The 41235-nt window shown below is 59.8% G+C and carries 47 protein-coding genes; 15 read left to right on the forward strand and 32 right to left on the reverse strand.

The genetic code is table 11. The features are described 5' to 3' along the window. Positions 1–234 precede the first annotated feature (234 nt). From fliQ to AC0TOF_RS03315, 15 genes are all read right to left on the reverse strand, one after another. The gene (gene fliQ, locus AC0TOF_RS03245) at positions 235–501 is read right to left on the reverse strand and encodes a flagellar biosynthesis protein FliQ (protein ID WP_006469393.1); all 267 of its coding nucleotides are present in this window, start codon (positions 499–501) and stop codon (positions 235–237) included. Positions 502–512: 11 nt separating this feature from the next. Further along, positions 513–923, reverse strand: a complete 411-nt coding sequence (gene flgD / locus AC0TOF_RS03250; RefSeq protein WP_122002757.1) for a flagellar hook assembly protein FlgD — start codon at positions 921–923, stop codon at positions 513–515. Continuing rightward, complete coding sequence (gene flbT / locus AC0TOF_RS03255) at positions 920–1378, reverse strand: flagellar biosynthesis repressor FlbT (protein ID WP_122002756.1); 459 nt, start codon at positions 1376–1378, stop codon at positions 920–922. The genes flgD and flbT overlap by 4 nt, the downstream gene beginning before the upstream one ends. Before the next feature lies 1 nt (position 1379). Then, entirely contained in the window at positions 1380–1724 is a 345-nt protein-coding gene (flaF, locus tag AC0TOF_RS03260) for a flagellar biosynthesis regulator FlaF (RefSeq protein ID WP_122002755.1), read from the reverse strand. A 60-nt stretch (positions 1725–1784) separates the two neighbouring features. Beyond that, a complete protein-coding gene (locus tag AC0TOF_RS03265; protein WP_473767213.1) occupies positions 1785–2831 on the reverse strand; it encodes a flagellar hook-associated family protein in 1047 nt (348 codons plus the stop codon). Positions 2832–2836: 5 nt separating this feature from the next. Continuing rightward, positions 2837–4237: a flagellar hook-associated protein FlgK gene (gene flgK, locus AC0TOF_RS03270; protein ID WP_473767214.1), complete on the reverse strand. Its 1401-nt coding sequence runs from the start codon at positions 4235–4237 to the stop codon at positions 2837–2839. 214 nt (positions 4238–4451) lie between these two features. Further along, positions 4452–5645, reverse strand: a complete 1194-nt coding sequence (locus AC0TOF_RS03275) for a flagellar hook protein FlgE (protein ID WP_473767215.1) — start codon at positions 5643–5645, stop codon at positions 4452–4454. Positions 5646–5899: 254 nt separating this feature from the next. After that, positions 5900–6583, reverse strand: coding sequence for a flagellar transcriptional regulator FtcR (gene ftcR / locus AC0TOF_RS03280; RefSeq protein ID WP_121983509.1), 684 nt, complete (start codon positions 6581–6583; stop codon positions 5900–5902). A gap of 342 nt (positions 6584–6925) precedes the next feature. Then, positions 6926–7465 (reverse strand): transglycosylase SLT domain-containing protein, encoded by a 540-nt coding sequence (locus tag AC0TOF_RS03285; protein ID WP_473767216.1) that lies wholly within the window; start codon positions 7463–7465, stop codon positions 6926–6928. Beyond that, positions 7434–8624: a flagellar hook-length control protein FliK gene (locus AC0TOF_RS03290; protein WP_473767217.1), complete on the reverse strand. Its 1191-nt coding sequence runs from the start codon at positions 8622–8624 to the stop codon at positions 7434–7436. The genes AC0TOF_RS03285 and AC0TOF_RS03290 overlap by 32 nt, the downstream gene beginning before the upstream one ends. Beyond that, entirely contained in the window at positions 8621–9862 is a 1242-nt protein-coding gene (locus AC0TOF_RS03295) for a chemotaxis protein (RefSeq protein ID WP_473767218.1), read from the reverse strand. The genes AC0TOF_RS03290 and AC0TOF_RS03295 overlap by 4 nt, the downstream gene beginning before the upstream one ends. A 62-nt stretch (positions 9863–9924) precedes the next feature. Further along, a complete protein-coding gene (locus AC0TOF_RS03300; protein WP_473767219.1) occupies positions 9925–11052 on the reverse strand; it encodes a flagellar motor protein MotB in 1128 nt (375 codons plus the stop codon). Then, entirely contained in the window at positions 11049–11756 is a 708-nt protein-coding gene (locus tag AC0TOF_RS03305; protein WP_122002747.1) for a hypothetical protein, read from the reverse strand. Before AC0TOF_RS03305 ends, AC0TOF_RS03300 begins: the two co-directional genes overlap by 4 nt. Positions 11757–11758: 2 nt before the next feature. After that, on the reverse strand, positions 11759–13513 hold the full coding sequence (gene fliF / locus AC0TOF_RS03310) for a flagellar basal-body MS-ring/collar protein FliF (protein ID WP_473767240.1): 1755 nt from the start codon (positions 13511–13513) through the stop codon (positions 11759–11761). A 221-nt stretch (positions 13514–13734) separates the two neighbouring features. Beyond that, a complete protein-coding gene (locus AC0TOF_RS03315) occupies positions 13735–14616 on the reverse strand; it encodes a flagellin N-terminal helical domain-containing protein (protein WP_122002746.1) in 882 nt (293 codons plus the stop codon). 273 nt (positions 14617–14889) lie between these two features. Here AC0TOF_RS03315 and AC0TOF_RS03320 point away from each other — a divergent pair, with 273 nt between their 5' ends. Then, positions 14890–15345, forward strand: coding sequence for a hypothetical protein (locus AC0TOF_RS03320; protein WP_473767220.1), 456 nt, complete (start codon positions 14890–14892; stop codon positions 15343–15345). Between the two features lie 38 nt (positions 15346–15383). On the opposite strand, the gene fliP is transcribed toward AC0TOF_RS03320, so the two are convergent. The 10 genes from fliP to flgB all read right to left on the reverse strand — a co-directional run bounded on the left by fliP (position 15384) and on the right by flgB (position 21629). Next, a complete protein-coding gene (gene fliP, locus AC0TOF_RS03325; protein WP_473767221.1) occupies positions 15384–16124 on the reverse strand; it encodes a flagellar type III secretion system pore protein FliP in 741 nt (246 codons plus the stop codon). Beyond that, positions 16121–16615 (reverse strand): flagellar basal body-associated FliL family protein, encoded by a 495-nt coding sequence (locus AC0TOF_RS03330; protein ID WP_121983501.1) that lies wholly within the window; start codon positions 16613–16615, stop codon positions 16121–16123. The genes fliP and AC0TOF_RS03330 overlap by 4 nt, the downstream gene beginning before the upstream one ends. Before the next feature lie 12 nt (positions 16616–16627). Then, positions 16628–17356, reverse strand: coding sequence for a flagellar basal body L-ring protein FlgH (flgH, locus tag AC0TOF_RS03335; protein WP_122002745.1), 729 nt, complete (start codon positions 17354–17356; stop codon positions 16628–16630). Further along, a complete protein-coding gene (locus AC0TOF_RS03340; RefSeq protein WP_473767222.1) occupies positions 17353–17898 on the reverse strand; it encodes a MotE family protein in 546 nt (181 codons plus the stop codon). Before AC0TOF_RS03340 ends, flgH begins: the two co-directional genes overlap by 4 nt. Continuing rightward, the gene (locus tag AC0TOF_RS03345) at positions 17895–19124 is read right to left on the reverse strand and encodes a flagellar basal body P-ring protein FlgI (RefSeq protein WP_121985408.1); all 1230 of its coding nucleotides are present in this window, start codon (positions 19122–19124) and stop codon (positions 17895–17897) included. The genes AC0TOF_RS03340 and AC0TOF_RS03345 overlap by 4 nt, the downstream gene beginning before the upstream one ends. Beyond that, a complete protein-coding gene (flgA, locus tag AC0TOF_RS03350) occupies positions 19121–19603 on the reverse strand; it encodes a flagellar basal body P-ring formation chaperone FlgA (protein ID WP_473767223.1) in 483 nt (160 codons plus the stop codon). Before flgA ends, AC0TOF_RS03345 begins: the two co-directional genes overlap by 4 nt. A gap of 11 nt (positions 19604–19614) precedes the next feature. Beyond that, the gene (gene flgG, locus AC0TOF_RS03355) at positions 19615–20403 is read right to left on the reverse strand and encodes a flagellar basal-body rod protein FlgG (RefSeq protein ID WP_473767224.1); all 789 of its coding nucleotides are present in this window, start codon (positions 20401–20403) and stop codon (positions 19615–19617) included. An 85-nt stretch (positions 20404–20488) separates the two neighbouring features. Further along, positions 20489–20824, reverse strand: coding sequence for a flagellar hook-basal body complex protein FliE (fliE, locus tag AC0TOF_RS03360; protein ID WP_025091738.1), 336 nt, complete (start codon positions 20822–20824; stop codon positions 20489–20491). Then, positions 20824–21246 carry a flagellar basal body rod protein FlgC gene (gene flgC / locus AC0TOF_RS03365; RefSeq protein ID WP_112591981.1) on the reverse strand — a complete coding sequence of 141 codons (423 nt, stop codon included), beginning with the start codon at positions 21244–21246 and terminating at the stop codon, positions 20824–20826. The genes fliE and flgC overlap by 1 nt, the downstream gene beginning before the upstream one ends. Positions 21247–21248: 2 nt before the next feature. Further along, positions 21249–21629 (reverse strand): flagellar basal body rod protein FlgB, encoded by a 381-nt coding sequence (gene flgB, locus AC0TOF_RS03370; RefSeq protein WP_122002742.1) that lies wholly within the window; start codon positions 21627–21629, stop codon positions 21249–21251. Between the two features lie 288 nt (positions 21630–21917). Between flgB and AC0TOF_RS03375 the strand changes: the two genes are divergently transcribed. Then, entirely contained in the window at positions 21918–22391 is a 474-nt protein-coding gene (locus AC0TOF_RS03375; RefSeq protein WP_473767225.1) for a GNAT family N-acetyltransferase, read from the forward strand. A 133-nt stretch (positions 22392–22524) separates the two neighbouring features. Here the strand turns inward: AC0TOF_RS03375 and AC0TOF_RS03380 are convergent, their stop codons facing one another. Genes AC0TOF_RS03380 through AC0TOF_RS03395 form a run of 4 tightly spaced genes read right to left on the reverse strand, consistent with a single transcriptional unit; the run spans position 22525 to position 26002 of the window. Continuing rightward, entirely contained in the window at positions 22525–23127 is a 603-nt protein-coding gene (locus AC0TOF_RS03380; protein ID WP_473767226.1) for a hypothetical protein, read from the reverse strand. Then, positions 23124–24482 carry a flagellar protein export ATPase FliI gene (gene fliI, locus AC0TOF_RS03385; RefSeq protein ID WP_122002739.1) on the reverse strand — a complete coding sequence of 453 codons (1359 nt, stop codon included), beginning with the start codon at positions 24480–24482 and terminating at the stop codon, positions 23124–23126. The genes AC0TOF_RS03380 and fliI overlap by 4 nt, the downstream gene beginning before the upstream one ends. Further along, entirely contained in the window at positions 24479–25210 is a 732-nt protein-coding gene (gene flgF / locus AC0TOF_RS03390) for a flagellar basal-body rod protein FlgF (protein WP_122002738.1), read from the reverse strand. The genes fliI and flgF overlap by 4 nt, the downstream gene beginning before the upstream one ends. Positions 25211–25213: 3 nt before the next feature. Then, on the reverse strand, positions 25214–26002 hold the full coding sequence (locus AC0TOF_RS03395; RefSeq protein ID WP_122002758.1) for a DUF1217 domain-containing protein: 789 nt from the start codon (positions 26000–26002) through the stop codon (positions 25214–25216). 147 nt (positions 26003–26149) lie between these two features. Between AC0TOF_RS03395 and motA the strand changes: the two genes are divergently transcribed. The 7 genes from motA (at position 26150) to AC0TOF_RS03430 (ending at position 31482) form a co-directional block, all read left to right on the forward strand. Next, entirely contained in the window at positions 26150–27022 is an 873-nt protein-coding gene (gene motA / locus AC0TOF_RS03400; RefSeq protein ID WP_021585290.1) for a flagellar motor stator protein MotA, read from the forward strand. Position 27023: 1 nt separating this feature from the next. Then, a complete protein-coding gene (locus AC0TOF_RS03405; protein ID WP_473767227.1) occupies positions 27024–27989 on the forward strand; it encodes a FliM/FliN family flagellar motor switch protein in 966 nt (321 codons plus the stop codon). Further along, positions 27970–28434 (forward strand): BAB2_0123 family type IV secretion system effector, encoded by a 465-nt coding sequence (locus AC0TOF_RS03410; protein ID WP_473767228.1) that lies wholly within the window; start codon positions 27970–27972, stop codon positions 28432–28434. The genes AC0TOF_RS03405 and AC0TOF_RS03410 overlap by 20 nt, the downstream gene beginning before the upstream one ends. Then, a complete protein-coding gene (fliN, locus tag AC0TOF_RS03415; RefSeq protein WP_473767229.1) occupies positions 28431–28778 on the forward strand; it encodes a flagellar motor switch protein FliN in 348 nt (115 codons plus the stop codon). Before AC0TOF_RS03410 ends, fliN begins: the two co-directional genes overlap by 4 nt. 11 nt (positions 28779–28789) lie before the next feature. Next, positions 28790–29845 (forward strand): flagellar motor switch protein FliG, encoded by a 1056-nt coding sequence (locus AC0TOF_RS03420; protein WP_473767230.1) that lies wholly within the window; start codon positions 28790–28792, stop codon positions 29843–29845. Positions 29846–29858: 13 nt separating this feature from the next. Beyond that, positions 29859–30929, forward strand: coding sequence for a flagellar biosynthesis protein FlhB (flhB, locus tag AC0TOF_RS03425; RefSeq protein WP_473767231.1), 1071 nt, complete (start codon positions 29859–29861; stop codon positions 30927–30929). Between the two features lie 124 nt (positions 30930–31053). Beyond that, a complete protein-coding gene (locus AC0TOF_RS03430) occupies positions 31054–31482 on the forward strand; it encodes a hypothetical protein (RefSeq protein WP_122002733.1) in 429 nt (142 codons plus the stop codon). 104 nt (positions 31483–31586) lie between these two features. On the opposite strand, the gene AC0TOF_RS03435 is transcribed toward AC0TOF_RS03430, so the two are convergent. Then, positions 31587–32369 (reverse strand): LuxR family transcriptional regulator, encoded by a 783-nt coding sequence (locus AC0TOF_RS03435; protein WP_122002732.1) that lies wholly within the window; start codon positions 32367–32369, stop codon positions 31587–31589. A gap of 243 nt (positions 32370–32612) precedes the next feature. Then, complete coding sequence (locus AC0TOF_RS03440) at positions 32613–33377, reverse strand: TetR/AcrR family transcriptional regulator (RefSeq protein WP_473767232.1); 765 nt, start codon at positions 33375–33377, stop codon at positions 32613–32615. A gap of 124 nt (positions 33378–33501) precedes the next feature. Here AC0TOF_RS03440 and AC0TOF_RS03445 point away from each other — a divergent pair, with 124 nt between their 5' ends. The 6 genes from AC0TOF_RS03445 (at position 33502) to AC0TOF_RS03470 (ending at position 40831) form a co-directional block, all read left to right on the forward strand. Further along, complete coding sequence (locus tag AC0TOF_RS03445) at positions 33502–34734, forward strand: HlyD family secretion protein (protein ID WP_473767233.1); 1233 nt, start codon at positions 33502–33504, stop codon at positions 34732–34734. A gap of 91 nt (positions 34735–34825) precedes the next feature. Beyond that, positions 34826–36403: a DHA2 family efflux MFS transporter permease subunit gene (locus AC0TOF_RS03450; protein ID WP_473767234.1), complete on the forward strand. Its 1578-nt coding sequence runs from the start codon at positions 34826–34828 to the stop codon at positions 36401–36403. Positions 36404–36765: 362 nt separating this feature from the next. Continuing rightward, a complete protein-coding gene (locus AC0TOF_RS03455; RefSeq protein WP_473767235.1) occupies positions 36766–37869 on the forward strand; it encodes an ABC transporter substrate-binding protein in 1104 nt (367 codons plus the stop codon). A 207-nt stretch (positions 37870–38076) separates the two neighbouring features. Then, positions 38077–38970: an ABC transporter permease gene (locus AC0TOF_RS03460; RefSeq protein ID WP_473767236.1), complete on the forward strand. Its 894-nt coding sequence runs from the start codon at positions 38077–38079 to the stop codon at positions 38968–38970. Continuing rightward, entirely contained in the window at positions 38967–39764 is a 798-nt protein-coding gene (locus AC0TOF_RS03465; RefSeq protein ID WP_473767237.1) for an ABC transporter permease, read from the forward strand. Before AC0TOF_RS03460 ends, AC0TOF_RS03465 begins: the two co-directional genes overlap by 4 nt. 5 nt (positions 39765–39769) lie before the next feature. After that, on the forward strand, positions 39770–40831 hold the full coding sequence (locus tag AC0TOF_RS03470) for an ABC transporter ATP-binding protein (protein ID WP_473767238.1): 1062 nt from the start codon (positions 39770–39772) through the stop codon (positions 40829–40831). 170 nt (positions 40832–41001) lie between these two features. On the opposite strand, the gene AC0TOF_RS03475 is transcribed toward AC0TOF_RS03470, so the two are convergent. Then, positions 41002–41235: autotransporter outer membrane beta-barrel domain-containing protein (locus AC0TOF_RS03475; RefSeq protein ID WP_473767239.1), on the reverse strand; the 234-nt coding region annotated here is incomplete at its 5' end.

Raw genomic sequence — 41235 nt, forward strand, 5'->3', positions numbered from 1 at the left:
TGGCGGCACCTATGGCTGGGCCGACAACAAATATGCCGTCTATGGCGAAGGCTCGATCAACACCGCGCTCAACCACTTCGCCGACAGCTACGCCCTCAAGGGCACCGTCGGCTTCAAGGTCAAGTGGTAAGGCGCAAACCCCGTCTTTCAAAAAGCAAAGCCCCGGTTCCAGCCGGGGCTTTTTTCATCACGGCCCATAGCAGTTCCTGTTTTAACGAAATCGTTGTAACCGCTCTAAAAACCCTTCTCAATGCGCGAGTAAGCCAGCAGCGTGAACGAGTTGATCTGCGCGCCGACGAAGGGCGCCGTCAGCGCCAGCACCACGAAAATGACGATGATCTTCGGCACGAAGGTCAGCGTCATTTCCTGTATCTGCGTCAAGGCCTGGAAAAGCGCGATGCCGATGCCCGCAAGCATAGCCGCAAGCACCGCCGGGCCGCTTGCCATCAGCACGGTCCAGATTGCCGAATTGACGATATCGAGCGCGTCGGCCTCGTTCACCGCATCATGTCCTAGCTGATCTTGACGCCGGGGCCGATCATCAGCGTCTTGCCGCCTTCCAGTTCCGCCAGCATGCCGTTGGACTGGATGGTCACGGACTTAACGACGCCCGAAATGCTGCCATCGGCATTGGTCAGCGTGCGGCCGATCCAGCCTTCGGCCTGCGTCAGCGACGTGTTGGCGATCAGCGTTTCAAGCTTGCTGTTCATCTGCACGGCCTGCTCGACATTGGAGAAGGTCGCAAGCTGCGAAACATATTGCGTCGCGTCCATGGGCTGCGTCGGGTCCTGATTCTGCATCTGCGTCACCAGAAGCTTCAGGAAGGAATTGTAATCGACACTTGCCTTGTTGGCCGCGGAATTGCTGTTGGGCGTATTGGTATTGTTCGTCGTGTTGGTGCCGACCGGCGGTGTCGTGGTCATCGGTTTGCCTCCGCAGATTTCCGGATTGGTGCCACTGGCATAGCCGGGGCTTCGAGGCCCATCAGTTCAGCCTCGCGTGGATATTGCGCGCGAATTGTCTTGAGCGCCTCGAAAACGCGCCCATTATGGACCAGCTCGTCGACCAGCTTCAGCGCATTGAGGATTTCCGCATCCTTGAACGCCGAGAACATGCCCCTCAGCATCTGCGCGAAGGTGCGGTGCGCCTCTTCGCGCATGGCCGGTTCGATCAGCATCATCTGCGCGGCAAAATAAAGCTGGCGCAGCGGCGTGGTCGTGTCTTCGGGCTGGAGAACATGGTTTTCCAGAAGGAAGGTGGCGTCGTTCAGAAGCTCGAGCGAGACCTTGCGGTCGGCTTTCAGCACCGCGCCATTGATGAAGATTCGCTCGCCCGCGCGCAGCGAAAGGCGAATGGCGGGTTTTCCGTTGGGCGCCATTTCAAAGTCCGTCCCGGATCGACTGCGTGATCTCGATCAGCGTGGCGTAATCATTGCTTTCGCCCTGACGAATGCGCTCGATTTCTTTCAGCACGAAAATGCCCACCGAAATGATCGCCGCCTTCAGTTCCTTCGGCAGCACGTTTTCCTCCGACCCCAGATCGTCGATGATCGTGGTCCAGAGCTTTGTGGTGAAATAGGTCGCGTCGATCCCCTCGCGTGAGCCTGAACCGTTTTCCTTCGCCGCCTCAAGCATCGCAATGGAACGGTCGAACAGCGCCCGCTCGCGTTCCCTGGCGCTCGCCATATCGTCAGTCATGACATCTTCGTAGCGCATCTGATACATGGTTTTCTCCGTCTATCAGTCCGGACGGGCTCGCATCATGCTGCCCGCCCCTCCCCTTAACTATCTGAGATAGTTGAGCAGGCTCATATTCTGCAGCTGCACCGTCAGCGAATAGGAAGTCTCGATCTGTGTCTTCAACGCGTTGACGCGCGTCGCGGCTTCATAAGGATCGACTTCCTCAAGATTGAGCACCGACTGGTTCAGGATCTTCTGCTGCGCCACGATGCGCGTCGTCGCGGCCTGCGTGCGCGACTGCGCCAGACCGAGCGTCGTCTGTTCCGACGTCGTTTCGGTGATCGCCGTCGTGGTGGTCTGCATGGCCTTTTCGGTCAGGGCTTCGAACGCCTGGCTATTGAGGCCGATGGTTGCAAATTCGGCCACCATGACCGCCGACATGATCGTCTTGCGAAAACCGTCGGCATTGGCCGAGATCGACGTATCTGCGGTTTCTGTCGGCGAAATGCGGCTCTTGATGACCGTATCCGATGCATCCGACCAGTTCGCGGCCCAGTTGGCATCGTTGAACTCGTCGGCGAAATCGCCTTCCAGAAAGGCCGTCATCTCGTCGCCGGTGATGTTGGCCACCTGCGGATCGTCTATGGCGAAGCCGAAATGGTTCTGGAACGCCTGACGCACCGCCGTCTGCGCCGCGCTGCCTTCGGTATAGTCGGCAACCGGCTTCACATCGGTGTTCACCCCGGCGAAGATATATTCGCCATTGTAGCTGGTGTTGAGCAGGCCAGTGACGGAGTTCAGAATAGACTTTGCCGACTTAGCAATCGTGGCAGCGCTTTCGGCGGTGTTATTGGCGCCCGTCAGGTCGCCCAGAAAGTTCTGCGTATTCTCGATGATCGTGCCGGCTGCGGTCTGCGTCGCATTCATGCGCTGCTGCACCAGCTTGTTCATGTCGGTGAGCACGCTCAGCCGGTCATATTCCTTGCGCAGGGATACGGTCTGCCCGGCTTTCGAGCCAAGCGACAGCCCGACATCGAACACGGTTCCCGTGGTCGCTTCCTGTTGGGCTTTCAACATCTCGGCCTTGTTCTTCGCGACCATGGCCCGGAGGGCTGACGTTGCGCCATAGGTGGAAATCGATTGCGCTTTCATTGGCCTCACACCGCGTTGAGAAGATCGTCGAGCATGGCGCTGATCGTGGTCAGCACCCGGCTCGATGCCTGATAGGAATGTTCAAGATCGAGAAGCAGCGCCATTTCGGTGTCCATATCGACGCCGTTGGCGTTGGAGAGGGCTGCATCGGCCTGCGTGGCAACCGTCGCATTATAGGAGAATTCGCTGTTGGCCTTCTGGCGCTTGCCCTCAAGCCAGCTGATCGATGACGCGCTGTAATCCGTCAGGCTGGCGCTGGCGGCGAGACCCGCCGCCGGATCGAACGCCCTCGGCTCGGAAAATGCCTCGTTGAGCGCGCGCAGGCGGTCGCTGAACCCGGCAGCGCCGCCGGGGTTGAACTGGCCGTTGACCCCATCGCGCAGCTTTGTCGGGCTGCCGCCCTCCGACGTTACATAGCTCGATGAAACCCGGATCGTCCCGGCATTTTCCGGGCCGCCGGGCGCGCCCGCCCAGACAAAAAGCCCGTCCCCGCCTTCCGCAAACATCGACACCAGATTGCGCGCGATTTCGTCAAGCTGCATCTGGTATTGCGGGGCGATCTGGTCGCGCAGTTGCAGCAAGCCGCTGAGCCGTCCTGTTCCATAAGGCTGGTCGAATGTCTCGTGGTTGAGCGGCACGCCGTCCACCAGCACCGCCTTGCCGGAAATGCCCGGCGCCAGCACCGTCGATTGCTCGAAGCTGACCTTGCGCGCCGTCGTCTCGAAAAGCGTCACGCCGTTTTCGGCAAAAATGACCATGTCATTGTCGCCGCGCATCATGGTGGAGATGCCGATCTCGCCGGAAAGCTGCTTCAGGATCGCGTCGCGCTGATCCATATAGTCGGACACATCGCGATTGGCGCGGGTGCCGCCGACGATCTCCTGATTGACCTTCTCGAACTTGGCGAGAAGATCATTGATGTTGGCGACGGAATCCGCGATTTCCCGGTCCGCATCGTTGCGCAGCGACTGGATCTGCTTGGTTCCGGCGTTGAGCGCATTGGCGAGCGACTGCGCCGTCGACACCACGCTGTCGCCAAGCGCGCTGTTGGAAGGCGATGCGGCATAGGTCTGGAACGCATCGCGCAGATCGCCGATCAGCGCAGACGGCGAGCCGGAATAATTGTCTGCCGAATAAAGCGACGAAAGGCGGTCGAGCCCGCCTGCGAGAATGGAAGAAGAGGAGGCCGTGCTGTTGGACTGGATGAACCTGTTGAACATGGCCTCATCCGCCGACCGGCTGATGCCCACGTAAAGCGAGCCATAAGGCCCCGATACGAGAGAAGCAGTGCGCCGGGAATAATCCGGATCGTTGGCCCTGGCAATATTGCTGGAGACAACGGAGGTCTGCTTGGACGTTGCCGCAAGCGAACTTTTGGCCGTCAGAAGAGCAGAACTAAGCGACATCTTACCCCATCCTACAAGTGCATTCCCGGCAGGCGCGATGCGGTTTCGCGCCCGGAAATGCGGCTAAAACAAACACTTGGAAAGCCCCTGATAATTCCGCTGCTATCGGAACTGCCCCATCGTGCCGAGGACCGTTGCCCGTTGCCCGAACGGTCCGTATTTCAAGATGACAGCTCCGGGAAAGGCTTTTCACTCTTCCCCGGAACGGTCCGGTTTATCGTTTCAGGTTGACCAGCACGTCCATCAGTTCGGAACCGGTCTGGAAGACCTTCGAATTGGCCGTGTAGCTGCGCTGCGCCTCGATCATGTCGGTCAGCTCCTGCGCGATATCGGCATTGGATTCCTCCAGCGTGCCGGACATGACCTTGCCCATGCCGTCGCTCTGCGGGAAACCGAGGCGGACATCGCCCGATTCAGCGCTCGGCAGGAACACGTTGCCGCTCACCACCGTCATGCGGTCCGGGCTTGCGACATTGGCGAGCGGAATGCGCGCCAGCACCTTCTGCGTGCCGTTTTCGTAGATGGCGACGACCGAGCCGTCATTGGCCACATCCACGCCCTTGACCGCCGACGGCGCCTGTCCGTTGATCTGTGCCTGCGAGATCGTGTAGTCACCGGCGCGCTGGGTCGAGGCGCCGAGATTGAGGCTGAGGCTCTGGCCGCCATAAGGCCCGAGATCGACCGTCACGTCGCCCGCGGACGTCATCGCGCCCGTCGTCGGATCGAAGGTCAGCGTCGTCGGGCCGCCAACCACTGCATTGTCGGCCGCGTTCTTGACCGTGACGCTCCATTCGTCCGCGCCGGTCTTGCTGAAATAGACGTCGAGCGTGATCTTCTCGCCCTTGTCATTATAGGAGATGAGCGAGGTCTTGTGATTGAACTCGCCCGCCGCCGGAACCTGATCGCTAGACGGCAAATTAACGGAGAAAGTGCCCGACGTGCTGCCTTGCGGCGGAAGGGCCGCGCTGTTGACATTGATGATGTTCAGGCCGGGGATCGTCAGCGCGCCAGCGGGATCGTTCGGGCCTGCGCCCAGAAGATAATAGCCGGCTGAATTGACGAGATTGCCGTTCTTGTCGGGCACGAAGGAACCGGCGCGGGTCAGGAAGGTGGAGCCGTCCGCGCCCTGCACCACGAAATAGCCGTTGCCGTCGATGGCAAGGTCGGTCGTGGACGATGTGGAGCGGATGCCGCCCTGGTCGGAAATGCCGTAGCGAACATTGGTCAGCACGCTGCCGGAATTATACTGTCCGCCGGTGCTGGGCAGAACGAGCGACGAAAACTGGGTTTCCGCGCGCTTGTAACCGACGGTGCTTGCATTCGCGATGTTGTCAGCGACCGCCGACAGGCGGTTCGCCTGCGCGTTCATTCCTGAAACACCGGTCCGCATCATACCGTAGAGGCTCATTGGCAGCTCCTGATTGGTTATATCACCATCGTTGCATCACCGGCCAAAATCCGAGAGTTTTGGGCCGGAATCCGTGAAATCCAGCAATGGAATCGGCGACCCGACCCACTCATCCGCGACAAAGCTAATGAACCACGCTTGCGTGAAACTGTAGCCTCGGGATTTTTTACGCTTTTACTGGGAGGACCGACGCGATTCCGAAAAAAACTGCGTTCGAAATCACGGTACTGGAGAGGGCGGGAGGCGCAGCAATATCACTCGATATTGATGCAGTAGCCGAGGAAGCGCTTGGAATCGATCGGATCGAAACCCATCTGCTCGCGCAGTTTCTTGCGCAGCTTGCTGATATGGCTTTCGACGACGTTTTCTTCGACTTCGCTGTCGAAAATGCCGTAGATCGCGCTGAAAATCTGCGCCTTGTTGAGACGGCGGCCGCGATTGGCAATCAGATATTCCAGGATGCGGCGCTCGCGGCGCGGCAGCGGAAAATCGACGCCGTTGATCTGCGGATCACGGCCATCGGAAAAAACGCGGATCGGGCCAAGCTCGGTGCCGTTGTCGCTGGAAGCAGCCGACGCACCCGCCCGGCGGCGGATGGCATTGATGCGCGCAAGGATTTCACGCACATGCACCGGCTTGCGGACAACATCGTCAACGCCAGATTGAAACAGCTCCAGCGTATGTTCAAGCGACGGGCGATCATTGACGGCGATAACGGGGGCCTTGCAGCGTTCACGAATCCGGGCCGGAAGCCGATGCTGGTCGGCACATTCGCCGATCAGGAAGGCTTCGACAGCCATGATGTCCTGCTGGGGAACGCTCTCCACCCACTCATCGAAATCTGTAGGGGTAAAACCTGTTGTCGTGATGCCCTCGCGACCGAACCAGGATGAGTATCCTTCAGTCACAATATCTCTGTCGTCTACGACAACGATCATCGGCCCGCCTTCCGAATCAATATGTTAGCCCAAGCAGGCTAGCAATAACTGGGGGAGGGAATCAGCAACAATGGCAATTAGTTGCCCGCAATAAATTGGGAGGCATTTTAGCATATACTAAAATAAAGGGAATCGCATTGATTGCAACGCGCCCCATCCTTTAGGCGCCGAAACCTTAACCAAAGGTTAACGCCTCACAAACTTTTACGATTCATTACAAGGGCTTAAAATTCCGGTCGCTTTAACAGCATGCGCCAAGGGCTGCAACCATTAATTGAATACCCGCAACATAGGTGCATCTGACGTTCTATTACAACCTGTTAAAATTCGCAGGAAACTCACTCAGCCGAAGCAGAAGTTTCGTGCCTCAGGCGTCCAGTTTCCGAAGCCGGTGGCGACCATATTCGTCATCACGCGACAGACATAACGCCTCTGGGCGGGGTCGTTGTTCGGCCCTGCGTGATAGCGCGCGACCGCCATCGTCCAGTTGCCTTCGCGCTGTCGGAGCTGCTTGAGAAAACGGGCCGCGTAATCGACATTGAGGCTTGGCATCAGCATCGCGGCGACCGATGGAAATTCCTTGCCGTGATAGTGATAGTTGATCTGCATGCAACCGAGGTCGATCAGCTTTGCGCCTTCGGCCCTGACCTCATTGAAACGTCGCACCGCCGCCATTTGCGACGGCATGAATTCGGCGCGCCCTTCGATGTTCATCGCATAGGGTTGCAGGGAATTCTTGCGGCCGGTTTCGGTCAGCCCGACCGCATAGAGAATGCCCAGCGGAACATCGTAGCGCGCCGATGCCCGGTGCATCTCGCGTTCGCAGATATTTTCGGCGCGGGCCGGGCTATCAGACAACCAGGCCGCGATTACGGCCATCATTGCGAGCAATGCCGTTGCCGCTGTCCTGCGCGGCTTGCCTGTCCGAACGCTCCTGTCCTGCCTGACCGGATTCGCCATTCCGCCTGCCCTCACCGCCCATAAAACCTGCCTGCGCCTGCGCGCCGTTTCGTCCGTCAAAGCCTTGCTGCTGCGCTGTATTCTGTGCCATCTGTGCCTGCTGGACCACGCCTGCCGCGTTGCGGTCGGCAACGGTCACCGAAATTTTCGCGTCATCCGCCACTCCCGCCGCTTTCAGGGCTTTCTCGATCATGGAGCGGTCGGCAGCGAGCGCTTCTGCCGCATGAGCCTTTTCAGCGACGAGATGCACCTCGACCCCTTCCGATGCCACGCGGATGCGCGCCGTCACCGTTCCCAGTTCCGCCGGATCGAGCCTGATCTGCAAGGTCTTGACCGGGCCGAAGCTGCGTTCCGACACGACCTGAATGTCGGCGATCCGCGCCGCGCCCGGCGACGGCGCGGCAGAGATTTTTACGTCTGCGGGCGCATTGCCCTTCGCGACTGACTGCGGCTGGAAATCGGTTCTGTCAGGCATTTGCCCCGTCTGCTGCTGCGCCTGTCCCTTATCCGTTTTCAGAAGGCTGGCGAGGTCGTCCGTTGCTACTTCCGCCTGATTGTCGGCGGTCGCTTTCGCCGCATCCTGATTGATCGGCTGATCGGTTTTCGCGCTGGCCGGGGCGGTCGCCTGAACGACAGTCTTCTTCTGTTCGTCACGGGCAGCAGGCAATTCACCGCCCTGCTCATCGACCTGTTCCGGGTCGATCTCCTGAATTAAGGCAGAAAGCGGATCGAGGAGGTTTTGTTCGTTTTTCGCGATATTTCCTGTGGCAAAATTGTGATTTGCCCCCTTCAAATCAGGCGAAGAAACGTCCAAAGAAAGGAGATTTTGTGGCAGAGCGAAAATTGCAACCGGCTTCGCTCCGTCCTCATCCTTCGTTTCAGCCTCGTCCGTCTTGGCTCCCGCCTCGTTTTCGTCCTTCTTTTCGACCTTGCCTTGCGGCCTTTCCAGAAGCGAGCTGAACAATTTTGCCGGGTCGGCCTGCCCCTCGCTTTCCGCCTCGGCTTTTGCCTGTGACGGACCGGAATTTCGGGCGAGCGAGGCAAGTCGGCTGGTGGAATTCAGCAAAATATCAACGCTCATTGAACCGTCTTTCCTAGCAGGCTATCGATCTCGGCAAGCTTGCGCCGCGCATCTTCCATCGTCTTCTGCAAATCGTCTTCCGGCTCGTTTCCGGCCGGTTTCCGGTTGACGGCGACCGGAGTTGGTGTCGGCTTTTCGGCCCGGTTTTCCGGCGAATTTGCCACGGCCATCGGCGGCACATCCCTTTCGGTCAAGGCCGGTTTTGCGGGCGGCGAGGCATCCGGCGTGCGGGTGACGACCGTCCCGACCGCTTCGGCGGCCTTCAGCAATTTGCGGTCCGGCTCCTGCAACTTGTCGGGCGAAATCTGCGACAGTTCGCGCAGTGCGCTGCCCGCCGAATCCGACGCCACATCGCTTGCCGCCGCATAGAGATTTGCGCGGGTCGGGTCGGTTTTCAGCTTGTCGGCGAGCTTTTTCGCCTCTGCCGACATGAAACGCGCCCGCTCCGTCTGGCCATCGACAAGCGCCCCGCGCGCGATTTGCAGATAGAGCGAATATTGCATCGCCGGGTCAGCCGAGCCGATCAACCTTGCCAGTTCCGCATTGCCGATACGGTCGTTGAGCTTTACCGCCGCATCGACAAATTGCGCCATGAAATCACGCATATAGGGCGAACGGGGAAAGCGCTGGAGATAGTTTCGCGCCAGAAGCCTGATCTTGTCGGCGTCGCCAAGCCTGGCTGCAATCGGCATCGAGCGGCGGATCGCCGCTTCCTCGAACAAGGTGCCGGGCGCGTCGAGCCGCACCTGATCGAGCCGCATCAAGGCCGTCGCCGGATCGAAGGCCGTCATCTGGCTGGCGGTGACGAGCACGATGGATGCCTTCAGTTCCGCCGGAACATCAGGCGACAGCGGCACCGAAAAAAGCTTCACCACCTCAATCGTCTGGCCGGAAGCATAGGCCAATGCGCCCTTGACCAGTTCCGGCGGCACGGCATCCGTCTTGAGGTCGGCCAGAACCTTGCGCACGGCTTCAGGATTGCCGCCATTGAAGAGATAGATGATCGCCGCATAGACATTTTCCGGATTGTTCCAGACGTCGCTCGGCGCTCGCCCCATATCCGCGCTGACGAAGCCCAGAAGCTTGTTAAGCATCACCACCGCTTCCGGCTTTCCGGCGACAACCTGATCCTGCAACATGCGCAGCGAACGCACGAGCTTGTAGGGTTCCAGCACCGGCAGCGTGCGGGTCCCGGCTGGCACTGGCGCTTGCGCGAAGGCCGCAGAGGCAGCTCCCATCAGGGAAAGTCCCACAACACATGCCAGGAGTGAGCGCGTGGCGAACCGCTTCCCATATTTCTTCATGGCGCGGACTTGAGGAAAATATCGATGCGGCGGTTTTCAGCCGCATTCGGATCGTTGGTGTTCTTGGGCTGGCGGTCGGCATAGCCTTCCACGCGCAGCACGCGCTTTTCGTCAAGCCCGCCGCGAACCAGCATGTAATAGGCCATCTGCGCACGCGCCGATGACAGACGCCAGTTGTCATAGGTCGCGCTCTTGAACGGACGCGCATCCGTATGCCCGCTGATGATGACTTCGCCGGGCTGGCGGGAAATCACCTGCGCAATGCGCTCCAGCATCTGCACCACCCGGGCATCCGGCTTGGCGGAGCCGATGGTGAACATGCCATAGTCGATCTTGTCGGTAAGCTGGATCATCACGCCGCCATCGACGGGAACGACCGTCACGTCGGGCATTGGTTCGGCTTTCTTCGCCTGCGCACCTTCCTTGGCGGCCTCGCCCTCAGCCGCCTTTTTCAGATCGGCGATGAGCTGCGCTTGCGTTTCTGCTGGCGCTTCCGCAGGCTTCGCAGCCTCCTCCGGTTTCGGCTGTGCCGCTTCCGGCTTCGGCGGTGTGGCCGGTGCTGCATCGGGCGGGGTCAGGTCGCCGACAGCCTTGCTCGACCAGTAGTCCGGGCTGAACGGATCGCGATAGGCTTCGCCGCCCTCGGCACCCGTTGCGGGGCCGGACTGCGACGTGCCGCCATCGCCCTTGGCAGACTGGTTTTGCAGGACGCCTGTCTCGTGGGCCAGTTCCGACAGCACCGCATAGGGTTCGCGGAAAAGCTGGCGCTCTTCCTGTTCGCTCACCGGCGCAACGGTCGTATCATTGATGACCTTGGTGCTGTTTTCGATCTTCTGGTCGCTTTCATAGCGAACCTTGCCGTCTTTTTCCTCGACATCCTGCACGCCCTTGGGGCTTGAATGCCGGTCCATCAGCTTGACGGGATTGAAATAGCTGGCGACCGCGGCCTTGGTTTCCTCATTGGCGGCGTTGATGAGCCACATGACGAGGAAGAAGGCCATCATGGCGGTCATGAAATCGGCATAAGCAATCTTCCACACGCCGCCATGATGGCTGTCATGGTCGTCATGCCCGCCACGGCGAACAATGATGATCTCACGCTTGGTTTCGGGATCGATACTCATTGGACCGCAGCCTTCAATTCTTCAAGAAGCGGCGCGATGCGCGTTTCAAGCATCCGCTCGCCAAAGGAAAAGGAAAGTTCGTCCGCGCCGGTTTCTGAAAACCGGCAGCCGGACGGCAGAAGGGCAGCATGATCCCGCAGCGGCGCGATCAGCCGCGCCGGACCGGAAATTTCCGGTGCTTCGCCATCAAGCGCCAGCGCCGCAATGCGCCGCGCAAACTCCGCAACCGCCTCGCGCTCCATCTTTTGCGCCAGCAACGGCATCAGGATTTCGGCGATCTGGCCGGAAAAACTGCGCTCCAGCGCAGCCAGCGCTTCGGTCAGGCTTCCCGCCAGAAGCAGGGCCTGCTCGCGGGAGAATGCAGCGCGCAGAGTTTCGATCTCGGTCTCATGTTCCCGCAGAAGCCGTGCCTTCTCGGCCTCGTAAAGCGCCTCGGCTTCGCGGTGCCCGTCCTCACGTCCTGCTTCAAAGGCAGCGCGCTTTTCTTCCTCACCGGCGATGATGGCGGCGACTTCCGCCTGCTCGGCGGCAGCAGACTTTTCGGCGGAAGCCGTACGCTTCGGCGTCTCGCTCACGGCTGGCGAGGCAGGCGTTTCCTTCAGCGGTTTCGGCGGCAGCGGCGCGGCAATGATCTCGACCGCCTCATCACCGATATGATGGGTCGAAAAATCGGGAAGGTAACGGCTAAGCGAAAGCGCGCTCATCGTCAGGCCGCCTCAAGCTCCGGCATGGCCGAAGCCTTTGCAGCCGATTCCCTCGATGGTTGGGCCTCGCGGCTGGCGGCGGTTTCGTGAATCCACTGCTTGAGAACGGCGGCGACGCGCTCCTCGTCCATGTCGATCATCTGTTCCAGGCGCAGCTTTGCGGGCATGCGCATGCGCTGGCGAAGATCGCTGAGGCTGGTCTTCATCTGGTCGGCATAGGCTTCCGGCCCGCCAATGACGGCCTGTACGCCCTCACCTGCCGCCTGACCGCCGACGAAATCGGGCGCAGCCACTTCGCTTGTCTCGCGGATGGCGACTTCCGTGCCCGCAGGCTTGGCAGTCTGGTCACGCAGCAGCGGGCGCAGGCCGAACCAGATCAGCAGACCGACAGCGGCAAGGATCGCAAGCGCATTGACATAGGAACCGCTCTGGCGAAGCACCGTATCGGTCCACGGCGTGGAGACCGGCTCCATATCGGCACCGGCAGGATCGAGGAAGTTGACCGCCGTCACGTTGATGACGTCGCCGCGATCCGCATTGAGACCGGCAGCGGTTGCCACGAGGTCGCGGATCTTGGCGATCTGCTGGTCGACGAAATTGGCGGGCGGCGGCGTGGTGCCTGCGGTTTGCAGAAGCCGCGCCTGATCGATGACAACGGCAATGGACAGGCGCTTGACGGTGTAGCCGTCGCTGACGGTGGAAACCGTCTTGCTGTTCATTTCATAATTGGTCAGTTCCTCGCGGCGGTCGGTCTTTTCCGACGAGCTTTCGCCGTTGCGGTTCTGGATTTCTTCCTGCGGAATGTTCTGTTCGACGCCGGTTGCGTTGTCGTTGCGGTTGTTGCGGGAATCGCCGCTTTCACGGACCACGCGCACCGAACGCTCGACGCGGGATTCAGGATCGAAAATCGTTTCGTTGGTCTGGCGGCGGTCCGTATCAAGCACCGCCTGAACGCTTGTCTGGAAATGGCCCAGCCCAAGATAGGGTGCCAGCGCCTTGCGGATGCTGTCATCCACATTGCCTGCGACCTGCTGTTCCAGCGAGGCGGTCATCAGTGCCGCGCCATTGGCGGCTTCGCCTGCTGACGCCAGCAGGCGGCCATTGGTGTCGAGAACGGTCACGGCGGAAGCATCGAGCGAGGGAACGGCGGCGGCGACCAACTGGCGGATGGACTGGGCGGATTCAGCAGCAAAGCCGCCTTCGGCGCGGATGACGACGGAGGCCGACGGCTTCTGGTCGCCACGGCGGAACGAACCTTTTTCGGCCAGAACGATGTGGACGCGCGCGGCTTTCACGCCGCGAATGGCCTGAATGGTGCGGGCGATTTCGCCTTCGAGCGCACGCACGCGGGTGATTTCCTGCATGAACGAGGTGAGGCCGAGCGACCCCATATTGTCGAAGAGTTCATAACCGGCATTGTTGGAGGTCGGCAGGCCCTTTTCGGCCAGATACATGCGGGCGTTTTCCGCCTTGCCGATGGGCACGAGGATGGACGAGCCGTCGGCCTTCACATCGAAAGGAATGCCTGCCTCGCCGAGCGCGAGGCCCATGCGGTTCACGTCATCGCGCGAAAGGCCGACATAGAGTGTCTCGTAAGAGGGGCGGCTCAGATAGATGCTTGTATAGAGGATCGCGCCCATAAGCGCCGCGCCCACAAGTCCGAGCGCCGCGAGTTTTCGCGCGCCAAGCTTGCCAAGCGTAGCCTTGAGCTGTTCGATCAATTGCTGGAAATTCTGCTGCATCGACACCACCGCCATCATGATGGATGCAAACTAGCCCGCGAAGCTTGCGCGAAAGTGGCGGCGGATGAAAGCAGGTGTTTCTGGAGACAGGGAAAGAATTGGGGCGCGGAATGAAATCCCGCGCCCCGTTTTCCGCCCAAAGACATCCGATCCGATCAGGTCGGTCCGGATGCGAACCCCTGATTTGCCTGAGAACTCGCGAGCGCCGGCAACCCGGCGCCCTGCTGTTACCCAGATTAGCCGCGGAACAGCGATAGGATCGACTGGCTCGACGAGTTGGCGATCGACAGAGCCTGAACGCCGAGCTGCTGCTGAACCTGAAGAGCCGACAGACGAGCCGATTCCTTGTTCATGTCAGCGTCAACGAGCTGGCCAACGCCCTTTTCGATGGAGTCGGACAGGTTCGAAACAAAGTCCTTCTGCATGTTGATGCGGGACTTTGCTGCGCCGAGTTCAGCTGCGCCGTTCGCCATCTTGCCCATTGCGGTTTCGATGGTGCCCAGGAAAGCTTCGATTGCGGCGTCGTCGGCTGCTGCCTTGACATCGATAGCCATCACGTCAACCAGAACGCCGCCAGCCGTGCCGTCAGCCTTGGTCAGAACGAGATTGGACGTGTCGACGTCGATCTTGCCAACCTTGACGGTGCCGTCAGATGCACGGTCATAGGACGATACGACGCTGAAACCGGCGGCTGCGCCTGCGGTGTCGGAAGCAAGCAGGTTCGAACCGGCATAGTTCGCGCCCTTGGCGGTGCTGCTCAGCTGGTCGATCATGACCTTGATTTCGGACTGGATCTTTTCCTTGTCGGAAGCGCTCGATCCGATTGCCGAAACAACCTTTTCCTTGATCTTGTCTACGACTTCGATCGCCTTGTTCATGGCGGTGTAGGCCGTGTCGATCTTGCCAGCGCCGAGGCCGAGAGCATCCTGAACGGCAGAGTTTGCCTTGTTGTCAGAACGCATCGTGGTCGCGATGGACCAATAAGCAGCGTTGTCGGCGGCTTCGCCAACGCGCAGACCGGTGGAAATACGGCCCTGAGTGGTTTCCAGCGCACGATTCGTCGAAGCGAGGTTCTGGAGAGCGGTCAGAGCGGAAGAATTAGTCAGAAGACTTGCCATAGTTTTTTGCCCCTTGGGAAAAACAATCTGAGGGACAGGCCGGGTTTTGGATTACCGGCATGGTGGAGCGGCATCATGCCTGTTGCCGCGTAACGCGCGGAAACCCACCATGAAGATCATCGTAAGCCTCAAATATTAAGAGATTACTAAATAATCCGCTCAAATTTTAATTAGGACTGTCTTTTTCATCAAGCGGTTCACCGATCCAAATTTATCCCCACCCGCAATGTTCGCTGTATGTTCCTTCCGCGTCAATTAATGGAGGGAAGATCAATGCTTCGTTTTTTAACTCTGGCTGTTTCGCTTGTAGCCGCGTCGACCGCACTGGCCGACAATCAAATCACGGTGAACTGGATCAACAATGCGGGCAAGTCTATCAGTTATACGCAAGGCGCATGCAATCCGGATGGAAAGTGCACGCGACCGTCGACCATCGCAAATGGTGCAACGGGCGTCCTCACACACAAGGCGGAAGATGATACATATCTGCGTTCGATGATTGCGCGGTATCGCTATTCCGACAACACCGTCTATAAGTCGTGTCAGTTGACGGTTTATGCTGAAGGACCGAGCTTCACCAACCCAACACCTGGATGCAAGGCTGCAGGTTATAGTCGGCATTTCTTGAAATCCGATGGTACCGGTAGCAGCCCCACCTGCACTCTTGTAGCCGAAGAGGTCAATCATGACACCTGCGACTACAAGCTGACCGTCCGCATCAACAACTGAAGACGACAACGAGCTGCGGTTTGTCAGCTCGTTCCAGTCTACGAGAACGAACGTATCAGGCTTCCGACCAGTATGTTCCAGCCGTCGATCAGCACGAAGAACAGAATCTTGAACGGCAGCGAGATCACCGTCGGCGGCAGCATCATCATGCCCATGGACATGGTGAGCGTCGCCACGACGAGATCGATCACCAGAAAGGGCAGCACGATCAGGAAGCCGATTTCAAACCCGCGCCGCAGTTCCGAAATCATGAAGGCGGGAACCAGCACGCGGAAATCGACAATGCCGTTATCGCCGGTGCGGAAAGACGGATCGGCGAGATCTTCAAAGAGCCGCAGATCCTTGTCGCGCACCTGACCCAGCATGAATTCGCGGAACGGCTGGGAAATTTCGGTGAAAGCCGCCTGCTGGGTGATTTCGTTGCGCATCAGGGGCTGCACGCCGTTGTTCCACGCGCGGTCGAAGGCGGGCGCCATGACATAGAACGTCATGAACAGGGCAAGCGAAATCATCACCATGCTGGCGGGCGCGGTCTGGAGGCCGAGGCCCGAACGCAAAAGCGAAAAGGCGATGGCGAAGCGCGTGAAGCTCGTCACCATGATGAGAATGCCCGGCGCAATGGAAAGCACCGTCAGAAGGCCGAACAATTGCACGATCTGGCCGCTCGCCGCACCGCTGCCTGCCGGAAGCAGGTTGTCGAGCGTCAGCGCCTGCTGCGCCTGAGCGGACACCGTGAGGGCGAGCGTCAGAACGACGCCGAGGCCAAGGAGCTTCTTCATTCTACCACCAGCGCCGAGATGAAGACGCGGTCGACCGCGCCTTCCGAACGCAGGCGCGCGCGTTCTTCCAGATCGGCGCGCAGATAGGCAAGCCCCGCCGCGCCTTGCAATTGCATGAGATTGACGCTGCGCAGGAAGCTCAGGAAATCATCGCCGACGCTCGCCGCCAGCGCCGCCGGAATTTCATGTCCGGGCTTTGCCACCAGCGACGCCTCAAGCCGCACCCACGTATCCTGCGGAATGCCGAGATTGGTCACAATCGGCTGCAAGGGCACGACAGTACCGATGGAGCGCGATTCAAAGTCACCCTGTTTCGGCTTGTCTTCCTTGCCCGACGGCCTAGCCGATGCCTGCCGGTCGGCGGAAATCATGCCGCCCAGATACCAGCCGCCGCCACCGGCGATGACGGTCAGGATCGCCAGCGCCGCCAGAAGCCCTGTCAGCGAGCTTTTCGCCTTGCCGTCCTTTTCCGTTGCCGTCGTGTCGCTCATATCCGGTATGCCTTAGAAGGGAGAAACCTGATCGAGAATCTGCTGGCCGTAAGGCGGCTGCTGAATCTCGCTCAGTCGTCCGCGACCGCCATAGGAAATGCGGGCTTCGGCAATCTTGTCGTAGGAAATCGTGTTGTTGCCGGAAATATCGCGCGGACGCACGACGCCAGCGACATTCAGCACGCGCAATTCATTGTTCACCCGCACTTCCTGCGAGCCACGGATGATCATGTTTCCGTTCGGCAGCGTATCGGTGACAATGGCTGCGACCTGCAGGCGGATATCCTCGCTGCGCTCGATGGTGCCCTTGCCCTTCGACTTGCTGTCGGAATGGGTGTTGACCGAAGCGTCCATGTCGCCGCCAGCCGCCGCGCCCGTAATGCTGCTGGTCGCGAACGAACCGCCCGCGCCGTAGATGCCCTTCGACACGCGCTCGCGGTCCGTCTTGTTATCCAGATTGGCGCGGTCGTTGATGGAAATGATGACGGTCAGCACATCGCCGGGCGTTGCGGCGCGCGGGTCCTTGAAGAAATTGGTCGAACGCTGATCCCAGAGCGAATAGGACGCCTTGCTCGGGCGCGCCGGATAGCCGTTGAACTGCGGATTGTTCTGCATGCCGAGATTGGCCGCGACCGGCGACAGGTCAGGCGCGCGGCCGATCTCCTCCGGCTTGGTCGCGCAACCGGCCAGAAGGATCAGGGTTGCTGCTGCAAGGGTCGCTTTGTTCATGCTGTTCTTCATTGCACCGTATTCCCGGTCTGCGCTGCGGCGCGCTGGTCGCTGGCGGGCTGCGGCGCGGTCGAGGTGCGCTGCGAGCCGACGATGACGCGGGCAAGCTTGGCCGCCTTTTCCGGCGGCATTTCATTGAGGATGATGCTGGAAACGCGCGGGTTGAGCTTGAGGATCAGGGCCGCCGCCGCCTCGTCGCCGATCAGCGTCATCTGCGCCGCCGCCGCCTCCGGCTTCATCTTCGAGATGATGTCGACCAGCGAATCCTGCGCCTTGCTGACGAACTCGTCGCGGCGCTTCAGCCACATTTCATATTCCCGGCGCTTTTCCTCAAGCGCCCGCATCCGCTCTTCGACATCGGCCTTCAGCTCTGTCAGCTGGCGGGTTTGCAGCGCATAGCGCGCATCCGCCGCCTGATCATCGATATTGCCGCAGAACTTGCGAATTTCATCGAGATTGCCGAGTGCGGGCGGATCGGCGAAAGCGGGGACGGACGCTGCCAGAAACAGCATCGCTGCCGAGCCATACCGGATCATTTTACGAGCCTTGGTCATTGCACCACCAGTTCCGCGTGAAGTGCGCCGGATGTCTTGATGGCCTGCAATATCGCGATGATGCCGGTCGGCTTCACGCCGATCTGGTTCAGGCCCTTCACCAGATTTTCAAGGTTCGCGCCGGTCAGGATGCCGATCTTGGCGTTCTGCTGGTTGACGGCGATATCGGTGTTCGGCTCAACCGCCGTCACGCCGTCGCTGAACGGTTCAGGCTGGACGACCATCGGCGTTTCCGTCACCCGGACAGTCAGGCTGCCATGGCTGATAGCGACTTTGGAAATGCGCACCTTCTCGCCGATGACGACAGTCCCGGTTCGCTCATCCACCACCACGCGGGCTACCTCATCGGTCGTGATCGGCAGGCCCTCAAGCTCGGCCAGGAAACGGGCGGCAGGCACATTCTTCGGGCGCGAAAGACGGATCGTCTTGGCATCGCGGGCAATGGCCACCCCGCGCCCGTAACGGCGCTTGGCGAAGACATTGATCGTATCGGCAGCGCGCACGGCAGTGGTGAAATCGGGATCGCGCAGCTCGACGATCATTTCGCTTTCCTTGCCGAAATTCCCCGCCACTTCGCGCTCGACCAGCGCGCCATTCGGGATACGGCCGGAAGTCGGCACGCCCTGGGTCACGCTTGCGGCTTCGCCTTCCGCCGAAAAGCCGGACACGATCATATTGCCTTGCGCCACGGCATAAATCTGGTTGTCGGCACCCATAAGCTGGGTCATGACCAGCGTACCGCCTTGCAAGGAGGTCGCATCGCCGAGCGACGATACCGTGACGTCGATGCGCGAACCGGCACCGGCAAAGGCGGGCAGGTTGGCGGTCACGATGACCGCAGCGGTGTTTTTCGAGCGGGTGGAATTGCGCGGAGCGCTGATGCCGAGATTGTCCAGCATGGCGCGCATGGACTGTTCGGTGAACGGCGAATTGCGCAAGCTGTCGCCCGTGCCCTTGAGGCCGATGACGAGACCATAGCCCACAAGCTGATTTTCACGCACGCCCTGAATGGTGGCGATGTCCTTCAGGCGCGCGACCGCGCTGCCCCGGCCAAGCTCGGCATAAGCCATTTTGGACGGATCACCGCCGGAGCCCAGCCAATCGGCGTCGGCATCCACCGCGGAACCGAATTCCCGCGCGTTCTTCGACGACTCGTCCGCAAAGCCTGCGACGGGCTGGAACAGGAGTGCGAAAGCGGTGAATAGGGCGGCGCAAGTCTTCTTCACTGCATCCCCACCTGAATACGACCATTTGCCAGCACCGTGCCGGACACGATGATGCCGCTGTCAACGTTGCGAACCTTGATGAAATCGCCAGCCGCACCGGATTCGAGCGGTGTGCCCATGGCTGTTATGGTCAGCGTACCGGCGGTAAAGACCAGAGGTGCCGGAACGCCGCGCGTGACCAGCGACGGCTCGCCCAGGGCCGAAACAAGGATAGGCTTGCCGGGAAGCAGAGTCTTGCGCGCCACCTTGCCCGCCGCCTGATCGGGCGACAGCACATATTGGGCCGCTGCCGGTGCATTGATGAAGAACTGCTTTTCCAGAAGCACCGTATCGCTCACGATCTGGCCGGGATAAACGGTGGCGGAAGGCACGACAAAAGCGATGCGGTCGGCAGCAACCGCACCGGTTGTTGCCGCGAGCAGCAACCCGCCTGCAAGCGCCAGCCCTGTTTTCCGTAAGATTGCTTTCACCAGCCGCATCGCCATCACCGTCAGCGCAGGTTCTTCGACACGGTCGCCGCCATTTCGTCGGCAGCCTGAATGACCTTGGAATTCATTTCATAGGCGCGCTGTGCGGTGATGAGATCGGTGATTTCCTTCACCGGATCGACATTCGACGCTTCCAGATAGCCCTGCTTGATCGAGCCGTAGCCCGGATCACCCGGAACGCCGACCAGCGGACCGCCGGATGCTTCCGTTTCGCGGTAGAGATTGCCGCCGAGCGGCTCCAGCCCCGCCTCGTTGGTGAAGTTCGCAAGGGTCAGCTGGCCGAGATCGACCTGATTGACCTGATCCTGCAATTTCGCGAACACCTGCCCCGTATCGCTGATCGTCACCTCGATAGCGTCCGGCGGAATGGTGATTGCCGGTTCGACCGGGTTGCCGTCGAGCGTCACGAGCTGGCCGTCGGCATTCTTGTTGAACGCGCCGGCGCGGGTATAAAGCGTCTCGCCCGTCGGGCTCTGGATCTGAAACCAGCCGCGCCCGGTCAGCGCCACGTCATAGGGATTGCCGGTCTGGTTGAAGCTGCCCTGCATGTGGAGATTGCGCACCGCCGCCGTCTGCACGCCAAGGCCAACCAGCGCGCCTTCCGGCACAATGGCCTGGTTCGCCTGATTGGGCACGCCCGCCGTCCGCTCCGACTGATAGAGCAGATCGGTAAACTCGGCCCGCGCACGCTTGAAGCCGGTCGTGTTGATATTGGCGATATTGTTGGCGATCACTTCCAGATTGAGCTGCTGGGCGTTCATGCCTGTTGCGGCAATCGTCAGGGCTTTCATGGCGCGTCCTTAATCTCTCGTCTGGACAGAAGTCTGAATCACAAGTCGCCATGCGGGTTGCAAACGGCGACTTTTGGATCAGACGCTAGATCGGCATACGGCTGATTTCGAGATATGCCTGCACGATCTTGTCGCGGATCGCGATGGCGGTCTGGAGCGACTGTTCGGCTTCCATGACGGAGCTGACCACGTCGCGCACCGGCGCATCGCCCTTGATGCCCTGAATGGAGGTTGCCTCTGCCGCCTGCAATTTCTGGCCGACGGAATCCGTCATCTGCGACAGGACTTCGCCGAACGAAGCGCCGGGAGCGGCCGGAACCGCCTGCGGCGCGGAGGCCGAACCCACGCCCTTTTCGGCGACCGTCTCGGAAAGGCGCGACAGGGCATTGCGCGCCGAAATGCTCATGATCGAGTCGTACATTATGTGCTCCTCAAGAGATCGATGGTCATGGAGATCAGCTCACGGGCTTGTTTCACGACCTGCAAATTGGCTTCATAGGAACGATTGGCTTCACGCATGTCCGCCATTTCAACGACCATGTTGACATTGGGATAGCGGACATAGCCGCGCTCATCCGCTGCGGGATGGCTCGGCTCGTATTGCTCGACGAAGGGCGACGTATCCTTGCCGACTTCCGCAATGCGGACTTCGGCGGCTCCGGTGCCCTGTTCCAGCTCGGTGCGGAACGAAACCGTCTTGCGGCGATAGGGATCGGCATCGGCGGTCTTGGCGGTCGACTGCGCATTGGCGATGTTTTCGGAAACGATGCGCAGACGCGTCGATTGGGCCGAAAGGCCCGACGCTGCGATCTTCAATGTGCTCTGCAAGGCATCGGAAGACATGACTATCCCTTCGCAACCGACAGCATCATGCGGTGGAACGCCTTCACGATGCTTGTGTTGAGCGAATATTCGCGGGCAATCTCACCGGCCTTCATCATTTCCTGTTCGACATCCACCGTATTGCCCGAATGGGTCTGCTCGGTGATGTCGTCGGGGCGCAGGCGCGTGGCCGCGATCCCATCGGCTCCGGTTTCCAGATGCAAGGGGCTGGTGGCCGCCATGGTGAGCTGCGTCTTGTCCAGCACATCCGCAAAAGGCTGCACATCACGCGCACGAAAATCAGGCGTATTCGCATTGGCAACATTGCCCGCGACCGTGGCCTGCCTTACCGACAGCCACTGCGCCTGCCTTGCGGCCAGATCGAAGAGATGAATCGGCCCCATAACTATTACCCGCCATCCTTATTCACTGTTCGTTAACCTACACAGCGAATCTTGTGCGAGACTTGCGTGATGCCAGGAAAGCGGCTAACTGCAAGCCATCGTCAACGCGAACCGGGAGGTGCGACATGCTGAACAAGACAGAATTTGCCACGCTCGCTGGTTTTGGAACGCGCCAAGGCGCGACCGTTTAAAGCGTTTCCTATCGGCCAGCGGGCATCCTATCGAAACTTGGAGCGCCGTGCGTCCATCCGGACGCCCAACTCGTGCGCCTTACAGGAACCCACTGTCATGAAACAGAATGGACAGCCTCGCGCTGCAAACGATACCGCCGTGACCCTCGAACCGGTCAGGCAGGCAGATTACCCGCAGGTGATAGCCCTGCATCCTCATCCGCATCAGCAGGACTTTGTGGCCAGCAATGAGGAATCGCTGGAAGACGCTGAGGAGAACCCGGCCTGTGTTCCGCTCCTTATCCGGGCCGGAGGCGAGCCGGTCGGCTTTGCCATGTATGCCCTGGATGAAGACGATGGAAACTACTGGATCTATCGCCTCATGATCGACGCGCGCCATCAGGGCAAGGGCTATGGCCGCGCAGCCCTCAAGCAATTGCTGGGCCTGCTATCAGAACTGCCGGATTGCCCCTTCGTCATTCTCGGCCTTCAGCCGGGCAACGATGGCGCCCAGCGCCTCTATGAGCAGACAGGCTTCCGGATGACGGGAGAGGTGATCTGCGGCGAACGCATCATGAAATATGAGTTCTGATTAAAGCATTTCCAGCAAAAGTGCGAAGCGGTTTTGCGTTGGAAAATGCGACAAAACAAATAGTTAGAGCCTTTCCAACGGTTCAATTCAAACCGGACCGGAAACCGCCCTTGGCGGGGACCTGAAAAATGGCTTACGGCGTCTTCTGGATCACATCGCCGGACGACGTCGTAAGCTGCCATGTGCCCGCGCCGCGACCGATGGAAACAAGGCGGCTGCCATCGGGCAGCAGCGAGCCCTTTTCAACGAACCAGTAGCCGGATGTATCCTCGATCATCGCCATGCCGCCGACCACCTCGCGCAGCGCGAAAACCGGCTTGGGCATGGCCTGCCCGTCGCCGCCATCGCCGTCGCCGCCTGCACCTGTTCCCGGAAGACCCTTGCCGTTCGACATGACGGAACCCGTCATCGTATCGTCCACATCGGCGTTGGGCGCGACCTGTTCGGACGGGCGGAAGGACGGGAAGCGGCGCACCGTCTTCTGCTCCGAGCGGTCGAGCGGATCGATGATCTTGCGCTCCGCCTTTTCCGGCGCGCCCAGATCGGCGCGCTGCAAATAGGTGATGAAGGGCAGCATCGCGCTTCCCGCAGCAAGGGTGATGGCCGCGATCTTCAGATAGCGGTCCACCTTGCTTTGCGGCTTCTTCATGCCCTCCTGCCGTGCGGCGGCTTCCACCTCCGCCGTCAGGTCTGCAAGGAGTTTTTCTTCCTTTGTCTTGCGAAAGCCCGTCATCATGCGTGTTGCGCCTGTCTGTCGCCGCGCAGTGCCGCGGCAAGGTCGTTATAGGGATCGTCCGATAGGCCGGTTTCCGGCGATTGCTGCAAGGCATCATAGATACGCGGCACAAGGTCGACCGCCTGATCCAGAAGGCCGTCATGGCCTTTCTGGTAGGCGCCGATGGCGCGCAGATCGCGCGTTTCCTCGAAACGGGCGACCATGCTCCGCAACTGGCTGACCAGCTTGCGCTGTTCCGGCGTCCAGTTGTGCTTTGCAAGGCGCGAGACCGAACCCGGAATATCGACCGCCGGAAAGCGCCCCTGCGCAGCAATCGCGCGGTCGAGCACGATATGGCCGTCCAGCGTGCCGCGAATGGTGTCGGAAACCGGGTCGTTATGATCGTCACCATCGACCAGCACCGAATAGATGCCGGTGATGCTGCCGCCCGCTTCCGTGATGCCCGGTCCCGCGCGCTCCAGAAGGCGCGGCAGCTGACTGAAGACGCTTGGCGGATAGCCACGCGAAACCGGCGGCTCTTCCGCCGCGATCGCCACCTCGCGCGCGGCATGGGCAAAGCGCGTGACGGAATCGACGATCAGCAGGACATTATGGCCAAGGTCGCGGAAATATTCGGCAATGGCGGTCGCGGTGTTGGGCGCGAGGCGGCGCATCATCGGGCTTTCATCGCCCGTCGCAACCACCGTGATGGTCTTGTCGAGATGGCCGGCCATGGTTTCTTCCAGCATCTCGCGCACTTCGCGTCCGCGCTCGCCGGTCAGGGCCAGCACCACCGTGTCGAAATCCGCCGCGCGCGTCATCATGGCGAGCAGCGTCGACTTGCCGACGCCCGAACCCGCAAAGATGCCGATGCGCTGGCCGAAGCAGAGCGGCGTGAAAATATCGATGACATTGACGCCGGTCCGCAAACCGCGATCCACCCGCGCGCGGCGCAAGGCCGCCGGTGCAAGGCTCTCGGACGCCATGGGCCGCGTGCCGGGCTGCAAGGCTCCCTTGCCGTCAATCGGCTGGCCCAGCGCGTTGATGACGCGCCCGCGCCATTCCGGCGCCGGGCGGATATTGAGCGGCCCTTCCTCGAAAACCGCTGCGCCAAGCGAGGGAATGATGCGGTCGTCAAAGGGTTTTACCAGCACCTGCGCATCCGCCACCCGGATGATCTCGGCAAGGCACTGATTGCCTTGCGCATGGATCGCCACCGCATCGCCCAGCCGCGCATCGCGCGAAAGCCCGCGCACGGCAATCGCCGAACGCGACACATCGCTCACCGTTCCGCCAATGCCGGTGAGCGGCTTATGTGCCACCGACTGCTGGCGGGCAAAAGCGGCAAGACGGGAGAGCGGCAGGTCAGGCGTCATCCGTTTCTGGAGCCCAGCGTCTTGATGGCTTCGGAGACGGTGGTCTCCTGCTGCGCCAGCAGATTATTGACCTGCTCGAAGGCGCGGCTCACGCTGATGAGGCGGGTCATCTCCGTCATGGCATCGACATTCGACCCCTCGATCATGCCCTGCACGACGCCGACGCTGTTGTCATCGGCCACCGGCTGGGCGGGCTTGTTCGGGATCACGCCGGACGTCCCCGCATAGGTAAGGTCGGCATCGGCGGGAATGGTGAAGAGACCGATGGCGCCGATCTGCGCGCCATTCTGGTAGATCGCGCCGTCGCTCGAAATCTTCGGCGCGCCGCCAGCCGGATTGAGCACGATGGGCGCGCCGCCGACATCGAGAACCGGATGGCCGGTGACGGTGACGAGATCGCCCGTCGGCAGCATGTTCATGCGCCCGTCCCGCGTATAGATCTGGCCTTGCGGCGTGGAGACAGACATCCACACATCGCCCTTGACCGCGACATCCAGCGGATTGTCGGTCTTGATCATCGGGCCTGCCTCGGTGCGGATGAAGCTCTTGCCTGCGGTGGCAAAACTCACATCGTCGCTGGCCTTGCTCGAAACGATGGTTTCGAACTTGGTGCCCTCGCCCCGGAAGCCGACCGTGGAGACATTGGCGATGTTTTGGGCAATGGAATCCATCCGCCGTTCCAGCGTGATGAGCGAGGAAAGCCCGACATAGATCGAATTATTCTGCATCGCCTAGCGCCCGCCCGGCTTGAAGTTCTGCAAGGTGCTCAAGATGTCCATCGAAATGCCGACCGAAGACGTACCGCCCAGAAGCAGGGACGCAATCGACGCCGGGCTGCTCGCGGTCGGGTTGTTCATCTCATACATGGCGGTAAATCGGGAAATCAGCTTCGAGACATAATCGGGATCGGACATTTTGGTGAAGTCGATCTTGTCCTCGATCATCTTCGCCTGCTTGTCGATATCGGCATTGGATATCGAGGATGGCCAGCCGAAGGTCGTCTGGATCATCGATACCAGCGCCCTGTCGCCAAGGATTTCATAGGCATTGGTGATCGTCGGCGCCTTGCGCTGGAAATAGAGCGCCAGCCGCACGCCTTCATTCTGGCTTCCCGCTTCCGTCTCCAGCGTCTGGCGAACATATTTGTCCACGACGCCCTGCTGCGCAGCGGTGCTCTGGGTCGCCTCCGCGCCCTTGCCCGCAAAATCGAAGACGGTGGCAAATTCCTTGTAGCGCTTGTCGGTCAGCTTGTTGGCCATGGCATCGTCGCTCTTGATGCCTTCCGTCAATATCTTGCGCACGAACGCCTTGGCGAAGGCCATGTCCTCCAGGCCGAACGCCTTCATCGCATAATTATAAAGGCGGCTGTCGGCCATGAAATCATCGATGGATTTCACCTTGCCGATATTCTCCTTGTAGTAGGCGGTTTCCCGCTCCACCATCGGTTCCTTCGAAACACGCTGCAACGACCGCGCCATATTCGACGCGATCAGGCGATAGCTCGTCATCGTATCGACCATGCGCATGACCCCCTGCTGAAATTTACGCTCTTTATGAAAGGTCAAGCTTGTCCGAAGCTGGCCAAAGCTGGCTTCCCCAGACAAGGTTCGCGCAAGGCGCAGCGCTTAGGTTCCCTGCAAACAGAATGTAGGCGGGAGTCTCGAGCTTTGGGCATTATTGTCGGTCTTGTCATCACACTGGGCTGTATGCTGGGCGGCTTTATCGCCATGGGCGGACATGTCAGCGTGCTCATCCAGCCGTGGGAATTCGTCATCATTCTGGGTGCGGCACTCGGCACCTTCTTCATCGCCAACCCGTTTTCGCTGGTGAAGGACACGGGCCGCGCCTGCATGGAGGCATTCAGCAATGCCGTTCCCAAGCAGCGCGACTATCTCGACGTTCTGGGCGTGCTCTACAGCCTGATGCGCGAGCTGCGCGCCAAGTCGCGCAATGAAGTGGAAGTGCATATCGACAATCCGAAGGAATCGCCGATCTTCCAGGCTTATCCGAGCGTCTTGAAGAAAGAGGACCTCACCAATTTCATTTGCGATTATTGCCGCCTCATCATTGTCGGCAATGTGCGCTCGCATGAAATCGAGGCGCTGATGGACGAGGAAATCCACACCATCGCCCGCGACAAGCTCAAGCCCTATCACGCCATGGTCAGCATTTCCGAAGCGCTTCCGGCACTCGGCATCGTCGCCGCCGTGCTTGGCGTCATCAAGGCCATGGGCGCGCTGGACCAGTCGCCGGAGGTGCTGGGCCATCTGATCGGCGCCGCCCTCGTCGGCACCTTTGCCGGTATCTTCTTCTCCTACGGCGTCGTCGGCCCGATCGCAGCCAAGATCAAATCGACCCGCGAAAAGAACAATCGCCTCTATATCGTCGTGAAGCAGACGCTTCTCGCCTATATGAACGGCTCCCTGCCGCAGATCGCCGTGGAATATGGCCGCAAGACCATCTCCGCCTATGATCGTCCGACCATCGATGTGGTCGAGCAGGAAACCATGGCGAGCGCGCCGACCCAGCAGGCGGCATAAGATGACAACCCCCGAAACAGCCACATTGGGACAAAACCGCAAAACCGATGTTCTGGCCGAGAATGTGCTGCGCGCCGCAGGCCTTTCGGGCGATGACCTGAAATCGCTTGCCCATGTGTTCAAGGATGCCTCGACGCATTTCTGCGACCGGCTGAAACACGGCTGCGCTGCCGCATTCGACATTGAGGCGGGTCAGGTGGAAAGCATCGACGATGCCGCCTTTGGCGACATTCTCGACAAGGCGGCGATCATCGCGCCCTTGAAGGCCGAGCGCTGGGGCTGCACGCTTTATCTTGCCGCCGATGCCACGCTCGTTTTTTCCGTGATCGAAGCCATGTATGGCGCGCAGGGAAATCTCGGAATCGTCGACGAAGAACGCCCCTTCGGCATGCTGGAACAGAAGATTTCCGCGCTTCTGGCCGGTCATCTCGCCGGTTCGCTGGATCAGGTCTTTGCCGGAAGCGGACAAGCGAACGGCCAGGCGCTTTTTGCCGCCGGTGAATGCATCGATACCGCCGAATTCGACCGCGAGAATTTCGAGCGCTCGCGCCTTTTCGTCTGCCGCATCGATGTTACGGCCGCGGGCAAGACCGGGCAGGTGCATCTGCTTCTGCCGCGCAGCACGCACAAGCCGATGCAGGATGCCGTGGCAGCCTTTTTGCGCCGCCCGATGAACCAGGCCGATCCGAGCTGGGCGAAGAAGATGCGCCACGAAGTCAGCCGCGCGCGCATCGAACTCGAAGCCTTCATCCAGCAGGGATCGATGACGCTGGACGCCTTGTCGATGCTGGAAATCGGTCAGGTTCTGAAACTGCCTGCCGACGCCATGCAGCAGGTGCGCCTGCGCGCTGGCGACCAGCAACTTTTCAAGTGCACGCTCGGCAAATCGGGCATTCATTTCACAGTCAAGGTCGGCGACCCCGTCAATCAGGAAGAGGATTTCATCGATGAGCTTGTTGCTGGCTAACGTGCTTTCCACATTGATGGCTCTTGCATCGCTTGGCGCGCTCATCGTGGTGGGCCGCAAGGCCAACGAGACGATCAAGCTCGGCAAGATATTGGCGCTGCGCATTGCTGCCGCCTCCAACGGGCTGGAGCGCGCCGTCAAGGCGATCCAGAGCGAGCGCGCCGATCTTGGCACTGCTTTGGCTGACGAAAACACCAAGCTTGAAGCCCGTCTTGCCGAAACGCAGCGCGTGCGCCGCGAAATGGAAGAGGCAATCGAGGAGCTGACCCGGCTGCGCAAGGCGCTGACCCGCGACATACGCCACGCGCGCAACGTCGCCGACAGCGCACGCACCGAAGACAGGATCGCCACCGAACAATCGCTTCCGAAGGAAAAGAACGCACTGCCGGTTTTCGTGCGTCGCGCGGTCCGTAAAGCTACCGTAGATCTCGCAGGCCAGGCATGAGCGCGGACAATAAGGAAAAGAACATGCAGCAGGAACTGGACGAAGCCATTGAGGAACTGCGCGAGGAAAAGCCGCGCAGCGTCCAGAAAGGTCCATCCAAGCCCAATCTCGAACTCATCATGGGCATTCCCGTCGATGTGCAGGTGGTTCTTGGCGGCACGACCATGCCGGTCGCCAATCTGATGAAGCTTGGTCGCGGCGCGGTCATCACCCTCGACAAGCAGATCGGCGATCCGGTCGATATCGTGGTCAATGGCCGCGTCATCGCGCGTGGCGAAGTGATCGTTTTGGAAGACGATTCCTCGCGTTTCGGCGTCAGCCTCACCGAAATCATCGGCAAGTAACGGACGTGACCATGGCCGACAATGAACAGCAGGCGCTTGCGGAAGACATGGAAGGCGGCGCGACCGGCCTCGTCGATACGCTGACCGGCCCGCAAAAGGCGGCGGCGATCCTCGTTGCCATCGGACGGCCTGCCGCCGCGCGTCTTCTCAAGCATTTCAATGCCGAGGACCTGCGCAAGCTTGCCGGTCATGCCCGCACGCTGGAGCCGATTTCACCGCTCGATTTCGAGCAGCTCGTCAAGCAGTTCGAGGATTCCTTTGCCGAAGGCGCTCCGGTTTCGGAAGCTGCCCAGCGCTTCGAAGGCCTGCTGCGCGAAGCGCTACCGCAGGAAGAGGTCGATGCGGTTCTCGAAGACCGTGTCCAGCCGCAGCTCGTTCAGGAATCGGTCTGGGTGCAGCTCGCACGCCTGCCGGTGGAAAGCCTGCAAGCCTATCTGACCGACCAGCATCCGCAGATCATCGCCTATATCGTGTCGAAGCTGCCGTCCGACCTTGCAGCCCGCCTGTTCGTCGTCCTGCCGCCGCAGTTGCGCAATGCCGTCGTGCAGCGCTCGCTCCATATCGGCAATGTGGCGCCAGCGGCGGTGGAACTTCTGGAAGACGTGCTGCGGCGCGACCTTCTGGGCCGCAGCGATTCCGGTCCGGTCAAGGCGCATCACGGCCAGATCGCCAACATCTTCAACCAGCTCGACAGAAGCGAGATGGAAGAACTGATGGCGAGCCTCGAAGACCTCAACCGCGACGATCTCAACCGCATCAAGGCCAAGCTCTTCACCTTCGAAGACATTGAACGCCTGTCGCAGCGCGCGCGCCTGCTGCTCTTCGATGAAGTGCAGACGGAACAGATCGCAACCGCACTGCGTGGGGCCGACACAAGGCTTCAGGAACTGGTTCTCTCCTCGCTCTCGACCCGTGGCCGACGCATGGTGGAAACCGAGCTTGGCGCCGAGCAGGGCAACATCACCGCGCAGAACATCGCCGATGCGCGCCGCACGATAGCCCGTATCGCCATCGATCTTTCCGAGCGCGGTATCATCACCCTCGACGCAAGCGAAGCTTCGTCCTGATTTCGTGTGACCCATGGCAGATGATGCTGACAAGGAAAGCAAAACAGAAGAAGCTACCGAGCAGAAGATCCGCGACGCCTTGGAAAAGGGCAACATGCCCTTTTCCCGCGAAACGCCGATCCTCGCCGGTATTGCTTCCTTTCTGATTATCGCTGTCTTTGTCGCGGGACCTGCCACCACGAAGCTGGCTGTCTTCCTGCGCGAGCTGATCGACCGTCCCGAAGACTGGCTCCTCAACAGCGCGGAAGATGCAAGCCGTCTGTTCGGTGTGCTGGCGCTGGCTGTCGGCGCAGCGCTGGTGCCGGTTTTCATCATCATCCCGCTTGCCGGTATTGCAGCCTCCGCATTCCAGAATGCGCCGCGCTTCGTTGGCGAACGCATCCGCCCGCAGGCATCGCGCATATCCCCGCTCAAGGGCTGGCAGCGGATTTTCGGGCGCGCCGGTCAGGTCGAATTTCTCAAGTCGCTGGCGAAATTCCTGGCGGCGAGCGTCATCGTCTTTATCGTCTTCTTCAGCGGCAACAGCCTTTTCACCGATGCGGTCGCCTCCGATCCGAGCGCCCTGCCGGAATTTCTGCGCGAGAACATGGTGCGCCTGCTCGTCGCCAATGTTCTGGCGATTACTGCAATCGCCGGTTTCGACCTTGCCTGGTCACGCATTCACTGGCGGCAGGAACTGCGCATGACTAGGCAGGAAGTGAAAGACGAGCTGAAGCAGTCGGAAGGCGATCCGCTGGTCAAGTCGCGCCTGCGCTCATTGGGCCGCGACCGTGCGCGCCGTCGCATGATCAACACCGTGCCGACGGCAACGCTCATTGTCGCAAATCCGACTCATTTTTCCGTAGCACTGCGCTACAAGCCTGAGCAGGATGCCGCTCCGGTCGTCGTGGCAAAGGGGCAGGATCTGATCGCTCTGAAGATAAGGGAGATCGCCGCACAGCATTCCATCCCGATATTCGAGGATGTTCCGCTGGCGCGCGCGCTCTATAAACAGGTCAATGTCGACCAGATGATAGCACCGGAATTCTACAAGGCCGTGGCCGAACTGATCCGGGTCATCAATACGCGGCATGCATTACATTAGAGCATGTCTCCCAAAAGTGGGAACCGGTTTTGGGAGTAAGACATGCATAAGAACAAATGGATAGCCATGATATTTATATGTTTCAGAACAGTGGCAGCCTGTTCCCCAGATTGGCGGTGAGACCATGAAAAGCTTGCAATTCTCCAACGAGCGCGAGGCGATCATTGCCGGGAACCTGCGCGAAGTCGCAACCGACCTTCGTCTGGTCGATCCGGCGGACTACATTGCCTTCATACGCTGCGAGCTTTTTGCCAATATCGCCGATATTGTCAGTTCGGCGACCGAGCTTTACTTCTTTCCCGGCACGCTGGAGCTCGGCCATGGCGGGGAATATCGCTGCGACTGGCAGTCGCCGCCTGCCATCGTGCTGGACATGGAGTTTCGCAATCAGGGCGTCTATGCCTATTTTCGGCTGACGCTGACCGACAAGACGGCGGGGATCGAACTGAACCACATCGCTTTCGAGGATGCGGACGAGGACCCGGCCAAGAACACGGCAAGGCTCGCCAACGCCTTCGACGCCGCCCGCCTGCCGCTTCGAAAACGGGCCTGAAGCGGTTCCCTTTTCGGGAAACATCTCGCCGATTTTCGCGACAATATGTTTAAATACCGGATGCATGAAAGCATCCGGTATTTTTTCTTCACGCAGCCGCAGGATCAGCTCAGATGATGCGTTTCCGGCATTTCGATCAGGCCCAGCGATAGCGCTGTCGCCACGGCCGAAGTACGGTTGGAGCAGTTGAGCTTGATCTTCGCGTTCTGGAGATAAGTCACGACAGTCCAGCGGGCGATGTTCAGAATTTCCGCAATCTCGCCGTCTGTCTTGCCGTTTGCCGCCCAGCGCAGGCAGTCGATTTCACGCGGGGTCAGAAGACTTGAGACCGTAGCGATATCCTTGCAGTCGCACAGGGAGGAATGAATGATCCCGGACAGGCTCAGCAGGCGCGGACGAAGCTTGGCCACGAACTGCTCGCGATCCTCGTCGGGGCTGATCTCGAAGCTGAACAGGGAACAGCCGGGCGCACCTTTCTGGCTACGGGCAGAGACGGCAATAAAAATATTGCCCAATCCGTGCTTTTCCGCATCCTGCAGCATTTCAGCGACGGCGGGGCACTCGTCGGCTTCTTCCTGAAGGTCACGAACGATGCCGCTGACATCATCCTTGAAATAGGGCGAGTCTTCCCGAAAGATCGGATCGATGACGAAATAGTTCTTGGTCGAGTAGCGCGCCGCCCAGTTGGAAGGCACGGTCATCACAACAGTGAGGTCGGAGGCATTGGTTTTCGCGCAATCGCCCATCCGTCCGCGATAAGTGTGCAGGATGTGGCGACAGCCGATTTCGTCGCGAATTCTTGTCAGCAGGGCCAGTGTATCGCTCTGGAATGATGTTCCAAAAAATGTCTTCTTAAAATTCGGAAAATGGATCAGATCGAGTGTCATTATAATAATGTCCTTGGTGCTGGCGGGCGATTTTAACCTTATTCTAGAGAAGGCGAATCGTCGCCTGAAGCCATTCAATCTTTTTAATAAGTGACAAAAAAAACAGGGCTTTTGACAACCCACAATTAATCGATGGCAAAGAATTGCACATAAAACCCGCGCCAAAATATGGCTCAATTGAGAACATAATTGGTTCGGCGGTAAAGTTTTCTTGAGTACGAGGCCCCGAGCGCCCCGACTGTTCTATTTCAGAACAACTTCGTTCTCAGTGCCATAAGCGCGGTAGAAGAAATCGACGGCAAGCTCGACATTGTTGCGAATCGTCTCTGCCGATGGCGGCTCCGACAGGGCGCCAAACAGGCGGGGTCTGTAGAGGCTGGACAGGAACAGATCAGAAAGCTGGTAGGCCATCCGCTCGGTATCAAACGGCTTGAGCTGGCCATTTTTGATCATCCGCTGGAGATATTCGGACATGACCACGAGGCTGCGCTTCGGGCCGCGTTCGTAAAACCGCGCGGCAAGCTCCGGCTTGCGGTCGCTCACGCCCAGCACGATCCGCTGGGCGCGGATAGCGCTGGAGGACGTAATGAGCGTCACAAGCGCCACGCCGAAATCGATCAGTTCCTGACGGTTCTCGAAACCGCTGTCGAGCTTGTCGATCAGCTCGCTGAACATCGTGTGGCGATAATGCTCGCACAAGGCAACGAAGAGATCTTCCTTGCTGTTGAAGTAAACGTAGATCGTTCCCTTCGACACGCCAGCCTCACGCGTGATGTCGTTCATGCTGGCGGCATCAAACCCCATGCGCAGGAATACGTTCTGGGCACCTTCGAGAATCTGGCGGCGCTTTGCAGGGTCCTGGCCAGCGCCGAGCCGCGTGCGACCGCATTCCGTTTCGGTGCAGGACGATTTGCCATCGCCGGGACGGCCGACATCTTTCTCATCATGCCGGTTCCGGTCATGCTCTATCGTATCTGCTGGCCCTTTGGTGTTGCGATCGGGTTTCATTCTTCGAGACTCATAATTTTTTCGAACCAATCGGTTCGATATCCTCTTGATATGCGCATCTTATTGATCTATGTCAACATCGAACCGAGCGGTTCAATCCGAAGGATGTGCAGAAAGTTTTCCTATGTCCGCCCCGAAGTCCGTTGATAAGGCCGATATTCATCCGTTCCCCAACGCCAAGAACTTCGCCTCGGCGACCCAGCCGGCGACGAATGAGGCACCGCTGAGCGAGAGATCGCAGCCCCATACCGTCCCCAACCCGCAGGAAGCCGCTCCCGGGGAAACCGCCAAGGGAGGCAAGAAGAAAGGCTTCGGCAAACGCGTCCTGCTGCCCGGCATTCTGACGGTCGCGGTCGCAGGCGGCCTGTGGTTCGCCTATGACTGGTGGACGGTCGGACGTTTCATGGTTTCGACCGACGACGCCTATGTGCACGGCGATATTGCCTCCATCGCGCCGAAGGTCACCGGCTATATCGAAAATATCCCCGTGGTTGCCAACCAGCAGGTCAAGGCTGGCGATGTGATCTTCCAGCTCGACGCGGGCGACTACAAGATCGCGCTCGATGAGGCCGAAGCGAAGCTTGCGACCCAGAAGCAGACGCTCATCCGCATCAAGGCGCAGACCGACGCCGCGGGGACCGTGCTCCAGCAGGCCAATGCCGACAAGCAGGCCGCAACCGCGGTCCTGACCAATGCGCAGAATACGATTGCGCGCGTGCAGAAACTGCACCAGACGCGTTTCGTCGCCCAGGCCGAACTGGACACGGCCCAGTCCTCGCTGGATCAGGCTCGCGCCAAGGTCGCAGGCAGCGATGCGCAGATTGCATCTGCGAAGGCCAATATCGAAGTGCTCAACGCCCAATATAGCGAAGCGGAAAGCACGGTGAAATCGCTGGAACTTGCTCGCGACAAAGCTGCCCGCGACCTGTCCTTCACCACCTTGCGCGCGCCGTTTGACGGCGTGATCGGCAATCTTGCCGGCAAGAAGGGCGATCTCGTTTCGCCGGGCCAGAAGATCGCCGCGCTCGTCCCGGTCAACGAGCTTTATATCGACGCGAATTTCAAGGAAACACAGCTCGCAAGCATCAAGACCGGCGAGACCGCGCATATTTATGTCGACGCCCTTGACGGCACGAAGTTCGACGGCAAGGTCGCATCCATCGCTCCGGCTTCAGGTGCCGTGTTCTCGCTGCTGCCACCGGAAAATGCCACCGGCAACTTCACCAAGATCGTGCAGCGCGTGCCCGTGCGCATCATGATCCCGAAGGAAGCGCTGGAATCCGGCAAGATTCGCGCGGGCCTCAGCGTCGTGGTCGATATCGATACGCGCACGGCGCCCGGCGAAAAGGCCGACTGATCGAGACCTGTGGGCTGACATGAAATAACAGATGGCGGCGCGCTGAAACGGATTTCGCGCGCCTTTCTCTTTCATTCCGGAGTGCGCCGTCATGGCCGCAGACACGACGATGGGGCCCTTGACCCCGGCAGATGACCGCATCGACCCGAAGAAGGCCATCGGCTTTCTGGCCATGGTGTTCGGCATGTTCATGGCGATCCTGGACATCCAGATCGTCTCGGCTTCGCTTGCCGAAATCCAGGCGGGCCTGAGCGCCAGTTCCGATGAAATTTCCTGGGTCCAGACCTCCTATCTGATCGCGGAAGTCATCATGATTCCGCTGTCAGGCTTCCTTGGCCGCCTGTTGTCGACGCGCGTGCTCTTCACCTTTTCGGCTGCGGGCTTCACCCTTGCCAGCATGCTCTGCGCGACGGCGACGAACATCGAGCAGATGATCGTCTACCGCGCCATCCAGGGCTTCATCGGCGGCGGCATGATCCCCAGCGTGTTCGCAGCCGCCTTCACCATCTTCCCCCCGTCCAAGCGCTCCATCGTCTCGCCAATGATCGGCCTTGTGGCGACGCTCGCCCCCACCATCGGCCCGACCATCGGCGGTTATCTCAGCCACGCTTTTTCCTGGCACTGGCTGTTTCTGGTCAATGTCGGCCCCGGCATTCTCGTCACCATCGCCGCATGGAACCTGATCGACTTCGACGAAGGCGACAGTTCACTCCTGAGCAAGTTCGACTGGTGGGGCCTGATCGGCATGGGTGCGTTCCTCGGCTCCATGGAATATGTGCTGGAGGAAGGCCCGCGCAACGACTGGCTGCAGGACGACGCGATCTTCTTCCTTTCCATCGTCATGGTCGTCGGCGGCATCGTCTTCTTCTACCGGGCGTTTACGGCGGAGCAGCCCATCGTGGATTTGCGCGCCTTCAGGAATGTCAATTTCGCCTTCGGCTCGCTCTTCTCCTTTGTCATGGGCGTTGGCCTCTACGGCCTTACCTATCTCTATCCGCTCTATCTGAGCAGCGTGCGCGGCTATGACGCCCTGATGATCGGCAAGGCGCTGTTTGTCAGCGGTCTCGCCATGTTCTTCACCGCGCCGGTTGCCGGTTTCCTGTCCAACCGGATGGACCCGCGCCTGATGATGATGATCGGCTTCCTCGGCTTTGCCGCCGGAACCTGGCTGGTAACCGGCCTCACCGCCGACTGGGATTTCTATGAATTGCTGCTGCCGCAGATTCTGCGCGGCTGTTCGCTGATGCTGTGCATGGTGCCGATCAACAATCTGGCGCTCGGCACGCTTCCGCCCTCCCTGTTGAAGAACGCGTCCGGCCTGTTCAACCTGACACGCAATCTGGGCGGCGCTGTCGGCCTTGCCGTCATCAACACGATCCTGACCCGGCGCGGCGACATGCATTATGAGCGGCTGGCCGAACATGCCCGCTGGGGCAATGCCGAAGCGGAAAGGATGATCGCCAATCTGACCGCCAAATATAATGCGGCGGGTCTGGACGGCGCGACCATCGCCATTTCCAAGCTTTCCGGCATGGTGCGCCAGCAGGCGACCCTCCTGTCCTTCATCGACGTGTTCTTTATCCTCACGATGATGTTCTGTTCGCTTGCCGTCTGCGCCATCATGCTGCGCAAGCCCAAGCAGGTTGCCGGTGGAGGCGGAGGGCATTAGGCCCCCGCCTCCAGCTTCATACGAAACCTGAGGGTTTTCATTCTCATTTCGGAAATTTTCGTTTATCCCCTCGCATACGGCATCGATGCCGCACCGGGACAAACCCTTGTCGCACAGGGAAAAGCGTCTTGCAGTTTTATGACAATCGCGAATTCTCTGTCACAATTCCTGTCATAAAAATGCCGCTCCCGCAAACGGATGAATTGCTAAGTCTCTGAAAACGTGTTTCACTTTCCGTCGCTGGCAGTTTGTGACAAGCCACAAACTGTCATCCAACCGTCATACAGGGCGGGTATCGGGAATGCGCGAGCACCGGAATCGACCCGGGGCGTTCGCCGGACCTTAAACAGGGGAGTCAAACAATGCTTAGCTACACAGCGCGTCTGCTGTCGCTTTCGACGGCGATCGCCGTTGCCGGAGTTTCCATCGCCGCTGCCGAGCCGTCAGCCGAACTGATCGCCGCCGCCAAGGCAGAAGGCGAACTGACCACCATCGCACTCCCGCATGACTGGTGCGGCTATGGCGGAATCATCCAGAGCTTCAAGGACAAGTATGGCCTCAAGGTCAACGAACTGAACCCGGACGCCGGTTCGGGCGATGAAGTCGAAGCCATCAAGGCCAACAAGGACAACAAGGGTCCGCAGGCTCCTGACGTCATCGACGTCGGCTTTGCCTTTGGCGCTTCTGCCAAGAAGGATGCCCTCATCCAGCCTTACAAGGTCGCAACCTGGGACGAAATTCCGGATAGCGCCAAGGATCCGGAAGGCTACTGGTACGGCGATTATTACGGCGTTCTGGCTTTCGAAGTGAACAAGGACATCGTCAAGGACGTGCCCACCGACTGGGAAGACCTGCTCAAGAGCGACTATGCGAACTCCGTCGCGCTTGCAGGTGATCCGCGCGTTTCCGCACAGGCCATTCTCGGCGTTCATGCCGCCGGTATCGCCCGTGGCGGCGAGCCGGGCGAAGCCGCAGGCAAGAAAGGCCTTGAATTCTACAAGGAACTGAATGCCAACGGCAATTTCGTTCCGGTCATCGGCAAGGCCGCTTCTCTGGCGCAGGGTTCGACCCCTATCGTCATCCGCTGGGACTATAACGCGCTCGCCGACCGCGACACGCTCAAGGGCAATCCGGAAGTCGAAACCGTCATTCCGAAGTCGGGCGTCATCGCCGGCGTCTATGTTCAGGCGATCAGCGCCTACGCACCGCATCCGAACGCTGCGAAGCTTTGGATGGAGCACATCTATTCGGATGAAGGTCAGCTCGGCTATCTGAAGGGCTATTGCCACCCGATCCGCTTCAACGCGATGGCGAAGGCCGGCAAGATCCCGCAGGAACTGCTCGACAAGCTGCCGCCGGCAGCAGCCTATGAAAAGGCTATCTTCCCGACCCTGGAGCAGATCGAGGCCGCGCAGACCACGATCACCAAGGAATGGGATAGCGTCGTGGGCGCAAACGTCCAGTAAGGACCGCGAGCGCCGGGCTCGTGCCTGTCGCATCGAACACATATCGCGTCGGCCTTACACGGTCGGCGCGATATCAAAGGGTTCACACTCAGGCACTTTATTGATTGCCTGACACCGAATGACAGCCCTTGCTGATCGCATAAATAAAACAAAAAGTTGGAACGATTCAGTTCCGTTCTGCGGGAACCCGGTCTAAAGAAAGAGCGCATGAGTGCAGTAGCAGAAACAAACGTCCCCAGCAGCGGGGCGCGCAAACGCCAGCTTCCGTTGTCCTGGCTTGGCGTGACACCGTTTTTCATCTTCGCCATTCTGTTCCTGATCTGGCCGACGATGTATCTCATCATCGGCGCGTTTCAGGACCCGGCAGGCAACTTCACGCTCCAGAACATCTACGATCTGTTCCAGCCGCAAATCATGAGCGCCTACTGGATATCGATCAAGGTCAGCCTTGCATCGGCCATTGGCGGCGCGATCATCGGCTTCTTTCTCGCCTGGGCGGTCGTCCTCGGCAATCTGCCGCCATGGCTGCGCCCGACGGTGCTGACCTTTTCCGGCGTGGCGTCGAACTTTGCGGGCGTGCCGCTGGCCTTCGCCTTTCTGGCGACACTGGGACGAACCGGCTTCGTGACCATTCTGCTCAGGGAATGGTTCGGCTTCAATCTCTACTCGACCGGCTTCAACCTGCTCTCCTTCTTCGGGCTGACGCTGACCTATCTGTTCTTTCAGATACCGCTGATGGTGCTGATCCTGACGCCTGCGCTCGATGGCCTGAAAAAAGAATGGCGGGAAGCCTCGTCCATTCTGGGCGCGACCACAGCCCAATATTGGCGCATGGTGGCCTTCCCGATCCTGTGGCCGAGCCTGCTCGGCACAACGCTTCTGCTGTTCGCCAATGCCTTTGGCGCCATCGCAACCGCCTATGCCTTGACGGGTTCCTCGCTCAACATCGTGCCTATCCTGCTTTATGCCCAGATTCGCGGCGACGTTCTGCATAACCAGAACCTCGGCTATGCGCTGGCGCTCGGCATGATCGTCATTACCGGTGTTTCCAACCTCATCTATATCTGGCTGCGCATGCGCGCCGAGAGGTGGCAGCGATGAAAGGCTTCAAGGCTCAAAAAATTGGAGCGTGGGTCGCTTTCCTGATCGGGGCGATCTACTTCCTCGTGCCCCTGATCGGCACATTCGAATTCTCGCTGCGCATGCGGCGCGGCGAATATTCCTTCGATGCCTATCGGGTCGTGTTCGCCGATCCGAACTTCCAGGCGACCTTCGGCTATTCAATCCTGCTTGGCCTGCTGACCATCATATTCGGTGTGTTGCTGGTGGTGCCGACTGCCTATTGGGTGCGCCTGCGCCTGCCGCAATTGCGCCCCGTGATGGAATTCATCACGCTGATGCCGCTGGTCATTCCGGCGATCGTCATCGTGTTCGGTTATCTGCGCATCTACAACTCGTCGTCATGGCTGCCGTTCACGGCGTCAACACGGGCAACCGACGTGCTTTTGATGTTCGGCTATATGACGCTGTCGCTGCCCTATATGTACCGCGCCGTCGATACGGCGATGCGCACCATCGACGTCACGACGCTGACGGAAGCCGCGCAAAGCCTCGGCGCAGGCTGGGGACGCATCATGTTCAAGGTGATTTTCCCGAACGTGATTTCCGGCGTGATGAGCGGCGCCTTCATCACATTCGCCATCGTCATCGGCGAATTCACGCTGGCCTCGCTTTTGAACCGCCCTGCCTTCGGCCCCTATTTGCAGCTGGTCGGCGCAAACCGCGCCTACGAACCGTCAGCGCTGGCGATCATTTCGTTCGGCATCACGTGGCTCAGCATCATCATGCTGCAACTCGTTTCACGCCTCAATAAATTCAAAACAACCGCCGGGTAACATTCATGGCTTTTCTCAATATCAAGCACCTGAAAAAGAGCTTTGGCGCCAATACCGTCGTCCACGACTTCAACCTTGCCGTGGAAAAGGGCGAATTCGTTTCCTTCCTCGGTCCATCGGGCTGCGGCAAGACAACCGTTCTGCGCATGATCGCCGGTTTCGAGACGCCCGACAGCGGCGCGATTGAAATCAACGGCAAGGATGTGGTGGACCTCAAGCCCAACCAGCGCAATATCGGCATGGTGTTTCAGGCCTATGCGCTGTTTCCCAATATGACGGTTGCGCAGAATGTCTCGTTCGGCCTGCGCGTCGCCGGAAAGCCAAAGGCGGAAATCGACGCCACGGTGAAGGAAATGCTGGGCCTCATCCGTCTCGACCATCTGGCGGGTCGTTATCCCTATCAGATGTCCGGCGGCCAGCAGCAACGCGTCGCGCTTGCGCGTGCGCTCGCCACCAAGCCGCAGGTTCTCCTGCTTGACGAGCCGCTATCGGCGCTGGATGCGAAAATCCGCATCTCCCTGCGCGAGGAAATCCGCGCCATCCAGCAGAAGCTCGGCATTACGACCGTCTTCGTCACCCATGATCAGGAAGAAGCGCTGTCGATATCCGACCGCATCGTGGTCATGCACGAAGGCCGCGCCGATCAGATCGGCTCGCCTTTCGACATCTATAACCGCCCGGCCTCGCGCTTCGTGGCGTCCTTCGTCGGCACGCTCAACATGCTGGAGGCCTCGGTCAGCGAACCGGGCCAGAACAGCATCGATCTCGACGGGCGCACCATCACCGTGCAGGAAAAGCTCGACCATCATCCGAAGGGGAAGCCGCTGACGCTTGCCTTGCGCCCGGAAGCTGTCAGCCTCGAAGCCCGCAAGAGCCATGACACCTCACTGGATGCAACCATCGAGGACGTGCATTTCCTCGGCTCCGTCATCCGTACGCGTGTGGCATTGGGCAAGAACCGCCTGTCGTTCGACGCGTTCAACGACCCGACCCAGCCACCGCCGCAGCGCGGCGACAAGGTGACGGTGCATTTCGCCTCGCACGATCTGCTGGTATTGGCGGATTAGAGCGCATCCCGAAAAGTGTGAAACCGTTTTCGGACAGGATACGGCCCGCTTCAGTTCAGCCTTTGCATCGCAGTTCACATATGAGGCATTTGGCGGAACGTGCCGATTGTTCAGACAACAAAGCCCCGGCTGGAACCGGGGCTTTGCTTTTTGGAAGGCGGGTTTGCGCCTTACCACTTGACCTTGAAGCCGACGGTGCCCTTGAGGGCGTAGCTGTCGGCGAAGTGGTTGAGCGCGGTGTTGATCGAGCCTTCGCCATAGACGGCATATTTGTTGTCGGCCCAGGCATAGGTACCGCCAGCGCCGATGCCGCCCCAGGTCCGGTCATTGTCGGTGTCAAAATCGACGCCCGCCACATTGACCGACGATCCACCCAGCATCTCCTGATAGAGATTGGCAATGCC

The sequence above is a fragment of the Ochrobactrum sp. PL_is501 genome (assembly GCF_055816895.1).

What these genes read in the sequence shown, in the direction of transcription:
- fliI (WP_122002739.1), bottom strand. Translation starts at nt 24,482, where the DNA reads ATGACGCCTGACCTGCCGCTCTCCCGTCTTGCCGCTTTTGCCCGCCAG.
- AC0TOF_RS03375 (WP_473767225.1), top strand. Translation starts at nt 21,918, where the DNA reads ATGAAACAGAATGGACAGCCTCGCGCTGCAAACGATACCGCCGTGACC.
- fliF (WP_473767240.1), bottom strand. Translation starts at nt 13,513, where the DNA reads ATGGCGGTGGTGTCGATGCAGCAGAATTTCCAGCAATTGATCGAACAG.
- flgD (WP_122002757.1), bottom strand. Translation starts at nt 923, where the DNA reads ATGACCACGACACCGCCGGTCGGCACCAACACGACGAACAATACCAAT.
- flgB (WP_122002742.1), bottom strand. Translation starts at nt 21,629, where the DNA reads ATGGGGCCGATTCATCTCTTCGATCTGGCCGCAAGGCAGGCGCAGTGG.
- AC0TOF_RS03440 (WP_473767232.1), bottom strand. Translation starts at nt 33,377, where the DNA reads ATGAAACCCGATCGCAACACCAAAGGGCCAGCAGATACGATAGAGCAT.
- AC0TOF_RS03285 (WP_473767216.1), bottom strand. Translation starts at nt 7,465, where the DNA reads ATGATGGCCGTAATCGCGGCCTGGTTGTCTGATAGCCCGGCCCGCGCC.
- flhB (WP_473767231.1), top strand. Translation starts at nt 29,859, where the DNA reads ATGGCAGATGATGCTGACAAGGAAAGCAAAACAGAAGAAGCTACCGAG.
- AC0TOF_RS03410 (WP_473767228.1), top strand. Translation starts at nt 27,970, where the DNA reads ATGAGCTTGTTGCTGGCTAACGTGCTTTCCACATTGATGGCTCTTGCA.
- AC0TOF_RS03465 (WP_473767237.1), top strand. Translation starts at nt 38,967, where the DNA reads ATGAAAGGCTTCAAGGCTCAAAAAATTGGAGCGTGGGTCGCTTTCCTG.
- flgH (WP_122002745.1), bottom strand. Translation starts at nt 17,356, where the DNA reads ATGAAGAACAGCATGAACAAAGCGACCCTTGCAGCAGCAACCCTGATC.
- AC0TOF_RS03470 (WP_473767238.1), top strand. Translation starts at nt 39,770, where the DNA reads ATGGCTTTTCTCAATATCAAGCACCTGAAAAAGAGCTTTGGCGCCAAT.
- AC0TOF_RS03455 (WP_473767235.1), top strand. Translation starts at nt 36,766, where the DNA reads ATGCTTAGCTACACAGCGCGTCTGCTGTCGCTTTCGACGGCGATCGCC.
- AC0TOF_RS03330 (WP_121983501.1), bottom strand. Translation starts at nt 16,615, where the DNA reads ATGAGCGACACGACGGCAACGGAAAAGGACGGCAAGGCGAAAAGCTCG.
- AC0TOF_RS03300 (WP_473767219.1), bottom strand. Translation starts at nt 11,052, where the DNA reads ATGAGTATCGATCCCGAAACCAAGCGTGAGATCATCATTGTTCGCCGT.
- flgK (WP_473767214.1), bottom strand. Translation starts at nt 4,237, where the DNA reads ATGTCGCTTAGTTCTGCTCTTCTGACGGCCAAAAGTTCGCTTGCGGCA.
- AC0TOF_RS03380 (WP_473767226.1), bottom strand. Translation starts at nt 23,127, where the DNA reads ATGATGACGGGCTTTCGCAAGACAAAGGAAGAAAAACTCCTTGCAGAC.
- AC0TOF_RS03395 (WP_122002758.1), bottom strand. Translation starts at nt 26,002, where the DNA reads ATGGTCGATACGATGACGAGCTATCGCCTGATCGCGTCGAATATGGCG.
- flbT (WP_122002756.1), bottom strand. Translation starts at nt 1,378, where the DNA reads ATGGCGCCCAACGGAAAACCCGCCATTCGCCTTTCGCTGCGCGCGGGC.
- AC0TOF_RS03435 (WP_122002732.1), bottom strand. Translation starts at nt 32,369, where the DNA reads ATGACACTCGATCTGATCCATTTTCCGAATTTTAAGAAGACATTTTTT.
- AC0TOF_RS03340 (WP_473767222.1), bottom strand. Translation starts at nt 17,898, where the DNA reads ATGACCAAGGCTCGTAAAATGATCCGGTATGGCTCGGCAGCGATGCTG.
- AC0TOF_RS03405 (WP_473767227.1), top strand. Translation starts at nt 27,024, where the DNA reads ATGACAACCCCCGAAACAGCCACATTGGGACAAAACCGCAAAACCGAT.
- flgG (WP_473767224.1), bottom strand. Translation starts at nt 20,403, where the DNA reads ATGAAAGCCCTGACGATTGCCGCAACAGGCATGAACGCCCAGCAGCTC.
- fliN (WP_473767229.1), top strand. Translation starts at nt 28,431, where the DNA reads ATGAGCGCGGACAATAAGGAAAAGAACATGCAGCAGGAACTGGACGAA.
- AC0TOF_RS03420 (WP_473767230.1), top strand. Translation starts at nt 28,790, where the DNA reads ATGGCCGACAATGAACAGCAGGCGCTTGCGGAAGACATGGAAGGCGGC.
- fliE (WP_025091738.1), bottom strand. Translation starts at nt 20,824, where the DNA reads ATGTACGACTCGATCATGAGCATTTCGGCGCGCAATGCCCTGTCGCGC.
- AC0TOF_RS03460 (WP_473767236.1), top strand. Translation starts at nt 38,077, where the DNA reads ATGAGTGCAGTAGCAGAAACAAACGTCCCCAGCAGCGGGGCGCGCAAA.
- flgF (WP_122002738.1), bottom strand. Translation starts at nt 25,210, where the DNA reads ATGCAGAATAATTCGATCTATGTCGGGCTTTCCTCGCTCATCACGCTG.
- ftcR (WP_121983509.1), bottom strand. Translation starts at nt 6,583, where the DNA reads ATGATCGTTGTCGTAGACGACAGAGATATTGTGACTGAAGGATACTCA.
- AC0TOF_RS03265 (WP_473767213.1), bottom strand. Translation starts at nt 2,831, where the DNA reads ATGAAAGCGCAATCGATTTCCACCTATGGCGCAACGTCAGCCCTCCGG.
- flgC (WP_112591981.1), bottom strand. Translation starts at nt 21,246, where the DNA reads ATGTCTTCCGATGCCTTGCAGAGCACATTGAAGATCGCAGCGTCGGGC.
- AC0TOF_RS03295 (WP_473767218.1), bottom strand. Translation starts at nt 9,862, where the DNA reads ATGGGAGCTGCCTCTGCGGCCTTCGCGCAAGCGCCAGTGCCAGCCGGG.
- AC0TOF_RS03315 (WP_122002746.1), bottom strand. Translation starts at nt 14,616, where the DNA reads ATGGCAAGTCTTCTGACTAATTCTTCCGCTCTGACCGCTCTCCAGAAC.
- AC0TOF_RS03320 (WP_473767220.1), top strand. Translation starts at nt 14,890, where the DNA reads ATGCTTCGTTTTTTAACTCTGGCTGTTTCGCTTGTAGCCGCGTCGACC.
- AC0TOF_RS03450 (WP_473767234.1), top strand. Translation starts at nt 34,826, where the DNA reads ATGGCCGCAGACACGACGATGGGGCCCTTGACCCCGGCAGATGACCGC.
- AC0TOF_RS03445 (WP_473767233.1), top strand. Translation starts at nt 33,502, where the DNA reads ATGTCCGCCCCGAAGTCCGTTGATAAGGCCGATATTCATCCGTTCCCC.
- AC0TOF_RS03305 (WP_122002747.1), bottom strand. Translation starts at nt 11,756, where the DNA reads ATGAGCGCGCTTTCGCTTAGCCGTTACCTTCCCGATTTTTCGACCCAT.
- flgA (WP_473767223.1), bottom strand. Translation starts at nt 19,603, where the DNA reads ATGCGGCTGGTGAAAGCAATCTTACGGAAAACAGGGCTGGCGCTTGCA.
- fliP (WP_473767221.1), bottom strand. Translation starts at nt 16,124, where the DNA reads ATGAAGAAGCTCCTTGGCCTCGGCGTCGTTCTGACGCTCGCCCTCACG.
- AC0TOF_RS03430 (WP_122002733.1), top strand. Translation starts at nt 31,054, where the DNA reads ATGAAAAGCTTGCAATTCTCCAACGAGCGCGAGGCGATCATTGCCGGG.
- flaF (WP_122002755.1), bottom strand. Translation starts at nt 1,724, where the DNA reads ATGTATCAGATGCGCTACGAAGATGTCATGACTGACGATATGGCGAGC.
- AC0TOF_RS03290 (WP_473767217.1), bottom strand. Translation starts at nt 8,624, where the DNA reads ATGAGCGTTGATATTTTGCTGAATTCCACCAGCCGACTTGCCTCGCTC.
- AC0TOF_RS03275 (WP_473767215.1), bottom strand. Translation starts at nt 5,645, where the DNA reads ATGAGCCTCTACGGTATGATGCGGACCGGTGTTTCAGGAATGAACGCG.